Source organism: Pseudomonas sp. SWRI81 (assembly GCF_014268545.1).
Taxonomy (GTDB): domain Bacteria; phylum Pseudomonadota; class Gammaproteobacteria; order Pseudomonadales; family Pseudomonadaceae; genus Aquipseudomonas; species Aquipseudomonas hamedanensis.
Map to the genome: position 1 here is coordinate 228,771 of NZ_JABWQS010000001.1, position 56,912 is coordinate 285,682.

The window sequence follows — 56,912 nt, forward strand, 5'->3', positions numbered from 1 at the left end:
GCTCCGCTGGTCTACCTGCAAGGCGCAGGCAACATCATCCCGGGTCTGGAAAAAGCCCTCGAAGGCAAAGCTGTCGGTGACGAGGTGAAAGTTGCCGTTGAGCCGGAAGACGCTTACGGCGAATACGCCGCGGAACTGGTCAGCACCCTGAGCCGCAGCATGTTCGAAGGCGTTGACGAGCTGGAAGTCGGCATGCAATTCCACGCGTCGGCGCCCGATGGCCAGATGCAAATCGTGACCATTCGTGACCTGGACGGCGATGATGTCACCGTCGACGGCAACCACCCGCTGGCCGGTCAGCGCCTGAACTTCGACGTAAAAATCGTCGATATTCGTGACGCCAGCCAGGAAGAAATCGCTCATGGTCACGTCCATGGCGAAGGTGGCCATCACCACTGATTTTCTGCGCTAAGCTTCGAGTACTGGAGAGGCGCCCGTGGGCGCCTTTTTAGTCCGCGGCTGTCCTTGGTGGCCCCGCCAAGTGGCTGTTTCGAGTAGAACACGAGAATCCTGGAGTTCGGTATGAGTGCTTTTCACGACCTTAAGCTGACAGCCCTGGATGGTCAGGAGCTACCGCTGTCGCCGTTCAAGGGCCAAGTCGTGCTGGTGGTCAACGTCGCCTCCAAATGCGGCTTGACCCCACAGTACGCGGCGCTCGAAAACCTGTATCAGCAGTTCAAAGCCAAGGGCTTCAGTGTGCTGGGCCTGCCGTGCAACCAGTTTGCCGGCCAGGAGCCGGGCACTGAACAGGAAATTCAGGATTTCTGCAGCCTCAACTATGGCGTGACGTTTCCATTGTCGAGCAAGCTTGAAGTCAATGGCCATGAGCGCCACCAGTTGTACCGCCTGCTGGCAGGTGAGGGCGCCGAGTTCCCCGGTGACATCACTTGGAATTTCGAGAAGTTTTTGCTCGGCAAGGATGGTCGGGTACTGGCGCGATTCTCGCCGCGCACGGCGCCGGATGATCCGAGCGTGATTGCCGCGATCGAAAAAGCATTGGCCTGAACCGGAAAATCGCAGCCTTGAGTTGCGATTTTTTTTGCCTGCCTTCTGACCCTTAATCATTTTGATCAATAGTGCTTTCACACTCGCGGGATCGTGCATATTATCGCCGTCATATCGATTCATGCCTGTCGCCAACGTTTCGTGGAGCCTCTCGATGCCCGTTCAAGCCCTGTTCAAACCGTTCCACCTCGGTGCTCTCGAATTGCCGACCCGGGTGGTCATGGCGCCAATGACCCGTTCGTTTTCGCCGGGCGGCGTACCGAATTCCAAAGTCATTGAATACTATCGTCGTCGCGCAGCGGCCGGTGTCGGCCTGATCATTACCGAAGGCACCACGGTCGGCCATATCGCCTCCAACGGCTACCCGAACGTGCCGCAGTTTTTCGGTGAAGCGCCGCTGGCAGGCTGGAAAAAAGTCGTCGACGCGGTCCACGCTGAAGGCGGCAAGATCGTCCCGCAACTGTGGCACGTCGGCAGCGTGCGCCGCCTCGGCACCGAGCCGGACGCCAGCGTTCCGGGCTACGGTCCGTCGGAAAAGCTCAAGGATGGTCAGGTCGTGGTGCACGGCATGAGCAAACAAGACATCCAGGACGTGATTGCCGCGTTTGCCCAAGCTGCCAAAGCTGCGCAAGACATCGGCATGGATGGCGTGGAAATCCATGGCGCCCACGGTTATCTGGTCGACCAGTTCTTTTGGGAAGGCAGCAATCAGCGTACCGATGAGTACGGCGGCAGTCTGGCCAACCGCTCGCGTTTCGCCATCGAATTGATCCAGGCGGTGCGCGCGGCGGTCGGCGAAGGTTTTCCGATCATCTTTCGCTTTTCGCAATGGAAGCAGCAGGATTACACCGCGCGTCTGGTACACACTCCTGAAGCGTTGGGTGAATTCCTCAAGCCGCTGTCTGACGCAGGCGTGGATATTTTCCACTGCTCGACGCGACGTTTCTGGGAGCCGGAGTTCGACGGCTCCGAACTCAATCTGGCGGGCTGGACGCGCAAGCTGACCGGCAAACCGACCATTACGGTCGGCAGCGTTGGCCTGGACGGCGAGTTCCTGCAGTTCATGGTCAACACCGACAAGGTTGCGCAGCCGGCGAGTCTGGAGAATCTGCTGGAACGGCTGAACAAGGAAGAATTCGATCTGGTGGCGGTGGGGCGCGCGCTGCTGGTCGACCCGGACTGGGCGCAGAAAGTTCGCGAAGGGCGTGAGCAGGATATTCTGCCGTTCAGCCGTGAGGCGTTGATGACCCTGGTTTAAGCGGCGCTTTCATTGATGCTATCGCGAGCAGGCTCACTCCTACAATTGGAATGCGTTCCCCTTGTAGGAGTGAGCCTGCTCGCGATAGCGGTCTCCAAGCCAGCCATGACTCAGGGCAATGTCTGCGCATTCGGCACTACCAGCTCCCCCTGACAAGCCCCCCGCAAATACCCTTCAAATTGCTCGATAATTGCCGCCCAGCCCTGCCGGCTGCCATGCTGTCGCGCATTCAGCCGCACACAACGCAACCGCTCATCTTCCTCCAGCAACCACGCCGCCGCCTCGCAAAAAGCCTGCTCATCGCCGGGCATCGCTGATACGCCGTTGTAGCCATGGCGGATATGCTGCGCCGCCGCGGCCTGGTCATAGGCCACCACACCCAACCCCGAGGCCAAGGCTTCCAACACCACGTTGCCAAAGGTTTCCGTCAGGCTCGGAAACACAAACACATCTCCAGAGGCATAGTGCGCCGCCAGGGCTTCGCCACGCTGAGCCCCGCAGAAAATAGCCTCGGGCAGGTCCTTCTCCAACGCTGTGCGCTGTGGACCGTCGCCCACCACAATCAGCTTCAGATTGCGCTGTGGATAAGTCTGGCGGAGTCTTTCGAAACAGCGTTTGAGCAGACCGAGGTTTTTCTCCGGTGCGAGTCGCCCTACGTGAATCACGGCTATATCGCGTTCAGCCAGCCCCCACTGCTGACGAAGTGTATTCAGCCGTTTGCTGGGGTGAAACAACTGGCTGTCCACACCGCGTGATAGCAGGGCGAGTCGCTCAAAATGCCGGCGTTCCAGCTCCAGGCGTTGGCTGACACTTGGCACTAGCGTCAACGCCGAACGATTGTGAAACCAGCGCAGGTAATGCGTGAGCATCCGTGTCAGTAAACCGAGGCCGTATTGGCTGGTGTATTGCTGGAAATTGGTATGAAAACCGCTGACCACCGCAATGCCCAGGCGTCGTGCCGCCCGCAGCGCCGACAACCCCAGCGGGCCCTCGGTGGCGATGTACAGCACATCCGGACGCTGATGCTTCCAACGCCGCAGCAGTTTATGCATCGATGACTGGCCCCATTGCAGGCCGGGATACCCCGGCAATGGCCAGCCGCGACACAGCAACAATTCGTCATCGCTACGTTGCTGATCGCCGGCCTGACGCGGGCGCACCAGGTCAACCTGATGCCCACGCGCGCGCAGTCCATCGCACAAGCGGCCAAGGGTATTGGCCACGCCGTTGATTTCCGGTGGGAAGGTTTCGCTGATCAGGGTGATGTGTAGAGCTGTCGTCATGACCTCAGTGTCGGCTGAGGCCATGTCGACGATGTGACGTTCGGATGATGGATTTGTGACTGGGTCAGTTTTGCGTAACGAGGTTCTCCGCACCGCGCTCACGCACCCAGAACAACGTCGCCCCGGCGACCGCCGCCGGCATCATCAGGATGTTGACCACAGGAATCAGCAACACCAGATACACGCTGCCGCCGAAACTCATGCTCTGCCAGCGCTTTTGCCGCAGCCAGGCGAGCATCTCGTTCCAGCCCAGTTTATGGTTGTCCGCCGGGTAGTCGATGTACTGGATCGCCATCATCCATACGCCGAACAGCAGCCATAGCGGCGCGGCGATGATGTTGACCACGGGAATGAACGAAAGGATGAACAGGCCGATCGCTCGCGGCAGGAAATAGCCGAGCTTGCGCATTTCCCGAGACAGGGTACGCGGGAGCATCGCGATCAGCTCGCCCCAACTGAACGCCGGGAAGTCGTCGGTGCCACGCACCACCACTTCGACTTTTTCCGCAAGGAAGCCATTGAACGGTGCGGCAATGATATTGGCGAGCAAGGTGAAGCTGAAAAACACCATCAGCACCACCAGCACCACGAACAAAGGCCAGAGGATGTAGCTGAGGAAGCTCAGCCATTCAGGCAGCGACGGCATCAGCGTGTCGACCCACAGACTGAACTGATGGCCGGCCAGATAGATCAAACCGACAAACAGCACCAGATTGATCGCCAGCGGCAACAGCACGAACAGGCGCAGGCCTGGGCTGAGAACCAGTTTGAGGCCTTCGCGCAGGTATTGCGGGCCGGAAAGAACGGGGGCGGGCATAGGGTGCTCCGAGCAAGGGAAAACGCGCCGACCTTACCGGCTTTGCAGCGGTGGTGAAAGCGCGGCAGTGTGATCGACATTCACTGTAACAAAGACGCCGCTCTTGTCGGGCGGTCGGCATAGAGACTACCTATGAGCTGGATTGTTAAACCGTATTTCCTTAATCTTGCCCCCCTCGATACGCTGCACCCAACTTTTTACAGGACTGTCGAGTTCAAGCCTTCCCCAAGGTCATCCACGGTCCTTTTTTATTCCCGCCGGCAGTCCGGCGATCCGTGCCCGTTTTTCGGCCCGGTCAACAGGAGCAGGTCATGTCTGAAGTCCGTCATTCGCGAGTGATTATTCTCGGTTCCGGCCCTGCCGGTTACAGCGCTGCGGTCTACGCGGCCCGTGCCAACCTCAAGCCATTGCTGATCACCGGCATGCAGGCCGGCGGTCAACTGACCACCACGACCGAAGTCGATAACTGGCCGGGCGACGTGCACGGTCTGACCGGTCCGGTGCTGATGGAGCGGATGCGCGAGCACGCCGAGCGTTTCGAAACCGAGATCGTTTTCGATCACATCAACGCTGTGGATTTCGCTGCCAAGCCGTACACCCTGACCGGTGACAGCGCCGTCTACACCTGCGACGCGCTGATCATCGCTACCGGTGCCAGCGCCCGTTACCTGGGCCTGCCTTCGGAAGAAGCGTTCATGGGCAAGGGCGTGTCGGCCTGCGCGACCTGCGACGGTTTCTTCTACCGCAACAAGCCGGTAGCGGTGGTGGGCGGCGGCAACACCGCGGTTGAGGAAGCACTGTATCTGGCCAACATCGCCAGCACCGTAACGCTGGTTCACCGTCGCGAAACCTTCCGTGCCGAGAAGATCCTCATCGACAAGCTCAACGCCCGTGTGGCCGAAGGCAAGATCATCCTCAAGTTGAACGCCAACCTGGACGAAGTCCTCGGCGACAACATGGGCGTGACCGGTGCGCGTCTGCGCAACAACGATGGCAGCTTCGACGAAATCAAGGTCGACGGTGTGTTTATCGCCATCGGTCACACCCCGAACACCTCGCTGTTCGAGGGCCAGTTGACGCTCAAAGACGGTTATCTGGTGGTGCAGGGCGGCCGTGAAGGCAACGCCACTGCCACCAGTGTCGAAGGTGTCTTCGCGGCCGGTGACGTGGCTGACCACGTTTACCGTCAGGCCATCACCTCGGCGGGCGCCGGCTGCATGGCGGCACTCGATACCGAGCGTTACCTGGACGGTTTGCAGAACGCTACGTTCTAAATCGCAGGCACAAAAAAACCGGCCAGAGAATGGCCGGTTTTTTTGTGACCGTTATCCGGGCCTCCACAACTCAAAATATGGGAGCGAGCTTGCTCGCGAAAGCGGTATTTCTGTCGACATTAATGTTGAATATCAGACCGCATTCGCGAGCAAGCTCGCTCCCACAGGGGGATTGTGGTTGGCTCTGGGGTTAGCGGCGGGTCAGCGGCTGGCCTTCAAGTTTCACACCGGCCAGGCCGTGTTTGATCAGCGCGCGAATATTGCCGTGATCATTGCCCTCAGGCGTTGCGACGACCGAACGGTAGTGCTCGCCGAATGCCAGCAGCGCTTCTTCATCGCTCAAGCCTTCCAGCAGCGCCAGGCCGAGCGTCTTGCATGAGCCTTCGTTCTGCCCGGCGGCATTTTCCACGCCACCGTTGTTGAAGGCCTGCGGCTGATAGTCGTAACCGGCGGCGATGAACGCGAGGGTGTCGGCAAAGGCGTGTTCACCGCTCTTCAGGCTGGCCCGCAGGGTGTTCAGATCAGTCATGGGTTTTTCCCTTGGCGAACGCCGCTTGTTGTTCGGCGCTGGCTTCTTGCTGATATTGCGCTTTCCACTCGGCGTATGGCATGCCGTAAACCACTTCGCGGGCGTCATCAAGGCTGACCTCGATCTGACGCTCATCGGCTTCGGCCTTGTACCACTTGGACAGGCAGTTGCGGCAGAAGCCGGCGAGGTTCATCAGGTCGATGTTCTGCACATCCTTGCGGCTGTCAAGGTGGGCGACCAGCCGGCGGAAGGCGGCGGCTTCGAGTTCGAGGCGTTGTTGATCAGTCATGGGAGTCTCTGCGAGACAGCTTTGAGCGGCAAGCTTCAAGCTGCAGGATTGGATCGGGGTAGGCCGTTAGCTTACCGCTTGAAGCTTGAAGCTTGAAGCCTAGCGGCTCGCCGCGAGCGTTATCGAGACCGACTCGGCGAAACGCAGCGCGTGCGGTTTGTCGACTTCGACTTCGGCGTACAGCACCGAGTCGTTGGTCATCACCAGATCGAGCAGTTCCTGGGTCAGACGCTCGAGCAGCGCGAAGCGGTTGCCCTCGACATGGGCGATGATCGCCTTGGTGATGGTGCGGTAATTCAGCGCGTGGTCGATGTCGTTGTCACGCACCGCTTCCTGCGCGGCATACAGAATGGTCAGGTTGATCAGCACATCCTGCTTGTTGAGGATCTCGTCCTCGTTGATCCCGATAAAGGTGCGCAAGCGCAAATCCTTGACCCGGATGCGTGCCATTCCTGGTTGAAGTTGTGGCATTTACTTGCTCCGTCCAATCAATTGCAGAAACTCCTGGCGGGTGGTGCTCGAGTCGCGGAAGGCGCCGAGCATGACCGAGGTGTTCATGGTCGAATTCTGTTTTTCGACACCGCGCATCATCATGCACATGTGTCTGGCTTCAATGACCACCGCGACGCCGGCGGCATCGGTGACCTGCTGCACCGCATCGGCTATTTGCCGGGTGAGGTTTTCCTGAATCTGCAGGCGCCGGGCGAACATGTCTACCAGTCGGGCGATCTTCGATAATCCCAGCACCTTGCCTGTCGGAATATAAGCCACATGGGCCTTGCCGATGAAGGGCAGCAGGTGATGTTCGCACAATGAGTACAACTCGATGTCGGCGACGATGATCATTTCATCACTGTCAGAAGCAAACAGCGCACCATTGACGATGGTTTCGACGCTCTGTTCGTAACCGTGACACAGGTACTGCATGGCCCTGGCCGCGCGCGCCGGTGTATCGAGCAGCCCTTCTCGGTCGGGATCTTCACCGAGGCCGATCAAAATGTCGCGGTAATGTTCGGGCAGGGAGCGGTTCATGGACAGCCTCACAGCAGGACGTTATTTGACGTGCCGCCCGCCGTTGACGGTCAGGGTCGTGCCGGTGATGTAGGGATTATCGAGCAGATAACGCAAGCTCTGATAGATCACTTCGCTGCCGGGTTCGATCCCCAGCGCCGATTTGGCCAGGGCCTTGGCGCGGTACGCCGCATCATCGTCGGCATTGAACAATAGCAGGGCCGGGGAGATCCCGTTGACCTTGATCGCCGGCGCATAGCGGGCGGCAAAAGACAGCGTCAGGCTGTCCAGCCCGGCTTTGCTGGCGCAGTAGCCGATGTGTTTGCTGCTGCCTTTGCGCGTGACGTCATCACTGATATGGACGATATCGGCGGGCGCCGAGCGCCGTAGCATGTCGGCGCAGTGCAGGTTGATCAAATATGGCGCGAGCATGTGCACATTGAACAGCCGAGCAAAGGCCTGGGCCTCGCTGCCCGGGGTTTCGGCCAGCCATTCCGAGGCGTTGTGCACGATGGCGCGCAGGCTGTCGGTGTGCGATTGCAGTTCGGTGATAAAGGCGAGGATACCGGCTTCACTGGAGAAGTCTGCGAACAGGCCGATGGCGCCCAGGTCGCGCAGCGTTTGCACGCCGGGGCGTTCCGTGCGGTAGGTGAAAATCACGCGGCGGCCGTCTTCGAGCAAGCGCTGGGCACAATGCAACCCGACACGCTGGCCGGCACCGGTGATGAGGATCGGGGCTACGCAATCAGGCATGAACAGCTCGCATCGCAGGGGGAGCAAAAACTATAACAGCGGCGTGAGCGGTATACCTATTGCTGGTGATACCACCTGCCTGTGGAGCGAGCCTGCTCGCGAAAGCGCTGCATCAGTCGATATCCATGTTGGACGACGGTCAGCATTCGCGAGCAGGCTCGCTCCCACCAAGGATCAGCGATTTTGCGTAGACGGTGTCACCGGCAACGGCCGTGTCGGGGGGCTGTTCAACCAGTTCGCCAGCAAGCGCGTCGACAGCGGAATAAAGAGGTAAACCATCAGCGGTGTCAGGCATGCTGTACTGATCAGCACACGGGGCAGCAAGCTCAGTTCGGCGAGTAATGGCCCGAGGATAAAATTGAACAACAGCGACACCGGAAAAAAGGCCAGCCAGATCGCCACGGCCTGTTTCCAGCGCGGTGGCCGCTGGCCTGCGGCACCGAACCAGCCTTCGATACCGCTGACGCGGTGTTCCTGCGGATGGGCGAACAGATCGCTGCCACGGCTCAACCAGGCGGTGCGCGATGCCGAATGTTCCCAGGCATGCAGCGTCTGTTCGTCGACAAAGCGAAAAATAATCTGGAATTCGTTATCGCCCGGTGGTGGCGCAAGTACGCCGGAGCCCAGGTAACCGGGAAAGTCAGTGGCCAGTTGTTCACCTTCGCGCAGCCAGGCGATCAGATCCTGATAGCGGCCATTGGCGACGCGACGGGCTACCATTAGTGTGACGGGGGCAGTAGACATTGTGTATCTCCATGTTTCGGTGCTCCGCTCCGGATAGGAGTTTCGCCTGACGCAGGGCCGGGGTAGAGGCCTGCGCTTTTCGAAAGCAAGGATTATTCCTGTTTTTGCCGATTAAACCAGCGGCTTTCGTCGCATTTAAGCACTTGAATGTCGATAGGACATGGAGGGTAGAATGGGATCCAATCGAGCCGACATGGAAGTTGAGTGCCCTATGCCTGTCATCACGGACGCAAGCCCTGCTTTGCAGGTGTCTGCTGCGGTCGAACGCGCAGATCTGTTCCCCATCCGTGAGGTCGCGCGGCTGACCGGCGTCAACCCGGTAACCTTGCGCGCTTGGGAGCGGCGCTATGGATTGATCCAGCCGACGCGCACCGAAAGTGGTCATCGGCTGTATTCGATGGCCGATATCGAGCGTGTTCGCAGCATCGTCGACTGGATCGATCGCGGTGTTGCCGTGAGCAAAGTCGGCAAGATTCTGGCCCGGACCGAGCCGCTTAAAGTGCTGGCGCACCTCATCTCCGACGACCTGGTACAGGCCGATTATCGGCAATGGCAGGAGCAGATCCAGCAGGCGGTCAGCGCATTCGACGACCAGCAGCTGGATCGGGTCTACGGGCAGATCTTCTCTTCCTACGCACTGTCGGTGGTGTTTCAGGAGATTCTGATGCCTTTGTGGCGGCAATTGCTGCAACGTCAGGATGCGTTCGGACAAACCAGTGAGTGGCTGTTCTTCGATGGCTTCTTGCGGGTGCGGGTGCTGCAACGGATTGTCATGCTGCGCGGCTCTCAGCCACGGCGGATCATCGTCAGCGCGCTGGCCGGGCAATGTCGTGAACTGGAGTTGCTGGTGGCCGCGCTGTTTCTCAGCGGCAACGATTGCGGCGTACGCCTGCTGCCCACCGGCCAGCCGTTCGATGAGCTGACGCTGGTCTGCGAAAAGGTCCGTCCTGAAGCACTGGTCGTGTTTTCAAACCACGCGCCCGGCACCGAATTGCCGCGGCGCCTGAAACGGCTGTCGCTGAGCCTCGATTGTCAGTTGATGCTGGCGGGCGACGCGTCGGATCTGGCGCAGGAGAGCCTGGCCGGATCCTCTATTGCGTGCCTGGGGAACGAAGGGACGACCATGCGGCAGCGCATGCTGCAGTTTCTGGCCGGGACGCTGGATACCTGACGCTCAGGCGTGCAGGGCCGGATGCGTCAGGCGATGTTGTTGCAGGATGTACTGGCGCAGGCGCTCGGTTTCGTCGGTGTCGGTCTGGCTCAATTCGTAGGCGTAGAAACCGTTTTCGGTTTCCCGTTCGAAATTGCCGCGCAATGAAATCCGCTCGTAACCCGAAGGACTGAACCACAGCGCAAAATGCTTGGGTGGTTTGGTCTTGTTGCGCACTTCCAGCAGCACGCCTTTGTGCGAAACCTCGTAGACCCACAACGTGCCGGGTTGCCCCTTGACGTTCTCCAGGGCGACCGGCTCTTCGAGCACCAGCCGCCAAGGCCGCACCATCGGACCATCTTCGTAAATACTCGGCACGCCGAGGCGCAGGTGCAATGCGTGGAATTCGTCTTCGACCAGATGCAAGGGGAAGGTCATCTGCTGGTTTTCGAAGCTGGCCTGGATAGTCACCTGCTCGTGAGCAGCCAGACGCGTGAGCAGGTCGCGGATCTGCGAACCGCCGTTAACCAGCAGACTCGACGTTGCATCCCGCACATTCAGTTGCGGGTTGTGCTGCATGGTCTGGATGAAGTCCAGCTCATCCTGGGTCAGGAGGGCGTCGCGTTGCATGGCGTGCTCGAAAGGTGTAGTTACAAAGTCATTGGTGATTGTAGTTAATGACCGTTAGTTCGCGGTTTTGTTTGCGCCGTTCGTCGCTTTGACCGCTGCCAGTTCGGCTTCCAGAGCTGCGACCTGGGCTTCGAGCTGAGCCACTCGTTGCTGAGCCTTGACCTGAACCGTTACATCCTTTTGCACCCCGACAAAATAAGTCTGCCCGTCGTCAGCGTTTTTTACCGTCGAAAGCGACAGCTCGTTCCAGAACGGCGTGCCATCCTTACGGTAGTTACGCAGGATTTCCCGACATGCGCCTCCCTCGCGCAAGGTGTCGCGGATCAAGCTCAGATTGTCCTGGTCACGGTCTCCAGCCTGTAGAAACCGGCAGTCCTGATAAAGGATCTCTTCGCTGGTGTAGCCGGTCAGACGCTCGAACGCCGGATTGACGTAAATCAGAATGTTGTCCTGTTCGCCTTCCTTTTCCGCCACCACGATCCCGTCGTTCGATGCGTTTATTACCATTTGCAGCAAGTTGGCATTAATCATCCGTGAAGCCCTTTGCGAGTTATTGTCGGCTGCATTCTAGAAGAACCTTCGGTGCTGTCTACTGGCTATCGTCGCTTGTTGAGATTCGATCGCAGCGCAGCGCGTCGGACTGTTACTATCGGCGCTCTTTTTTTCAGTTTCAGGATCAGATTGATGAAAGTCGCCATCCTCTCCGGTTCGGTCTACGGCACCGCCGAAGAAGTCGCTCGCCACGCCCAGAACCTGCTGAAAGCCGCTGGCTTTGAAACCTTCTACAAGTCGCGCGCCACGCTGGCCGATATTGACGCGTTCGGCCCTGAAGCTTTCCTCGCCGTGACCTCGACCACAGGCATGGGCGAACTGCCAGACAACCTGCAACCCTTGTATTCGGCTATCCGCGATCAATTGCCCGCTGCGTGGCGCGGCTTGCCGGGGGCGGTGATTGCCCTCGGTGATGCCAGTTATGGCGACACCTTCTGTGGCGGTGGCGAGCAGATACGTGAACTGTTCGCTGAACTGGGGGTGCGCGAAGTGCAGGAAATGTTGCGCATCGACGCCAGTGAAAGTGTTACCCCGGAAACCGATGCCGAGCCTTGGCTGGCAATACTGATCGAAACGTTCAAGGGCTGATCGCGGTATTTACCAGGCGTCAAAAGCGCCTGCTCACTCGGTTTCTGCAGATTCGCTGGCGTCGATGCTTTGACAGGACGCCAGCGGTTTGCACCGCTGACTCGTTCAGTCATCAAGCTGGCTGCGAATGCAACTACGCGATGGCCTGCGTCTGACTAGACTGCTGACACCAGCAGAACAAGAAGAACGCAGAGGTGCATACAGTGAGCGTAGCCCCCGTCCCGTCGTCCCTTGATGTCAAAGACCAGGTCAGTGCTGCTGAGTGGCAGACCCGTGTTGATCTCGCCGCCTGTTATCGGCTGGTCGCCCTGCATGGCTGGGACGACCTGATCTTCACGCACATATCCGCCAAGGTGCCGGGCACCGAAGATTTCCTGATCAATCCGTTCGGTCTGATGTTCCATGAGATCACCGCCTCAAGCCTGGTGAAAGTCGACCAGGCCGGCAATAAACTCATGGCCAGCCCCTACGAAATCAACCCCGCCGGCTACACCATCCACAGTGCGGTACATGAGGTTCGGCACGACGTCGTCTGTGTCTTGCATACCCATACCGCGTCCGGTGTCGCGGTGTCGGCGCAACAGCAGGGCGTATTGCCGATCAGCCAGCAATCATTGTTCGTGCTGTCGAGCCTGGCCTACCACGCCTACGAAGGAGTGGCGCTGAACCATGAAGAGAAGGCGCGGCTGCAAGCTGATCTTGGCGATAACAATTTTCTGATGCTGCACAACCACGGTCTGCTGACCTGTGGTGGCACCATCGCCGACACTTTCCTGATGATGTTCACCTTTCAGCGCGCCTGCGACATCCAGGTCATGGCGCAGTCAGGCGGTGCGCAGCTGATCGCCATCGAACCGCAGATTCTTGCGGGCGCCAAGGCGATGATTGCCGGCGTGACCAAAAGCGCTCAAGGCATGGGCGGCGCGCTGGCCTGGCCGGCGCTGCTGCGCAAACTGGATAAACAAGACCCCGGATATAAACTCTGATGCCTCTTGCCGAGATTCCTCTGTGTGTCTGGCGTAAACGCAGCCGGACGTTTGTCTTTCAGGGCCAGACGATCCGTTACTGGGTGGCCGGGCAGGGCGAGCCGCTGCTGCTGATCCATGGCTTTCCCACTGCCAGTTGGGATTGGCATTACCTGTGGCAACCGCTGGCCCAGCGCTATCGGGTGATCGCCTGCGACATGCTCGGTTTCGGTGATTCGGCCAAACCGCTCAATCACCGCTACAGCCTGCTGGAACAGGCCGATCTGCAGCAGGCATTACTCAGCCATTTGCAGGTCGAGCAACCGGTGCATGTCCTTGCCCATGACTACGGTGACAGCGTCGCGCAGGAACTGCTCGCGCGGCACTACGAGGCGCGAATCGTCGTCGCCAGTTGCGTGTTTCTCAACGGCGGTCTGTTTCCGGAAACCCATCGCCCATTGTTGATGCAAAAACTGCTGCTAAGCCCGCTGGGCTGGCTACTGGGCCGCGCGTTCAGTCGCGAGGCCCTGGTCAAAGGTTTTCAGCGAATATTCGGCCCGCAGACCCAGCCGAGCGAAAGCGAACTGGACGATTTCTGGAGTCTGGTCGACAGCAACCGCGGGCAACGCATCATGCACAAACTGATTACCTACATCCCCGAACGCCGGGTGCAGCGCGAGCGCTGGGTGGCCGCCATGCAGCGCGGGGATGTTCCCCTGCGCGTGATCGATGGTGCGGTCGACCCGATCTCCGGCGTGCACATGGTGGAGCGTTATCGCGAGCTGATCCCTGACGCGGACACGGTAGTGTTACCGGGCATTGGCCACTATCCGCAGATCGAAGCGCCGGTGCAGGTACTCGAGCACTATCTGGCGTTTCGCACCCATCTTGTATTGCCACCGCGCAAAGTCGCCTGTTCGTGATGACGCCGGGAGGACTTTCCTCCCAGCCCTCGGACCCTGGATCATCCCCCTGCCTTATCGCGCACCATTCAGCCTCAGTCGTATTCGTTGTGACCCACAGCGCGGTGCCTGACACTCGGGATCATTATCCCTTGGCCAGCTGGAGTTGCCGCGATGAACGAGCCTGTGCGTTTCGAAGATAAAGTCGTGATTGTCACCGGAGCCGGTGGCGGACTCGGACGTGCTCACGCGTTGTTGTTCGCAAAACAGGGCGCCCGGGTGCTGGTCAATGACCTCGGTGGCTCGACTCAGGGCGAAGGCGCCAACGCGTCTGCTGCCGACCGCGTTGTCGCAGAAATTCGCGCCGCGGGAGGCACTGCCGAAGCCAACCACGACTCGGTCACCGACGGCGACAAACTGGTGCAGAACGCTCTCGATGCGTTCGGCCGCGTCGACGTGGTGGTCAACAACGCCGGGATCCTGCGCGACAAATCGTTTCACAAGATGGAGGACACGGATTGGGATCTGGTCTATCGCGTGCACGTCGAAGGTGCCTACAAAGTCACCCGTGCTGCCTGGCCGCATTTGCGCGAGCAAAACTACGGTCGGGTGATTTTCACTGCATCAACTTCGGGCATCTACGGCAACTTCGGTCAGTCCAACTACGGCATGGCGAAGCTCGGGCTGTACGGTTTGACGCGCACATTGGCAATTGAAGGTCGCAAGAACAACATCCTCGTCAACGCCATTGCCCCAACGGGCGGCACGCGCATGACCGAAGGCCTGATCCCGCCGCAAGTGTTCGAGCAACTGAAGCCGGAGCTGGTCAGTCCACTAGTAGTTTACCTGGCGAGTGAGCAATGTCAGGAGACGTCCGGGTTGTTCGAAGTCGGCGGGGGGTGGATGGGCAAAGTGCGCTGGGAGCGCAGCCTCGGCGCCGGGTTTGACCCGCGCGAGGGGTTTTCACCGGAAGATGTGGCAGCGCACTGGCAGCAGATTTGTGACTTCGAAGGGGCGGCGCATCCGCAGGACAATATCGAGGCGTTGAAGGAAATGATGGCGAATTTGCAGAAGTATTCGCTCTAGGTACTTAAACCACCCGACTAATGGAAAGTGATAGTCGGGTGGATTTTTCTGTTTTAGTCGTAGCGTTTATCCGTCATGAACGCCGGCGGTGTCCAATTAGGACCTTTGATGGTTTTCCCGTTTTCATCGTAGGACAAGACGCCTTTTCTGAACAACGATTGGTATGTGTCTATAAATACACGATGGGTAATAGTGTCATGGCAATATTGTGCATACATTTGATCGATGCGCATGGTGTGAAAACACAGTGCAAAGAGTGAAATGACGTCCGCAATCGGTTCGTTCTTTACGATTTGCTCGATCCGGTTCATTGGTTTGTTTCTCTAAGCAGATGTTGATATCTTCGGTCCTGTTGGCTCCTGCCCGAGCCGCGTCCGACATCGCAACACAACTTCATCGCTGCCCGACCGGGGTGGAGGCCACCAAGCTTGGACGTGGTGGCCGATATCGCTGTCTAGGAGTACGTTTTGTCAGTCATGAATTTTGGTGCTCGCCAGTTAGGTCCTTTGACGGCAATCGGCCCGTTGCCATTAGCTAACACGCCTTGTTCGAAAAGACGCGCATAGGTTTTTAGCAGCTCACCGCTCGCAATAACTTCGTATCTATAACGCCCAAACATTCTGTCCAAAGACGGGATGGCGGAGCCGAGTGCGAACACGGTCAGTACATCTTCGACAGATTCATTTTTTACTATTTTTTCGATGATGCTCATTACTGACCTCCTTTCAATAGACTTATGTAAAACAGCTCATCTTGCTTGTTTGCAGCGACAATTGCTTCTTTAGTGTAGAGCAACGATTCATCGTCCCTAAGCTTGAAGTCTTCTAGTGTCGCTGTATGCGCGTTGTTCCAAAGTGGCGACTCTTTGTCGGGTTTAAAACTGTCAACGAGTCCCATTTCGCGAAACCTTTCGAACTCGCGAATCTCATGAGTGTAATAGCGTAAATCCGTATCGGTGAGTTCCCGGTCTCCGCTCAAAATTCTTTCCAGACGTTGAATCATGATTTCGTTGGCATCTGATTGGTCAAGCCTGGCGATATGTAATTTCACAGCGTCGATGCCGGATCGAGTGATCGTCGCCGTACGCCAATCCAAATCAAGGATCGGCCCTCCAACTTGCTCGGGATTGAAGCCGCGACCGCTGTATTTGCCTTTAACCGTTGCCCCTTCATAAGGGTCGCTGAACACCACATATAACGGCGCAATCCCCGAGTCATCGGGAAACACGATGATGAATCTTTCCCAGCCTTCAACCAGAATCGGATTCAGATCCAGCCGACCTTCAAGTGGAACAATCGGAGCACCGGAATAGGCAGGAGAGTCGGTGTCGACCATGGGTGACTGGGTCGAGCTGTCCCCCGGTGAGGTGGCCGGTGTCCAGGTCAGGAAGTCCGTCGGCGAATGCGGCAGCGCGAGTTCATATACGTCGTTGAGCAAGTCGTAAGCCGCGTTCAGAACCAGCACACTTGAGCGAATATGAAAATTGTCGCTCGAGGCCACGAACACTTCCGCGCCAGTACCGCTTGGCCTTACGCCCAGGCCCACGGCCATCTCCAGTGCGCCTTGGCGATCGGCTATTTCGCGCAGTGTTTGCGCAGACTCCGATGACAGTTCGGAAAATGGCACGCTCACGGCAAACCGCTCGCCGTTGCCCAGGCGTGATGGCATCAGCACCGCCGCGAAGCCAATCAGCACCGGACTGCCGAACAGTGCGGCTCCCGTCGCGGTGACAGTCATTAACGCCGTGCGCATTGCGGTGAGAATGGCGGAGGACGTTGCCGGACTGAGGCGAATGGCAGTTGAGGCGAAGGAGACCGCCGGAGCGGTGGAAGCCATTGGTCCTGACGCCGGGTACACCTGTTGCATTTCGGCGGGATGAAGGCTTTGCTGTTGAGTCGCGTCGATGCGCTGTTCCATTTCAGCCTGAAGACGACTCTGTTCTGCGGCTGCAGCCTGGGCCTCGGCTTCTGCCTGCGCTGCTTTCAAGGCAGCTGTTCGTACTTTTTCCTGAGCTTCAGCTTCGGCATTGATTCGTGCCGTTTCGGCAGCAGAACGCGCCTGCTCGGCAGCCAGGCGCCGTTGCTCCGCCAGTGCAGCCAGCCGTACCTGCTCACGTGCACGGATTTCTGTCTGTTCCTGCTCAAGGCGTGCAGCTTCGACGAGGTCTCTCTGGCGTTTCTGTTCAGCGGCTATGCGCGCTTGCTCGGCTGCCACGCGCTGTTGCTCCGCGAGTGCAGCCAGCCGAGCCTGCTCCCGCGCGCGGATTTCTGCTTGTTCCCGCTGACGACGTGCAGCTTCGGCGATGTCTCTCTGGCGTTGCTGCTCGGCGGCGATTCGCGCTTGCTCGGCAGCCTGGCGCGCGGCTTCTGCCGCAGCGGCCTGGGCATGGTCGTTGGCCTGCACGGCAGCCAGCCAGTTGTGCACGTTGACTTGCTGCTCGTGCAAAAGCGCCAGTTGCCGGGTCAGCAGTTTTGCTTGCAGGGCTGCGCGGTAGGATTGTTTCCACAGGGTCATGCCCGGCCCGTCGGGTCTTAGGGTTTTATCAACAACCAGTGCGCGGGAAAGGAATTGATCGGCGCTTTTATTGGTAGGGTCGCTTCCATAAAAACTGTGGGACAGGTGGGTCTGATGTTGCAGTTCCGCGCTTTTACGCTGGATAAGTTTGTTGCGCACGCCAAGCTCACGGATTATCGCGGCCGCCGGTGGCAGCGGATGAGTCGACTCTTCCTGGCGTGTTGCGGCTAATTGCGCTTCAAGGGTCTGGGGGATCTGGGCAGTACTGGTCTGGAATTCTCTTTCCAGAATACCGATGTGACTTTGCAGGATCGGTTGATAACGCGCGGAGTTGCGAGTCGTACTAAAAGTGCCGTTGTAACGATGGCTGCCTATTGAAGGCCTTGCGGGAATAATGTGGTCCGGTGCGATAGCTGTCGTGTGAACAGGTTCAGTTAATTCCCATGGCGGAGGCTTTTGCATATTCATATCCTTTTGAATGTGCGTGACAGGTGCGCAGAACGCGATGATCCATTGCTGGTTTATAAGCGCCATCAGCGGATAGTTGATGCGTTTCAAGTTACAACAGATCCGCAGGTAACGAATCCGAGAAAGTTGTCAGTAAGAGGGAGTTGGTTTGAAGGTGCTTTCGCTGTTTTTTAACAGCGAGCTAATTGTTCTTCGGCAAGAAGAGAAATATCTGATAGTGGTCTCGGAAACGTTGTAGGACCAGAGTTTCGATATTTTCAACAGGCATAAAAAAGGCCGCTGCAAACGCAGCGGCCAAAGTAAGACGTTGGATCAAGGAGCTACAAATCAACGTCAGTGAACAGCGGGCGACGAACCGAGCGTTCGATTCATCTGGAATCTGTCGGCGCTGGCGCGAATGACTCGAGCGCCAGCGCTTCGTGCTTTGCGGCTTACCCGTGAAAGCGCGTTCAGAATACGGTCTCAGTCCTGTAGGAAAAATACCGATTCCGGACATGCACTGTTACGGGGCATGCAACAGTCCGCCGGCCCCGGACCGCACCATGGATCTGACTGATGATTGTTCATCCAGCCGATCCATGGACGGCGCAATGGCGCGCCTCGGCAGGGCATTCATCCTTTCGAGCGACAACGCGAATACCTCCTTGGTGCGCTTATCGACCTGACCGCCCGGCAGTAGGGTGGGGCCTTCTGTCACTCACCGGGGAAGACGCATGACAAAAACAACAATGCGCGCCATCTTCACACCGCAGGCGCTGGCAGCCGCGGTGACGCTGGGCTGCTGCTCCCAGGCGCACGCGGTTGCATTCAATATCGGCGAAATCGAGGGGACGTTCGACTCGTCGCTGTCGATCGGGGCCAGTTGGGGCATGCGCGATGCCGACAAGTCGCTGGTCGGCACGGTCAACGGTGGCACCGGGCAATCTTCGACCGGTGATGACGGACGCTTGAACTTCAAGAAGGGCGAAACCTTCTCGAAGATCTTCAAGGGCATTCACGACCTTGAATTGAAATACGGCGATACCGGCGTATTCATACGTGGCAAGTACTGGTACGACTTCGAACTCAAGGACGAAGATCGCGAGTTCAAACAGATCAGCGACAGCGGCCGCAAGGAGGGCGCCAAGTCCTCTGGCGCGCAGATTCTCGATGCCTTCGTTTACCATAACTACACCATCGCCGATTTGCCGGGCACGGTGCGTGCCGGCAAGCAGGTGGTGAGTTGGGGCGAAAGTACCTTCATCGGCAACTCCATCAACAGCATCAACCCGATCGACGTTTCCGCATTCCGTCGCCCGGGTGCCGAGATCAAGGAAGGTCTGATCCCGGTAAACATGCTGTTTGGTTCACAGAGCCTCACCGACAAACTGTCCATCGAAGGCTTCTACCAACTGGAGTGGGACCAGACTGTCCTCGACAACTGCGGCACCTTCTTCGGCGTTGACGTGGCGGCGGACGGTTGCAACAACGGCTATACCGTCGGCAATCCGGCCATTGCCCCGCTGGTGCCGTTGACCACCGCGTTCGGCCAAGGCATTCAGGTCACCCGTGAGGGCGTGGTGATTCCCCGTGGCGGCGATCGTGATGCGCGTGATTCCGGGCAGTGGGGCACGGCGCTGCGCTGGCTTGGCGAAGACACCGAGTACGGTCTCTATTTCATGAATTACCACAGCCGCACACCAAACGTGGGCACCACCACCGCGGGCCTTTCGACCCTGGCGGCGCTGCCGGGCATGGTCGGCATCGCCAACGGCCTGGCGCCGGGCAGCGGCGCCGGTCTGGCGCAGAGCGTGATGCTCGGGCGCGGCAGCTACTACCTCGACTACCCGGAAGACATTCGCCTGTATGGCGCCAGTTTCTCCACCACGCTGCCGACCGGCACCGCGTGGACCGGCGAGATCAGCTACCGCCCCAACGCACCGGTGCAGGTCAACACCAACGACCTGACCCTGGCGCTGCTCAATCCGATTGCCGGCGGCACGGCGTCGCCACTGGCCACCGCGCCAGGTGCTGACAACAAGGGCTATCGCCGCAAAGAAGTGACGCAAGTGCAGAGTACCCTGACGCACTTCTTCGATCAGGTCCTGGGCGCCGAGCGCCTGACCGTGGTCGGCGAAGCGGCGGTGGTGCATGTCGGTGGCCTGGAGTCGCGCAGCAATCTGCGTTACGGCCGCGACTCGGTGTACGGCCAGTACGGGTTCGGCGGCGACACTGACGGTTTCGTGACCTCGACGTCGTGGGGCTACCGCGCCCGCGCCATCCTCGATTACGCCAACGTGATTGGCGGGATCAACCTCAAACCCAACCTGTCCTGGTCGCACGATGTCGCCGGCTATGGCCCCAACGGCCTGTTCAACGAAGGCGCGAAAGCGATCAGCGCCGGGATCGATGCCGACTACCGCAACACCTACACCGCGAGCCTCAGTTACACCGATTTCTTCGGCGGCGATTACAACGTCCTTGAAGACCGTGACTTCGTGGCCCTGAGCTTCGGCGTGAACTTCTGATCTGCCCGAGAAGGATGACTGCAATGCGCAAAATGATTCTGCAATGCGGGGTGTTGGCCCTGAGTCTGCTGGCGGCCAATGTGATGGCGGCAGTGTCGCCGGACGAAGCGAACAAACTCGGCACCAGCCTGACCCCGTTGGGTGCCGAGAAGGCCGGCAACGCTGACGGCTCGATTCCCGCGTGGACCGGCGGTATCCCGAAAAACGCCGGCGCGGTGGACAGCAAAGGCTTTCTCGCCGACCCGTTCGCCAATGAAAAACCACTGTTCACCATCACCGCAGCGAACGTCGATCAGTACAAAAGCAAGCTCTCCGATGGCCAGGTGGCGATGTTCAAGCGCTACCCCGAAACCTACAAGATCCCGGTCTACCCGAGCCACCGTACTGTCGCCGTGCCGCCGGAAATCAATGAATCGGCCAAGCGCAGTGCACTGAATGTGACCACCATCAATGACGGCAACGGCCTGGCCAATTTCACCGGCAACCGCTACTACGCCTTCCCGATTCCGAAGAATGGCGTCGAGGTGCTGTGGAACCACATTACCCGTTATCACGGCGGCAACCTGCGCCGGATCATCACCCAGGTCACGCCACAGACCAACGGCAGCTACACACCGATCCGCTTCGAAGAAGAGATCGCCGTGCCGCAACTGATGAAGGAAATCGACCCGGAAAAAGCCGCCAATGTGCTGACGTTCTTCAAACAGTCGGTGACCGCGCCGGCGCGCCTGGCGGGCAACGTGTTGCTGGTGCACGAAACCCTCGATCAGGTGAAGGAGCCACGGCTGGCCTGGATCTACAACGCCGGCCAGCGCCGGGTACGCCGTGCGCCGCAGGTAGCGTATGACGGGCCGGGTACGGCGGCGGACGGTCTGCGCACGTCGGATAACTTCGACATGTTCTCCGGCGCGCCGGATCGCTATGACTGGAAACTGGTCGGCAAGAAGGAAATGTACATCCCGTACAACAGCTACAAGCTCGACTCGCCGAAGCTCAAGTACGACGACATCGTCAAGGCCGGGCATATTAATCAGGACCTGACCCGCTACGAACTGCACCGCGTCTGGGAAGTGATCGGCACGGTGAAACCGAACGAACGCCATATCTACGCCAAGCGCCACATGTACATTGACGAGGACAGCTGGCAGGTCGCACTTGTCGACCACTACGACGGGCGCGGCCAGCTGTGGCGAGTAGCAGAGGGGCATGCTCAGTTCTATTACGATCACCAGACGCCGGCCTACACCCTTGAAGCGCTCTACGACATCATTGCCGGCCGCTACATTGCCCTGGGCATGAAGAACGAAGAGAAGCACAGCTTCGAATTCGGCTTCGAAGCCAAGGCCGCCGATTACACACCTTCGGCGTTACGCGCCGAGGGCGTGAGGTAACTGCTCTGCGACGAAGCTGTACACAAGGCGACCGCACGGTCGCCTTTTTTATGGCCGTCGATCAGCGCGCTGAATACTCGTCAACAAGAGCCGTGGAGAGGGCTAGGGTGATCGCACAACGATAAGAAGGCTGACGCGATGACCGCCATGACTCCGTGCCTGGATCGCCCCGGATTTCTCCCCAGGCTTGCTTCCCATCATCAGCCGCGCGCGCGTCTGTGCCAGCCATTGCTTGAGTCGCAGGCACGGGTCCGGCTGGTTTGCGCGCCCGCCGGCAGCGGCAAAACCGCGCTACTCACCGAGTGCCTGCTTATGGCCCCGGCAGGCTGCGAGACGATCTGGTTACCGTTGGCCGGCGTGGCGCTCAGCCGTACAGAACTCTGCCAGCGACTGACCCGCGCGCTCGGGCTGAGTGAAGACCTTGGCGAGGCGCAACTATTGGCGACGCTGGCGGCGTGGTCCAGACCCGCCTGGCTGTTTATTGACGACTACAGCCGTCTGCCGAATCCGGCGCTGGATGCTCTGCTTGATCTGCTACTGACGGCCAGCAGCGCGGCGCTGACCTTCTGGATCAGCAGCCGGCGTCGACCACAGTGCAACTGGCCGCGCCTGTTGCTGAATGACGAACTATACGAATGCGAGCGCGCCAGCCTGGCCCTGACACACGATGAAGTTACCTCGGTGTTGCACCACTTGCCGCCAGAGCAGGCTGCCCGCGTCGCGGCCGGTATTCTCCAGAGCACCGGCGGCTGGTGCGCCGGTGCGCGCATGGCGCTGCTGCAAAAGTGCGACTGGGCGCAACACCTTCAGCCCCGGCAGCGTGTCGATACATTGCTCGATTATCTGCAACACGAACTGTTCGCCAGCCTGACGCCGGAGCAAGCCGAAGCATGGCGTGTGCTGGCTCATTTGCCGCGCTTCAACGCGCCACTGTGTGAACATTTGTTTGGCGCCGGAGAGGGCGCGCAGCTGCTGCACGATCTGCAAGTGCTCGGATGTTTTATCGAACCCTGGCACGAGGCGGGTGACTGGCTGCAGGTGTTCCCCCCATTGTCGCGAATCATGCAGGCGTCGCATTGGCCGTGCGCGCGCTCCTGGCATCGGCGAACCTGCCAATGGTTGACCGCGGCGCAGGATTGGCGGGCGGCCTTCGAGCAGGCGTTGCTGGCCGAAGAATACGAAACTGCCGTGAGCGTGTCGCAGCACCTGAGCTGTGAAGACCTGTTTGAAGACCAGACGGTTGTCCTTTTGTTGCGATTACATGAGCACCAGAGCCAGGAGCTGACCCTGATGACCCCGCACTTGATCGGGCTGGTCACTGGCGCCTTGCTCTTTGCCGGTCGTTTCGAACAGGCCACACACTGCATGGCTCACCTTTCACGCTTCATGCCCCAACCTGCGGCGCAGCTGGAACAGCAACTGCTGGCGCGCTGGCAGGCGCAACAAGGGTGGCTTTTGCACTTGCAAGGGCGTATGGCAGCGGCGCGCGCCTGCTTTCAGGAGGCATTGGCCGCGCTGGCGCCCGATGCCTGGCAGGCGCGTGTGTTGTGCCTGTCGGGACTGACTCAGCAAGCATTACTGTGCGGTGAACTTGATCAGGCCCATTCCATCAACCGCGAGGCCTTGTGCCTGGCGCGTGCTCAGGGTTCCTTGCTGTTCGAGGCGGTGCTTGAACTTGACCATGCGCAATGGCTTGAACAGCGCGGAGCCCCTGTGCGGGCTGAAAGTCTGCTCATGGATATCGAGCAGTTACTGCGTCAGCGCAGGGTTGTCCCCACGCCGTTGCTCGGCCGCATTGCTTTACGGCGAGGGCGGCTGGCGCTGTGCATGGGGCGCGAAGAGCGGGCTGCGCAGTTGTTCACCCAAGGCCTTGAAGACTGCTTGCGCAGTGCCGACAAGCGCGTGTTGTATGGTTATCTGGGCCAGGCCCAATTGGCAGGTAATCGCGGCGATTACGCCGGTGCGTTCGAACGTTTGCGTGAGGCCGAGAGGGTCATGCAGCAGCGACAGATTCCCGATACGGTCTATCGCGGCGTCGTGCTGCAAATCAGTAGCCAGTTCTGGTTGCAGCAAGGCCGACCGCAGCTGGCGCATGAGGCGTTGGCACGGCTGCTACGGCATTACCGCGGTCCGTCTGCGCTCCAGGCGCCACCCGCGACGTTCGAGCTGATCACCCGTGTCGAATACCTGTTGGCCTGCGCCAGTGCGCAATTGAATCCAGACGAAAACGCTCTCCCGACTCTGGAACGGTTATTGGAGCAGGCCCAGGCCAAGGGCTTGCTGACCATGGAAACGGAATTACTGCTGGCCGCTGTGCAACTGGCAGAGTTGAACGGCGATAGCGCCTTGGCGCAACAGGCATTGCAGCGGGCTCGAATGCTGGTTGAGCGCTGTCATTTGCATCAAGCCATGCGCGAATGGCAGTTACGCCGAGGCAGTGCTGGCACAGAGTCCGTCACGGCTGTTGCGGCGCCGCAGTCCGAGAGCAGTAAGCTGGCGCCGTGCCTGAGTCGCCGTGAGTGCGAAGTACTGATGTTGATTGCCCAAGGCGCATCGAATCAGCAAGTTGCAGAGCAACTTTTCATTTCCTTACATACAGTCAAGACCCACGCCCGGCGAATCAACGGGAAGTTGGGTGTGGAACGCCGGACCCAGGCGGTGGCGAAAGCAAAAGCCATGGGCATACTGGATTGAGATTGTTTGAAGTTGGTCGTTAGTAGTAATGAAAGGCTGTATGTCTTTTTGTTGTGCATGCTTTGTAAAGTATTTGGGCTTCTTGCTAACTAAAAAAATCATTACCTTGCAACTATCTGCAGTGGCTGCAAACGCAGCTCTGGATAGTAAGGCAGGATATTGCATGAGTAAGGTATTCAAAAGTTTGATGCGTGACACAGTAGGTGATCAAGTCACGTGGACAGAGGAGTGGGAGAAGGCAAGCCGGGCAAAGGCCGAACTTTTTGCAATTATCGACGCGATGCCGAGCGTGCACGATATCTTGCGTAATATGCTTGAAACGGAATTGAAGCGCTTGGGTAAAAGTGTTGATATCGATAAGGTATATATCAATACGGACCCTGCTTTTGCGCCCAGTGATAACCGTCCGTCGGGCTCTCTTTGGCAGGTGACGCTTTATTGCGTGGACAATAATGTTACCCCCGGCTACATCATGGGCGGTGACGGCGTATTTGTGCTGCCGGACACGTTGGACAATCAATTCAAAGTCAGCGGGCTCACTATTTTTGTTGTCGAAGATCTGATCGCGGCAGTGACTGCCGGACTGGAAAAAACGCTGCGAGCCGAGATCGGGAAGTTTTGGGCGGCAGCGGTGAAATCCATACACCCTGAAGCGCTATCGCTGTCCAACAAACAGGCGTTTATTCAGGCGTACGCTTCGGTGACAAGTGCTGAGCTATCGCTATCGGTCATGGCCAACAATTTCGATGCCCACTGGGGCGAGCGGTTCGCTTCTCTGCTCGACGCGGAGACAGGCCGCGGAATGTTTGAAGTCAGCCTGCAACCACGACGGGATTATCTCGATTCGCTCCAGCCCTGTTTCGTTCTCGACAACGCTGAGCGCCCGGATGCAGAGATGAAACTGCTCAATGAGTCGACTTGCTACCTCATGCACACGCCTGAGAACGGCTTTGAGTTTTTTGAGAAAAACACCGACTTGCATCGCCAGCTTCAGGCTCGATTGTCCTTGCAAAGCAACCAGATCAACTACCCAAAAGCCATGCAGAATCCTCATGCCTACTGTGTTGAGGTTCATCTCAAAGGTCAGTTGGAGAGCGTATCGTTACTCTCCAATAGCCGTGATCAACTGGAAACCACGCTGACTTCCGTGCTGCAGGATAATCAAGGCATGCAGGTGCTGCGTTACGGTATCAACACCCGCTTTTATTTGCTGTGGGCGGCATTGAAACGGACGGAGTGGCCGCTTTGGCTGAAGCAAGCGAACGCTGATATACAAGTGCGTTACACCGAACTTGAGGCATCGAAAGATCAATACCTGGTGGATTATCAAAGCGCATCCGAGGCATGCTTTTCGTTTAAAGATTATGTGCTGCGTACGTTTTTGGAGTGGGCCGACAGGGTGCTGGGTGAACAACTGGACCCGCAATCCATCACCGTGCGGAGCTCGTACACTCTGCAGGTCGCAGGCCGCACCATTGACCACGAAGAAACCCGAACGCTGACCGAGTTCATTGTTTTCGGTCTGCATGATAACGGTTATCGCGCCAGTCTCAGCATCACAGGCGTACCCAGCGCAAGCCGGCTGACGCCCGCTGCGCTTGAGCAATGGTTGGTGCAGCGCAATCTGCGTCTGGATTTTGTCAGCGATCTTGCATCGTCTCCTTCTGTTGCATATCAGCAAGCCTATCGTGATTATTTATTCGGTCAGATGCAGTTCGAGTTGTTTGTTGCTCGACACTCAGGTGACCTTACCGACACTGACGCCAGGATTATTGCCCGGGCGATGGCCAGTGATTCGTCGGTTGCCATTCGCGGATTGAAAATCAGGCTACAAGCGCCAGCCTTGAAAGATGTACTTGTTTTCACCGCAGAAGGGTACTCGGGGTGTCTGCTGTTCTTGCGCAGTCCCGAAGGTCCGTTCAAGCTGCACAAGTTCGCCGACGTTTTTGCCATGAACCGCTGGATTGAGGCTGCGTTGTCCGCAAGCCGCGAATACGCAGCATTATTGGTTCACCCGGAGTATTTGCATGACGCAGGCGTCTTGCTCAATGGCACCGGCGCTAAACTGAGCTATCGGTACGAACTGGATACCACACTGGCCAATCTCGACCTCGATGCCAAAACACCATTAGTTGATTATGTAAACGTCGCTTACCGGGCCGAGGTTGCCCAACACAAGGCAATTGCGCCGACAGGTTATCGGGCGCTGGGGTTTCAAGGTCGCATGCGCTATTCCCGGTTGACCACTGAACTCAAGGCTCTTTCAACCGTCGATGCACGAGACAACGGTTTTCCATCGTTCGAGCAGTTCACCCATGATGCAGTGAAAGCTCAGATTGAAGAAATTTTGCGCGCTCGTGGGAGCGACGTTACTGTTGATCCTGATCGGATTATTGTTCAGACCGAAACGTTTCGTAAGAGCGTTACCGATCTCTTGCTTGAAGGAATCGCGTTTGAGGCGGTCGCTCCCGCCTACGAAACCAAATACAGCCCGAAATATTATTTGCTGAGTAACCACCCGGCGGTGGACAAGCTGGATATTCGTGATCTGTCTTCGCTGTCGAAAACCTTTCGACCCGGCGATAGATATACAGCGATGCTGAAAGAAAAGTTCCAGAACAAGGCGCATCCTGACTACGTATTCATACGTGCTGTACATGCTCGGAAAATCCGCTGTGAAATGCACCTGAATGCAGTCGCCGATTTTGTTGGCGGCAAGTTGTCGTCCGAAATTTTTTCTGCTGTTCAACAGGTGATCGATAGCCTGAAAGAAAGCGGCGCTTATCAGCCGATTGCGGACAATGTCTCTGAAGGCGACGTGGGTTTATATAAATTCAACATCGGTTCGCTCGGTTTGACGACGGCTTGGGATCGCACGGTAGGGGGCGTTTATATATTCCGCGTGAAACGGACCTCGGGCTTTATGAACTTGCTCTATACACCCGGCGCGCCAGATCTTGTCAGTTTCCGGCCAATCGCAGAATTCGTTCCCTCGATTCGCTTTCGACTCGGACCATTCAGGGAGTATTACAGCAAGCGAATATTGCTCACCGATCAGAAGGTGATCAACGACTATTTCGACAACCTTGTCGCAACCGTGGACAGCAAACCGCAGATCGGGACGCAGAATCGCGCGAAGCTGCCGGATCTCTACACCTTCCATGATGAGCGGGTGCGGCGGGTATTGAGTGATATCGACGAGCGCACTACCAGTCTGAATGAATTGATTGCCGGTCTTGTCTACGACAATCTATTGAAAGCTGCGAATATCGTCAGTTTGCTGGTGCCTCCGGTGGGAACGGTTGTAGTCGCCGTCCAGATGATGAAAAGCATCTATGACGCCTCGCAGTCGCACAGGCGAGGTGATTATGCCGCTGCACTGGGGCATGTAAAAGAAACCCTGACCGGACTGTTGACGCTGGGCAAGGCAGCGGCGGCGGGTGCGCCCGTCAAAGAAATCACCCATGCACAACGCTCGTTTCTCAGTCTGTTTGAAGACGCGCGCACGGTCGCCGAACTGGTTACCTATTACACTGGCCAGGAAGAACCCAAGGAGATGTTGATCGAGTTCTTCAAGACATTAATGGAGGGCGCCGAGTACGGGCTGAGTAAAACAACGGTGCGTTGATCATTACTGAGCACTTACGCGCTCGTTTACTCATTCGATACGCTGCTGTTCATACCCCATCCGCCAACTCACGGCCCGCGTCGCCGCCAGCAATCGCTGCGCCGCCGGGCCGTTTTCGTCGGCGTGAAACAGCGAGGTCGGGCCGACGATGGTCAGCACGGCGGCGATCTGCCCGATCGCGTTGAACACTGGCGCAGAGAGCGCATCCACACCCGGCATCAACAAACCATGCACATGATGCAGACCGCGTTCGCGAATCTGCTGACACAGCGCTGTATAGGCTTTTTCGTCTTTGAGCGGATGTTGCTCAACGCTGATCTCCTGCTCGCGCAGTTCATCGGTTTCCCGGTGCGGCAGGTAAGCACTGAACACCAGCCCCGTGGAAGAGCTGAGCAACGGCAGCACCGACCCCAACTGCGTCACTACCGTCACTGCGCGCACCGCCGGTTCGATGTGCACAACGGTTGCGCCCTGATTGCCCCACACCGCGAGGAAGCAGGTTTCGTTGAGTTCATCGCGCAGATCGGACAAGGGCAGGGCGGCGACTTTCAACACGTCCATGCTATTGAGTGCGGCCAGACCCACGCGCAGCGCCTCGCGGCCGAGACCGTAGTGGTTGGTGGCGGCGTTTTGCTCGGCAAAACCCGAGGCAATCAACGCCTGCAAATAGCGATGCACCTTGCTCGCCGGCATCTGTACGTGTTCGGCCAGGCGCGACAGCGAAGTGGACGGCGACAACTCGGCCAGGGCCTTGAGGATGTCGGTGCCGACTTCGGCGGAGCGGACTTTCTGTTTGCCGTTGCTGTCGCTGGTTTTTTCCATGGTGCTGGCGGGTTCCGGTTCGAATGGGCGTCTTTATAGCTTGACGCTGGATAGCGAGCAAATTACGTTATGCGTAATCAAATTACGATAATAACAACCCCGGCGTGCCGAAACCTCTGAGCCAGAGCGATGGGCCACTGCCGACTCCCTGTTCAGGAGGCTCCATGAACCTCGATTCAACCGCGCAGGCCCTGGCTTATCAGTCCGGCTTCGGCAACGAATTCAGCACCGAAGCGTTGCCCGGCGCGCTGCCCGTTGGCCAGAACTCCCCGCAAAAAGCTCCTTACGGTCTCTACACCGAACTATTCTCCGGCACTGCATTCACCATGGCCCGCAGCGAAGCGCGGCGCACCTGGATGTACCGGATCCAGCCGTCGGCGAATCACCCGGCATTCGTCAAACTGGAGCGGCAACTGGCGGGAGGGCCGTTGGGTGAAGTGACCCCCAATCGTCTGCGCTGGAATGCGCTGGACATCCCTGCCGCGCCAACCGATTTTGTCGATGGCCTGGTGAGCATGGCCGCTAACGCCAGCGCCGAAAAACCGTCCGGCATCAGCATCTACAGCTATACCGCCAACCGATCGATGGAGCGGGTGTTTTTCAACGCCGACGGTGAAATGCTGTTGGTGCCACAACTGGGTCGTCTGCGCATCGCCACCGAACTGGGTGTGCTGGAGGTGGCGCCGCTGGAAATCGCCGTGCTGCCACGCGGGCTGAAATTTCGTGTCGAATTGCTCGACCCACAAGCGCGCGGCTACCTCGCCGAGAACCACGGTGCGCCGCTGCGTCTGCCGGACCTGGGGCCGATCGGCAGCAACGGACTGGCCAATCCGCGAGATTTTCTGACCCCGGTCGCGGCTTACGAAAACCTGCAACAACCGACCACCCTGGTGCAGAAATTCCTCGGCCAGCTATGGGCCACCGAACTCAATCATTCGCCACTGAACGTGGTCGCCTGGCACGGCAACAACGTACCGTACAAATACGATCTGCGCCGTTTCAACACCATCGGTACGGTCAGTTTCGATCACCCGGACCCGTCGATCTTCACCGTGCTGACGTCGCCGACCAGCGTGCACGGTCTGGCCAATCTCGACTTCGTGATCTTCCCGCCGCGCTGGATGGTCGCCGAAAACACCTTCCGGCCGCCGTGGTTCCACCGCAACCTGATGAACGAATTCATGGGCCTGATTCAGGGCGAATACGACGCCAAGGCCGAAGGTTTCGTGCCCGGTGGCGCCTCGCTGCACAGCTGCATGAGTGCCCATGGCCCGGACGGCGAAACCTGCACCAAAGCAATCAATGCCGAGCTCAAGCCCACGAAGATCGACAACACCATGGCCTTCATGTTCGAGACCAGCCAGGTGCTGCGCCCAAGCCGCTTCGCCCTCGACTGCCCACAACTGCAACCCGATTACGACGCCTGCTGGGCCACGCTGCCCGCCACGTTCGACCCGACCCGGAGATAACCCATGACTCAGCCTTCCATCACCCTCAGTTGGGTCGCTTCGGCCAACGGCCACCGTGACTTCCCGTTGCAGAACCTGCCGCTGGGGGTGTTCAGCATCAACGATTCGGCGCCGCGCGCGGGCGTGGCGATTGGCGAACATATCTTCGATCTGCAAGTAGCGCTCGAGGCCGGTCTGTTCGATGGCGTTGCGCGCAGCGCCGTCGAAGCCATGCGCGGAGGGCAGTTGAACGCGTTCTTCGAACTGGGCCGTGCGGCGCGTGTTGCCCTGCGCTCTCGCCTGCTCGAACTGTTCAGCGAAGGCAGTACCCTGCGTAGCAACATCGAAGCACAAGGCGCGAAACTGCTGCCGCTGGCTGCCGATTGCCAGATGCACCTGCCGGCCCGGATCAGCGATTACACCGACTTCTACGTTGGTATCGAGCACGCGCAGAACGTCGGCAAACTGTTCCGCCCGGACAATCCCCTGCTGCCCAATTACAAGCACGTGCCGATCGGTTATCACGGTCGGGCCTCCACCGTGCGAGCCTCCGGCACCGCGGTGCGTCGACCGAAAGGCCAGACCCTGCCGGCCGGCCAGAACGAGCCGACTTTCGGCCCCTGCGCGCGCCTGGACTACGAGCTGGAGCTGGGCATCTGGATCGGCCCGGGCAACGAGATGGGCGAGCCGATCGCCATCGGCGATGCGGCCGAGCACATTGCCGGTTTCTGCCTGCTCAACGATTGGTCGGCCCGCGACATCCAGGCCTGGGAGTACCAGCCGCTGGGGCCGTTCCTGTCGAAGAGTTTCATCACCAGTGTCTCGCCATGGGTGGTCACGGCCGAAGCGCTGGAGCCATTCCGCACGGCGCAGCCGGCGCGCCCCGAGGGCGATCCGCAGCCGCTGCCCTACCTGTTCGACAAGCGTGATCAGGACGGTGGCGCCTTCGACATCGAACTGGAAGTGCTGCTGCTCACCGAAGCCATGCGCGAGCAAAATCTGCCGGCCCATCGCCTGACCCTCAGCAACACTCGCTACATGTACTGGACTGTCGCGCAAATGGTCGCGCATCACAGCGTCAACGGATGCCAGTTGCAGGCCGGCGACCTGTTTGGCTCGGGGACCTTGTCCGGCCCTGAGAACGGTCAGTTCGGCAGCCTGCTGGAAATCACCGAGGGCGGTAAAAAGCCTATCGAATTGGCCTCCGGCGAGGTGCGCAAATTCCTTGAAGACGGTGACGAAATCATCCTGCGCGCGCGTTGCGCCCGCGACGGTCATGCCTCGATCGGCTTCGGCGAATGCCGTGGCACCGTGATCGCGGCGCGCTGAAGGAGCCGCTCATGGATCTCTATACCTACTACCGCTCGACCTCGTCGTACCGGGTGCGAATCGCGCTGGCGCTCAAGGGCCTTGATTATCAGGCGTTGCCGATCAACCTGATCGCGCCGCCGGGTGGCGAGCATCGGCAAGCGGCGTACCTGGCGATCAATCCACAGGGCCGGGTGCCCGCCTTGCGCAGCGATGACGGCGAATTGCTGATCCAGTCACCGGCGATCATCGAGTACCTGGAGGAGCGTTATCCACAGGTGCCGTTGTTGCCGGACGATCTGGTGGCGCGTGCGCAGGCGCGCGGTGTCGCGGCGGTGATCGGCTGCGACGTGCACCCGCTGCATAACGTCAGCGTGCTCAATCGCCTGCGTCAGTCGGGGCACGACGAAGCGCAGGTGACGGCGTGGATCGACCACTGGATTGCCCAAGGGCTGGCGACGGTGGAGCAATTGATCGGTGACAGCGGTTTCTGTTTCGGCGAATGGCCGTGCGTGGCGGATGTGTACCTGATCCCGCAGTTGTACGCGGCTGAGCGGTTTAATGCCAGCCTCGACCATTATCCGAAAATCCGCCGGGTCGCCGCGCTCGCGGCCGAACACCCAGCGTTCATCAAGGCCCATCCCGCCAACCAGCCTGACACCCCGAGATAACCCTTTAAGAGATAACCCTGTGGGAGCGAGCCTGCTCGCGAAGAACGCTAACGCGGTCTGCCAGTCAGACCGAGGCGTCCGCTTCGCGAGCAGGCTCGCTCCCATGGGCTTGCACAACAGTATTTCAGTGGACGACGGAGTTGGGCGGCAGGTGGCCGAGTCGTTCGGTCAGGCGCAGGCGCTGGATCGGATCGTCACTGAGCAGCAACGCATGCTCCAGGTCGAAGCGTTCGGCATTCGGGCAATCAAGGCGCTGATACAGACTGGCTCGGGCCAGATAGTCGGCGGCAGTGGCGTCGCCCAGTTCGAGTACGCGCTCGGCGTCGATCAGGGCGGCGATGAAATTATCGTGGGTCAGGTGCAACTGGCGCAGGTTGCGCGACAGGCGCTGGAGCATCTGCACTGGTGTCGCGGTCAGCAGGTGCTCGGCTTTTAGTTGCAGGTTCGGCCCGTACTGGCGCTGCAACAGTTCGCGACAGTCATTGGGGTACAGGCGGCGCCCACCGCAGGGATCGAGCAGGTGATCGGCACCGGGTACGCGCAGCAGGAAATGCCCGGGAAAATTGACCCCGACCAGCGGTATTTCCAGGCCGCGGGCCAGCTCCAGCGCAATCAGCGCCAATGCCAACGGCTGGCCACGTTGCGTCTCTAACACGCGATGCACCAGCGCCGCCTGTGGGCGCAGCGGCAGGAAGTCGTCCTGAGCGAATCCCAGATCGACCATGCGGCGTAGCAGCGGTTGCGCCAGTTCGCTGACCGGCAGCATTGGCAACCCGTAACTGATCCGTTGTTGCAGTGCCTTGAACGCTTGCAGCAGTGCTTGCGGTTCCACCGCTTTGTCGTGCTCGGCGGCGATCCACAGCGCGGCTTCCAGCAGCGCCGGCGGCGAACGGTGCAGACACTCGAAAAAACCTTGGCGCGGACTCATCGAAATCTCCCTCGAATGCCTCGTTTTAGCCCCGTCCGTGGCGTTCGTCCAGTCGCCGGCGGCGTGGCATGCCGGATATGCCGCAAAGGCAGTTTGTGCAGGGTCGCTTATTCCGGCGCGCTCCAGCAATTTTCAGGGGCAAGCCTATACTGGCGTTCTACAAGAAGTGATTCGGGAGCCCGATGATGTTCGCTCTCATGCAAAGCACTCGCCTGGAATCGCTGCACCTGAGCGTGGACCCGGTCTCCGGGTTGAAGGCGGTCATTGCCATCCATAACAGCCGTCTCGGGCCAGCCCTGGGCGGATGTCGTTACCTTGCCTATCCCGATGACGAATCAGCCGTCGAGGACGCCATTCGCCTGGCCAAGGGTATGAGCTATAAAGCGGCGCTGGCCGGTCTGGCACAGGGCGGTGGAGTCGCGGTGATTGTGCGCCCGGTCCATGTAGAAAACCGTGGAGCGTTGTTCGAAGCATTCGGCCGCTGCATCGATCAGCTCGATGGCCGTTACATTACCGCCATCGACAGCGGCACCTCGGTGGCCGACATGGATTGCATCGCCCAACAGACGCAACACGTCACCAGCACCACTTCCGCGGGCGACCCTGCGCCCCACGCGGCGATGGGCGTGTTCACCGGCATTCGCGCCACGGCCATGGCGCGGCTGGGCAGCGATAACCTCGAAGGGTTGCGCGTGGCGATTCAGGGCCTGGGTAATGTCGGCTATGCGCTGGCCGAGCAACTGCACGCGGCCGGGGCCGAGCTGCTGGTCAGCGACATCGACCACGGCAAGGTGCAATTGGCGATGGAGCAACTCAACGCCCACCCGATTGCCAATGATGCGCTGCTCAGCACGCCCTGCGACATTCTTGCGCCCTGCGGCCTGGGCGGTGTGCTCAACAGCCACACAGTCGCGCAACTGCGCTGCTCGGCCGTGGCCGGCTCGGCGAACAATCAACTTTCGCATCTTGATGTGGCTGACCAGCTGGAGCGGCGCGGCATTCTCTATGCGCCGGATTACGTGATCAATGCCGGCGGCCTGATCTACGTCTCGCTGAAACATCGCGGTGAAGAATTGCCGACCATTACCGCGCACCTGTCGAAAATCAGTTCGCGATTGACCGAAGTCTTCGCCCACGCGCAAGCAGAAAAGCGTTCGCCGGCGCGGGTGGCAGACGAGTTGGCCGAGAAGGTTTTGTATCGATAAATGTCAGGCATCAAAAAGGCCCTGAGCGTTTCGACTCAGGGCCTGTTCAATTCGGGCTTCGATTACTTCGCTGCCTTCGCCGCTTTGACCGGTTTCACCGGCGCTTCTGCCGCTTCAGCCTCGTCCGCTTTCTCGACCGGTTCAGCCGGCGCGTTGATCAGCTCCGACAGCGCATCGGGCTGGCTCTTGAACGCCCGGGCGAACACATCGCGATTCTTCGCCATGTAGATCCCGGCTTCTTCCACTTGCTGTTCAGTCAGGGACGGAACGGCTTTTTGCAGCACATCGGCCAGATATTCGGCCAGTTCGAGCATTTTGTCATGACGGTCAGCTTCGGCTTTATCCATGAACAAGCGCTCCAGATCTCGGCTGCTGCGGTATACCACTTCGACGGCCATTCACCACCTCACATGCCTTCACGTTAAGTTGTCTTGACGACTACTGTATCCATATACAGCGAAAAGGATAAGCGAATCCCTGCGTCATGGGTAGTGGCTTTTCAATGTAGACCGGATTTTCGGTTTGTCAGGGGGCGTGTCGTTGGCATTCGCGAGCAGGCTCGCTTCCACAGGCGGTGCGACCAAACGCCACGGCGCGGGATCTGCAACGGATCGCCATGATGCATGGCCCTGAATCTGCATGAAAAAAACGCAGAAGGGCCTATGCGCAAAACCGTCACGTCCAACACGCATCATCCGCTCGAATCGGGCTAAGGAACATCATCGTGAGAATCAACTGGGCCGAGAAACTGCGGCAAAACGTGCACCAACTGGCCGAGTCCCTGGGCAACCTGTTCGTCGAGACCTTTCACTATCTGGCGCTGTTCGCCATCGGTGCGGTGACGGCGTGGGCGGCAGTGATGGAGTTTCTCGGGATGCTCGAGGAAGGCCACATCAAGATCGATGACATCCTGTTGCTGTTCATCTATCTGGAATTGGGCGCGATGGTCGGGATTTATTTCAAGACCAACCACATGCCAGTGCGCTTCCTGATCTACGTGGCCATCACCGCGCTGACCCGTCTGCTGATTTCCAATGTCTCGCACCACAACCCGCCGGACATGGGCATCATTTACCTGTGCGGCGGGATTTTGCTGCTGGCCTTCGCCATCCTTGTGGTGCGTTACGCTTCGTCGCAGTTCCCTTCGGTGAAGATCGAAAAACCGCAACGCAAACTCGGCGCCGGTTCCAGCGAACATCCCGAAGTCGAAAAAGGCGAGCTTTAAAGGCCCGCCGCCTGGCCCGACGGGCCTTTGGTTCGAGGCGGTGGCGGGGTGAGCCCGGCGCCGCGAGTCATGGCTTCGAGAATCGTCATGGCGCTGTGGCCCTGCTCGATGGCGATGCCGAACTGGATACTCTGCACCAGCCGTTTCAACCTTTGCGGATCGTTGCGCTGTTCGGCGCTGATCATGCGTTTGGCCACGATTCGGCCGCTGTTGGACAGGGTCAGCATGATGCTGCCGTCCAGACCCTGGATGCTCAGGTTGATTTGATAGTCCGGCGCGAAGGCATCGGTAATGATCTGAAATGGGTTGTCCATGATGCGTCACCGCCTGATTGAACGTGCAGTTGTTGACCGGCCATGATCCGATTTGGTTCGCCAAACCGGATCACCGGCATTCCGTAGCCTGTAGCGTTGCTTCATGTGGGGGGCTGTCGAAGGCTGCGATCTTTTGCGCTTGGCTGTGTTGATTTCGATCAGGTGAATGAAATCAGTGCAGTCTTTCGGCGCTCCGGCAGGGAAGTAGCAAGGGCTGTGCCGAGAAAATTGTCGAACAATGAACACGGGCATGAAAAAGGCGAACCGCCAAGGTTCGCCTTTTTTATCTGGCCTGTTTCAGGGCAGAAATGAGTAGATGATCGCTGACAGTGCAATGAGGCCGATCAGCACCACAAACACGTTGGATACCTGGCCCGAATACTGGCGCAAGGCCGGCACGCGGCGGATGGCGTACATCGGCATCAGGAACAACAGGCAGGCAATCACCGGGCCGCCGAGGGTCTCGATCATCCCCAGAATGCTCGGGTTGAACGTGGCTACGGCCCAGCAACTGAGGATCATGAACAGCGCGGTGGCGCGGTTCAGCCAGCTCGCCGACATCACCCGGCCACGGCTGCGCAGGCTTTTGACGATCAGGCCCTGAAAGCCTTCGCTGGCGCCGATGTAGTGGCCGAGGAAGGATTTGGTGATTGCTACCAGCGCGATCAGCGGTGCGGCATAAGCGATGACCGGTGTCTGGAAGTGGTTGGCCAGGTACGACAGGATCGAAATATTCTGCGCTTTCGCTGCCGCCAGATCCGCCGGTGACAGCGCCAGCACGCAACTGAAGCAAAAGAACATCACCGTGACGACCATCATGCCGTGGGCCATGGCGAGGATGCCGCTGCTTTTGCGTTCGGCCTGCGCGCCATAACGCTGTTTCTGATCGACAGCGAAGGCGGAAATGATCGGCGAATGGTTGAACGAGAACACCATTACCGGGATCGCCAGCCACAGTGTCTTGAGGAACACCGACAGCGGCATGGCCTCCTGAGCGCTGGCGAAGAAGGCGCCGTTCCAGTTCGGGATCAGGCTGAACGCCAGCAGCAGTAAGGCCGCGACAAACGGATACACCAGCACGCTCATGGCTTTGACGATGACACGCTGGCCGCAGCGCACGATAACCATCAGACCGAGGATCAGCGCCAGCGACAAGATTGCCCGTGGCGGCGGGGCGATCTGCAACTGGTGTTCGAGGAAGCTGCTCAGGGTGTTAGTCAGCGCCACGCTGTAGACCAGCAGGATCGGGAAGATCGCAAAGAAATACAGCAGCGTGATCAATTTGCCGGCGCCGATGCCGAAGTGTTCTTCAACCACTTCGGTGATGTCCCCGGAGCGTCCGGACAACACGAACCGCGTCAGGCCCCGGTGCGCGAAGAAGGTCATCGGGAAGGCCAGCACGGCCAACAGCAGTAACGGCCAGAATCCACCGACACCGGCGTTGATCGGCAGGAACAAGGTGCCGGCACCGATGGCGGTGCCGTACAGGCCCAGCATCCAGGTGGTGTCGAATGTGCTCCAGCCCTTGTCGGCCGTTTCTGTCTTTTCTGTGCGCGGTACAGCGGGATTTTCGGCAGCAGGTGTACGTACATCGGTCATCGGTATCGCCTCGTTATTATTCTTGCTCGGGCTCACGTGTTACGGACGGCAGGGGAGGCTCCTCAGCACTCCACCCAGCTCACGGCCAGGCCGCCCCGTGAAGTCTCTTTGTATTTGTCGTGCATGTCGGCGCCGGTGTCGCGCATGGTGCGGATCACCCGGTCGAGGGAAATGAAGTGGTTGCCGTCGCCGCGCAGGGCCATTTGCGTGGCATTGATGGCTTTCACCGCAGCAATGGCATTGCGCTCGATACACGGCACCTGAACAAGACCGCCGACCGGGTCGCAGGTCAGGCCCAGGTTATGTTCCAGGCCGATTTCGGCGGCGTTTTCCAGTTGTTCCGGGGTGGCGCCAAGTACGTCGGCCAAGCCTGCGGCGGCCATGGCACAGGCCGATCCGACCTCACCCTGACAGCCGACTTCGGCGCCGGAGATAGAGGCATTCTTCTTACACAGAATGCCGACGGCGGCCGCGCCGAGAAAGAACGCGACGACGTCATCCTCCGACGCATCCGGATTGAATTTCATGTAGTAATGCAGAACCGCCGGAATGATCCCTGCGGCACCGTTGGTCGGCGCGGTCACCATGCGCCCGCCGGCAGCGTTTTCCTCGTTGACGGCGAGGGCGAACAGGTTGACCCACTCCATCGCCGACAGCGTCGAACTGATGACATTCGGTTTGCCGATTTCCAGCAGGCTTCGGTGCAGTTTCGCCGCACGACGCGGAACATTCAGGCCGCCGGGGAGGATGCCTTCGTGGCGCAGGCCTTGTTCGACGCACTCGCGCATCACTGACCAGATGTGCAAAAGGCCTTGGCGAATCTCGGTATCGCTGCGCCACGCCCGCTCGTTAGCCATCATCAGCTCGGACACGCGCAGATTGTGTTTTTTACACAGCGAGAGCAGTTCGGCGGCGCTGGAAAAGTCGTAAGGCAGCACCACGTCACTGGCCGGCGCGACGCCGGATTCGGCTTCGGCCGCTTCAATGATGAAACCGCCGCCCACCGAGTAGTACGTTTGCTCGAACAGCTTCGCGGTTTCGCCAAAGGCTGTCAGAGACATGGCGTTGGGATGGTAGGGCAGGCTCTCGTCCAGCAGCAGGAGATCGTTTTGCCAGTTGAAGGCAATCGAGCGCTGGCCGGCCAGTCGGAGTTGACCGTCCTCGCGCAGTTGCCGGATGCGCGGATCGATGGTCGACGGATCGATGCTGTCCGGCCATTCGCCCATCAATCCCATGACTGTGGCGCGGTCAGTAGCATGGCCGACGCCGGTAGCCGACAGCGAGCCGTACAGACGGATTTCCACACGCCGTACGTCGTTGAGCAAATGTTGATCAATCAAGGCCTGGGCAAACGTTGCGGCGGCGCGCATCGGGCCGACGGTGTGGGAACTGGACGGACCGATGCCGACTTTGAATAGATCGAAAACGCTGATAGCCATGCTAAACCCTGACAAGCAATGGAAGAGGAATCGCTGCCATTTTTTGTAGGACAAGCGCAATGTCGGCGATACTGCCTGCCTCGGTCCTACGTGACCAACGAAATTTCCTAAGAAAGCCTTTAGCAGGACTAAACAATGAGTCGTCAATTGCACGCGCAGACCTATGTCTGGCTGCAGGTGTTTTCCTGTGCCGCGCGGCACCTGTCGTTCACTCGCTGCGCGCAGGAGTTGCACATCACCCCGGGCGCGGTCAGCCAGCAAATCCGCCAGTTGGAAGAGCGCCTGGGTTTCCGGCTGTTCCATCGACGGGCACGCGGCGTGGAGCTCAGTGCAGAAGGACAGCGGCTGGCGATGACGGTCAACGAGGCTTACGGCAGTATCGATGCCGAACTGCGTCGGCTGGACGCCGGCATGATCAGCGGGATTTTGCGGGTGCGTTCGATTCCGTCGTTTCTCAGCAAATGGTTGACCCCGCGCTTGCCGCGCCTGCAACAGCGCTACCCGGACATCCAGTTGCGCCTCGTGGCGGAGGACAGCAGCGTGCCGTTGCACGAGGGCGATTTCGATCTGGCGATCGACCTGAACGATGGCAGCTATCCGGGATTGCTATCCACAGCCTTGCTTGATGAGCAGATCTTTCCGGTGTGCGCGCCGAGCCTGTTGCGCGGACGACCGCCACTGCACGGGCCGGCGGATCTGGGGCATTTTCCGTTGCTGCACGACATCACCGCCTGGCGCGGCAGTTACGAATATGCGGAATGGGAATTCTATTTGAATGCGATCGGTTTCGAGGGCGCCGACGTCCGGCGTGGTCACACTTTCAACCGCAATCACCTGACCATCGAAGCCGCCATCGCCGGCATGGGCGTGGCGATCGCACGACGTACCTTGCTCAACGATGAACTGGAACGCGGCACGCTGATGGTGCCGTTCGGGCTGTCCGTGCCCAATCACAAACGCTATGTGTTGCTGTATGCGCCGGGGGCGTTGAGCCATCCAGGCGTGCGTGCGGTGCATGACTGGGTGGTAGAAGAGGCGGGCATTTTTCGCAGTTTGCACCCGCTGAATGACGGGCAGTCATGAGCAGATTTTGCCAAGCGGCGAGGCGACCCGACTCCCGACCTTACCAGCGCTTCGCTCGGTTGTCCGGCTTTTTTTGCGAATGAATATTTATCTTTTTTCAGGGGTTGAAATGTTCGCCGCTCGGGCCGATTGTTGTAATCAAGGGGTCACGAAATCCTGTTCCAGGCCCCTTGCGAGCTAGCTGAAATAAGGGATGAACTATGCAAATCCAAGTCAACAGCGATAACCATATTCAAGGCAGTAAGCGACTGGAGGAGTGGGTACGTACAACTATTGAGAGCACGCTCGAACGTTATGAAGAAGACCTGACCCGTGTCGAAGTTCACCTGAGCGACGAGAACGGTGAGAAACCAGGTCCCCATGACTTGCGCTGCCAACTGGAAGCGCGGCCAAAAGGCCACCAACCGATTTCCGTGACCCACAAAGCCGATTCGCTGGAGCTGGCGATCGACGGCGCTGCCGAGAAGCTCGAGCACGCCCTGGAACACCACTTCGGCAAAAAACGAGGCAAACCACGCGCCGCTGTAGTGCCATTCGAGCGCAAAGCGAATGACCGGTTGCTGGAGGAAGAATTTCTCGAAAACGAACAGGCAGCGATCAACAGTTGATGCGCTGATTTCATAAGCCACCCCAATGAGAACGGGCCTGCGATTGCAGGCCCGTTTTTGTTTTTTGCGGCTGGATTTAGAGTCTGGCGTGATAAAGCAGACCCCCACCCCAGCCCTCTCCCAGAGGGAGAGGGGGCCGAACTCGATTGCTTTCAAAACTTGAGTTCGGCTCGATATCTCATGTCGGCGTAACTCGCTAAAACAATGCGGTCAGTCCCCTCTCCCTCCGGGAGAGGGCTAGGGTGAGGGCGCTTTTCGATTCGCTGCAATTCTTATGATCTGTTCCAGCACATCGTCCATTTGCTGCATCACTTCGAGATTGCTGAAACGTACGACTTCAATACCCTTTTGATTCAAATAACCCGTCCGGCGCCGGTCATGGATCACTCCCGGCGATTCATGGTGTTGGCCGCCATCAAGCTCGATCGCCAACTTCAGCTCGGCACAGTAAAAATCGAGCACATAGGGCGGGCAGGGATACTGACGACGAAATTTCAGATTGGCGATTTGCCGGGCGCGAAGCTTTTGCCAGAGCAGGAGTTCGCAGTCAGTTTGTTTGACGCGTAGCTGGCGGGCGAATCGGGTGAGGGTGGGGCGATTTTGCATGCTTCACGGTCCTTGTGAAGTGGTTTGATATTTAACTGTAGCCCAGAACCCTCACCCCAGCCCTCTCCCGGAGGGAGAGGGAGCCGACCACGTTGTCAGCGGGATGTATGTCGACCTGACATACCGCGTCGATCATGGATTCAAAATAGTACTCTCAGATCGACACATCTTTGAAATTCCCCCCAATCAGTCCCCTCTCCCTTTGGGAGAGGGTTAGGCGGGCGGCGTTCCGATGAGGGGCTTTTGACGTTGATTTTTTCGGTCTCAGAACGCCACAGACGTTTGCACATAAACCGTCCGCGGCTCACCCACATACTTGCCCTTGTTGTTGTCATCAAACGAGCGCGTGAAGTACTGCGTATTGAAGATGTTCTTCACCCCCACCGCCACGTTCAGATCCGACAACTGCGGCCCGAAGTCATACCCGGCGCGGCTGCTGAACAGCATGTAACCGGGGATCTTGCCGGTGCTGCCATCAGCACTTTCCCTGGACGTGTTGGCATTGTCGGCAAACTGGTCGCTCTGGAAGCTGCTGTCCAGGTTCAGTTTCCATGGCCCTTCGGTATAACCGACGCCAACCGTGCCTTTGTGTTTAGAGGAAAACGGCACGCGGTTGCCCTTGTTTGGTCCGTCTTCGCGGATGGTTGCGTCGACGTAGGCGTAGCTGGCGTAGACGTCGAAGCCGGCCAGCGCCGGGCTCAAATCATCCAGTGCATAGTTGACACTGGTCTCGATGCCCTGATGCCGGGTCTCGCCACGGGCGATCACCGAGTCGTTGGTCTGGTTGCTTTCGTACTGGTTGTCGAAGTTGATCAGAAACGCGCCGATTTCCGCCCGCAGCGCACCGTTGTCGTAACGCGTGCCGAGTTCCCAGGTGCGGGCTTTTTCCGGTTTCACTTCACCGCTGGTCACGCGGTTGGGCATCTGACTGTACTGCACGCTGCCGAACGAGCCTTCGGTGTTGGCGTACAGGTTCCAGCTGTCAGTCAGGTGATAGAGCACGTTCAGCGCCGGCAACGCGGTGTTGTAGTCGCCCTTGTATTTGACGTTGGTCAGGTTGTTGGTCTGCTGCGATTCGATCATCTCGTAGCGCACGCCCGGAGTGATCGTCCACTTGCCGATGTCGATGCGATCATCGACGAAGAACGCATTGGCTTCGGTGCCGCCACGGGTGTCGCGGTCGTTGCGACTGCTGGTAGTCGGGTATTCGTTGGCGCTGATCGGCGTGCGATAACGCAGCTCGTGGCCGGCCTCGTTGATGTAGCGGTAGCCGACGCCGACTTCATGGCTGCTCGAACCGAGGTCGAAGCCTTGGGCGAAACGGGTTTCCAGACCGCGCACCCAATATTCGCGCGGAGACAGCGAAAGGAATGTGCCCTGATCGAGATAACCGCTGCGCAGCGTCTTGGTGAAGAAGGTGTTGGCGGTGAACTCGCGGCGATCCTCCTGATAACGATAACCGAAGTTGAACATCGTCCGGCGACCCCAAAACTGGTCTTTCGGGCGCGTCGACTGATACGGATCGGCATCGTAGTCGGCAACGTTCAAACCGCCGGGCATGTCGGCCTTGCCTTCGTAATACTGGGCCATGGCGTTGAAGCTGTTGGCCTCGTCGAGCTGGTATTTGCCCTTGAGGATCAGGTCGTCGATCTCGGTATCGCTGTGTTCACGCCAGTCGCCGCCGCGTGTGCCGGAATACAGCAATGCGCCGCCCAGACCATTGGCATTGGTGCCACCGGCCAGCAGGTTGGCGCTGGTCTTGAAACCGTCATGGCTCGACGATGGGCTGGTTTCGGTCTGGAAGCCGCCCTTGACCGTTGGTTCGTCGGGGATCGCCCGGGTTACGAAGTTGACCACGCCGCCGACGTTCTGTGGGCCGTAACGCACCGCACCGCCGCCACGCACCACGTCCACCGCATCCATGTTGCCCATGCTGATCGGTGCAAACGACAACTGCGGCTGACCGTACGGCGCGAACGGCACCGGGATACCGTCCATCAGAACGGTCGAGCGCGCGGCAAGGCGCGGATTCAAACCACGGATGCCGAAGTTCAGCGCCATGTCATGGCTGCCAGTACCGTTGTTCTCGGGTGCGTTAACGCCCGGGATGCGGTTGAGCACGTCGCGGGCCTGCGTCGCGCCCTGGCGCTCGAATTCTTCGCGGCGGATCACATCGCGCGCGCCGGGGTGTTCGAAAACGTTGATCTGCGCCGCATCGCCGAGCCAGTCGCCAACGACTTTCGAGGTGTCCAGCTCCAGCGCCGCATCAGCCACCGGTTGCAGGCTGAACGCATTATTGCCCTCAGCGCGAGCGTGCAGACCCGTGCCTTCGAGCAGGGCATCGAGGCCTTGTTGCGCGGTGTAATTGCCTTCCAGGCCTCGACTCTGCACGCCGCTGGTGACTTGCGAGCCGAAGGAAATCAGCACGCCGGCTTCACGGCCAAACTGGTTGAGCGCGGTTTCCAGCGACGCAGGGGCGATGTGATAGACCTTGGTCTCGGCGGCCAGTGCGGCGGGCAGGGCGGTCAGACTCAGGCTGGCGCCGAGCACGAGATTGCGCAGGCTGCGGGCCAGTGGCGTAAGGCGGGTGGGCTGCATGTCGAATGATCCTGAGAAGGTGGAATCAAGGGGGCTTTCCTTCTCTGTCACGCCAGATCTGAAAAACGGCTCACTGTTTACGAATATTTTTTCAGCGACTGCTGTTGTGGCCAGGGAGCTTGCTCCCGCCGGGTCGCGCAGCGGCCCTTCTTTTCAAAATGGGCCTGCTGCGCAGTCCAGCGGGAGCAAGCTCCCTCGCCACAATAATTTTTGCCTCACGCCCGGGCTTCGACGGTCACCCAATAGCGAGTAAAGCGCTTCACTTTGACCGGAAGACTGATCTGCAACAGCTCAAGAATCCGTTCGCTGTTATCCAGAGGGTACGTCCCGGAAATCAGCAGATCGGCGACTTGGCTATCGCAACTCAACTGGCCGCGACGGTAGCGGCCAAGCTCTTCGAGGAAATCGCCCAAGCGCATGTGCGCGGCGACCAGCATGCCGTCTGTCCAGGCTCCGCTGTTGGCATCCAGCGGTTTAGCCTCACTGACGGAGGTCATGGTGAAATTCAGTTGGCGCGCGACGGGCAACAGCAGGGGGGCGCGTTGACTGCCGGTCAATTCGACTCGCCCTTCGAACAGCGCAACCTGCGTGCGATCGGCAAACTGCCGGACATTGAGGCGCGCCCCTTGGGTTTTCAGCACGCCTTGTGCCGTGCGTATTTCGAAAGGGTTGGCAGCGCTCAGGAGCATTTCGCCCTCCAGCAGCCGAATCGACCGCCGCGCGGCATCGACATCGACCGAGCTGGCGGTATTGAGTTGCAACGAATCGGCGCCACCCAGCGCAATCCTGCGCCGTTGCCCGACCGGCGTACGGTAATCGGCGAGCAGCGACGGCAGCGGCGTGTGCTCGCGCAGGCTCCAGGTCAATGCGGAACCGGCACCGAGGATCAGCAGCAGTTTCAGCGCCTGCCGACGGCTGGTGGACTGTGGCCCGTTCAACGCCGCGTGGGCCAGCGGTGACGACACACCGCGCAAGCGCTGGTTGACCCGTTGCATGTGTTCCCACGCCCGGCGGTGTTCGCTGTGTGCATCCAGCCATTGTTGCCAGGCCTGTTGCTGGCGCGGCGTCAGCGTGCCCTGCTGCATTTCCAGCAGCCAGTGCACCGCCTGTTCGGCGACCTGCGCGGAGAAATCCGGCGCGCGGTTCACAGGGCGAAATAGCAGCGCATGGCTGCTTTGTTCAAATGGCGCTTGACCGTGGCCACCGAGATACCCAGTTCAGCGGCGATCTGTGGATACGTCAGGCCATCGACCTGAGCGAGCAGGAAGGCGCGCTTGACCTGGCGCGGCAACCCATCAAGCAACTGATCCAGTTCGACCAATGTCTGCAGGATGATCGCTTTGTGTTCTTCCGACGGCGCGACCATCTCTGGCAGCTGCGCCAGTGTCTCGAGATAGGCGCGCTCCAGATCCTGACGGCGGTAGTGATTGAACAACACGCGCTTGGCCAGGGTGGTGAGAAAGGCGCGCGGTTCGATGATGACAGGCGGTTCGCGCGCGGTGAGTACCTTGATGAACGTGTCCTGAGCCAGGTCCGCCGCGCTGTCCGGGCAGCCGAGCCGGCGCCGCAGCCAGCCGGTAAGCCAGCTGTGGTGGGCGTGGTAAAGCGATTCGACAGGATGGGCGGACGGCAACGAAATGACTCCGGACGCAATGCTTGCGTAGAGAACGTGCGTTAGAGAACAAGAACGGTTCGCATTGTAGGGGCTGGAGGTCGTCCCCGGCAATCAGATGCTTTTGCGTATGAGAATATTTATCATTAATATTGCTCGCCTGTAGTTCGGCTTGTCGGCCGGGCGTTTTTCGTTTCAGGGCCGAAAGATGAAAGGCAAACTCGCCACGCTTCCCATGTCCTACCGTCTGGCGGTCACCTCGCGGGTGTTGGCGGCGATTTTTGGCGGCTATCTGGTCGCGGCGCTGGCCAGCGTCACCCTGACGCTGTGGCTGCCGTTGAACCGCGCCGAGGCGGTGGTGACTGGCATGACCGTGTCTTTTCTGGTTTATCTGGTCGCGGCGCTCTGGTGTTTTGCCTGCCGCAGCGCCTGGTCAGCGTGGGTCGGCTTGCTGGTGCCGAGCGTGATTCTCGCCACCGTCTCCGGCGTTGTGCGCGGCCTGGGGCTGGCATGAAAGAGGGCTTCCTGCAGGCGATGGCTTGGGCGCAGTGCTGAGATGCTGATTGGTCTGCCGCCGGAATCGCGCGACGACGAGCCGCGTGGCGCCCGTGCGCATTTTCTCCAGGTGTTCCTGTCCCAGCGTGCGCAAATGGAAGCGCTGGTGAACCGGCGTGTCGGCTGCCGAGCGACGGCGGCGGATCTGGTCCAGGATCTGTTTCTGCGTTTCTGGCGCCGGCCACTGGTGCAGGTCGAGGAGCTCAGCACTTATCTGCTGCGCTGCGCTGGCAACATTGCCATCGACCATTTGCGCAGTGAAGGCACGCGGGCCCGCGTCAATGAAGGCTGGCAGCCGGACGAACCCGACAGCCACGGCAGCGAGCCGCAAGCGGCACTGGAGGCGGGCAACGACCTGCGCCATGTCGAAGCTGCACTGCGCGCCTTGCCTGAGCGTACCCGGCAGATTTTCCTGCTCAATCGCATTCACGGTCGCAAGTACGCCGACATCGCCAAAGCCATGGGCCTGTCCCAAAGCGCCGTGGAAAAACATATGATGCGCGCCCTCGAGGCCTGCAAGGCCAGCCTGCGCGAACCCGCGCCACGCCTGCCAGGGAAAGCACCGTGAACCGATCCGATTCCGTCACCCCGACCCCCGCTCAGGAGCAAGCCGCTCTCGCCTGGCTGAGCCTGTTGCATGATCGGCCGAGTGCCGGCGATCAACTGACGTTCAGCCGATGGCTGCGCGCCGATCCGGCCCACGCCGAAGCGTATGCGCAAGCGCAGGTCATCTGGGAATTGAGCGAAAGCTCGGCGCGCTCGCTTGCCGCTGAAGAAGCGGCTGCGCTGCAAGGGTATCTCGACGCAATGGACCGGCCGCGGCGTCCGCAACTCCGGCGTGCAGCGGGGGCACTGGCGATGGCCGCGTGTTTGTTGCTGATGGTCAGCCTTGGCACGGGCTGGCAACCGCAGCGCTGGGTCGATGATCTTGGCGCCGATTACGTCTCGGCGCCTGGCGAAATCCGCACGGTGACGCTGGCCGATCAGTCGCAAGTGATCCTGGATGCCGACAGTGCGATTGCCGTGGATTTCAGTCACGGTCAGCGGCGCGTGCAACTGATCCGGGGGGCCGGTTTCTTCAGCGTCAGCCACACCGGCGATCCGTTTGTGGTCGCGGCGCAGCAGGGCGAGGCGCGGGTGCTCGGCACCCGGTTTGAAGTGCGTTTGCAGCCTCACGGTGCGCAGGTCACGGTAATGTCCGGGCGCGTCGGCGTGTCCGCCAGTCGTGACGGCGAGCAGCAGATTCTCACCGCCGGTCAACAGGTCGCTTACGCTGACGGAACGGCGCAAAAGCTCCATGCGGTGGACAGTGAAGCGCAACTGGCCTGGCGCCAGGGTTGGCTGACGTATTACAAATCGACCTTGGCCGATGTGGTGGAAGATTTGCGTCGCTATTACCCGGGACGGATTGTTGTGCTCAATGACGAGTTGGCGGCGCGCAAGGTCAGCGGCAGTTTTCCGAGCAAGGATCCGCTGGCGGTGCTCAATTCGTTGCAGGGGGTGTTGGGGTTTGAGCAGCATCGGGTGTTGGGGCGTCTGATCATTTTGCAGTGAGGCTGCCGGCCTCTTCGCGAGCAGGCTCGCTCCCACAGGGGGAGCGCAGTTCAAATGTGGGAGCGGGCTTGCTCGCGAAGGGGCCAGAACAAACAACACAACACTCCCGAAAAATAATTTCGAAATCTTGGTGAGGTAACTCCGAGCCCCATCCGTGTAATGACTGAAACTGCGATTCATTCGCATCCGTTGCGGTTCTACACAGGTCGTCAAGCAATGAAGTCCAAGGCAAAATCGGGTTCGGTCAAACAGTGGTTAGGCGTGTCGGCGTTGAGTTTTTCCGCGTTGGCACTGTTGCCGATGCGGGTGGCAATAGCCGCTGAAGCGGTCAGCAATCAGCCGCAACAGCAGTTCACATTCGCCCTGGCCGCCAAGCCGTTGCCACAAGCCTTGAATGACTTCAGCCGCGTCACCGGGCAGAGCGTGGTTTACACCGATGAAGCGCCGTACGGCCTCAATGCTCCGGCGGTCACCGGTCGGATGAGCGCCGAACAGGCACTGCAACGCTTGCTCGGCAACTCCGGCCTGAGCTTCCGTCGTACCGACCCCCATACCTTCGCGCTGGAACCCCAGCCGACCGAAGGCGCGCTGAACCTCGGTGCCACAACGATCACCTCGATGCGTGATGAAGCGATGAGTTATCAGCCGCCGCAGACCAGTTCGGTGATGCGTTCTTCGGCCTCGTTGCAGGAAATTCCGCAGACCGTCAACGTCATCCCGGCGCAGGTCATTCGCGATCAGTCGCCACGCAATCTCGATGACGCGCTGGCCAATGTCAGCGGCATCACCCAAGGCAACACCTTGGGCAGCACGCAGGATTCGGTGATGACCCGCGGTTTCGGCGATAACCGCAACGGCTCGATCATGCGCGACGGCATGCCGCTCGTGCAGGGCCGCGGCATGAACGCCAGTGTGGATCGCGTCGAAGTACTCAAGGGGCCGGCCTCGTTGCTCTACGGGATTCAAGACCCCGGCGGCGTGGTCAACCTGGTCAGCAAAAAGCCCGAACTCACTCAGTACAACGCCCTGACCCTGCGCGGCTCGACTTACGGCGACGGCAAGAATGGCAGCGGCGGCGCGTTCGACAGCACCGGTGCATTGGGCGATTCCGGATTCGCCTATCGCATGGTCCTCGATCATGAAGACGAAGATTACTGGCGCAATTTCGGCACGCACCGCGAGACGCTGATTGCGCCGTCGCTGGCCTGGTACGGCGAGCGCACCAAGCTGTTGTTTGCCTACGAGCACCGCGAATTCCTCACCCCGTTCGACCGTGGCACCTTGATCGATCCGCGTACCAATCATCCACTGGATATCTCCCGCAAGGAGCGTCTCGACGAGCCGTTCAACGACATGGAAGGGCGTTCGGATCTGTACCATTTCGAAGCCGATCATGAGCTAAACGACGACTGGAAAGCTCACTTCGGCTACAGCTGGAACCGCGAAACCTACGACGCCAGCCAGGTCCGCGTGACCGCGATCAATACCAAAAACGGCACGCTGACGCGCAGCATGGACGGTACGCAGAACGCGATCAGCACCGATCGTTTCACCACCGCCAGCCTCGAAGGCAAGGTCAATGTGCTGGGCATGCAGCACGATCTGGTGTTCGGCGTCGATGACGAGTACCGCAAAATCTACCGCGAGGATCTGATCCGGCAGAAAAGCCTGGCCACCTTCAGTTACCTCAATCCGGTCTATGGCCGCGAAGTGATGGGCACGACGGTGAGCGCACCCGACAGTGCGCAGACCGATGAACTGCGCAGCGACTCGGTGTTCCTGCAGGACTCGATTCACCTCAACGAGCAGTGGATTCTGGTCGCTGGCGGACGCTTTCAGGAATACGACCAGTACGCCGGCAAAGGCGTGCCGTTCAAGGCCAACACCGACAGCAACGGCCAGAAATGGGTGCCGCGCGCAGGTCTGGTGTATCGCTACACCGATGCCTTGTCGTTCTACGGCAGCTACACCGAATCGTTCAAACCCAACTCGACCATCGCCCCGCTGAGCGGCAGCAGCACTGTGCTCGACGGCAGCATTGCGCCCGAGGAAGCCAAGTCGTGGGAGCTGGGCGCGCGGCTGGATTTGCCGGGCAGCATCACCGGTAATATCGCGCTGTTCGACATCAAGAAACGCAATGTGCTGGTGGCCAACTCCGAAGGCCCGACGACGATCTACAGCGCGGCGGGCGAAGTGCGTTCACGCGGGCTCGAAGTGGATTTGAGCGGTCAGCTCAGCGAGCACTGGAACCTGATCGGCAGCTACGCCTATACCGATGCTGAAGTGACCGAAGACCCGGAATACAAGGGTAAGCGCCTGCAAAACGTAGCGAAAAATTCCGGCTCGCTGTCGGCGGTGTATGACTTCGGCAGCGTGTTCGGCGGCGATCAATTGCGTGTCGGTGCCGGCGCGCGTTATGTCGGCGAGCGCGCCGGGAACGCGGTGAATGATTTTGACCTGCCGAGCTATACCGTGGCCGATGCGTTTGCGACTTACGACACTAAAGTCGAAGGGCAGAAGGTCAAGTTTCAGTTGAACGTGAAGAACCTGTTTGATCGCACCTATTACACGTCATCGGCGAGCCGCTTCTTTGTGTCGATGGGCGATTCGCGACAGGTTTCCTTGTCGAGCACTCTGGAGTTCTGATCCAGAATCGCATCATTGTTCTTCGTCGGAGCGCCGCCCGGAGTCAGGCTCGCTCCCACAGGAAGCTACATTCCAAGGTGGGAGCGAGCCTGCTCGCGAAGGGGCCAGTACCGAGGACAAGGTGCGAGGCTTTAGCGCAAAAACGCCTGCCGATACTCCCCCGGCGTCCCACCCAGAACCTGGCGAAACCGGTTGGTAAAGTGACTGGCACTGGCAAACCCGCACGCCAGCGCAATCTCGCCCAGCGGCAGCGCCGTCCCGCGCAACAATTCGCGCGCGCGGCTCAGGCGGCGCGCCAGCACATACTGATGCGGCGGCAGCCCGAAGCTCACGCGGAACATCCGCGCAAAGTGGTATTCCGATAGCGCACACAGCCCGGCCAGTTGCCCGAGGCTGATTGCGTCGCTCAACTGGTTGTCGATGAACTCCACCAATTGTCGGCGTTGATGCGGCGCCAATCCGCCCTTCAAACGCAGGCCTTGCCGCACGCCAACCTGGCTGAGCAGGGTGTGGCTGATCAATTCATGGGCGAGGCTGCTGGTCAGCAAACGCTCCGCGGGTTCTTCCCAGTTCAGGTTCAGCAGTTGCCGAAAGCGCTGTGCCTGCTGCGGGTCTTCAAGAAACGTCTGTTCACGCAACTGCATCTCGCGCGGTTCGCGGTCGAGCAAAGTGACGCAGCCCAGGGCGAATTGCTCGGCGCTGAAATACAGGTGCGCCAGACGGATATCGCCATTGATCACCCAGCCCGATTCGTGATCGGCCGGCAAAATGCACAGTTTGTCCGGCCCGCCCTTTCGCCCCGGCTGGCCACGACGGAATGTGCCGGTGCCGCCGGCGATATAGCAGGAGAGGGTGTGATGATTCGGCGCTTCGTATTCGCGGGCGTCGTGGTGATTGGTCCACAAAGCCGCCGCCAAGCCGTCACCGAGCTCGGCGCTGTGCACCAGGCGTGCGTTCGGCGAGCTGTTTAATGCTTGAAAGACTTGCAGGGTATCAATGGCGGCCATGTTCGTTCTCTCCAACGCCTTGCATCCTACTCCGTAGGCACCGCGCTGCCAGCCTGTCGGCAGACAAAAGCGCAAGATTCTGCAAGCGTTCAAGGCGAGTCCGGGCGGACACTCAAGGCCTGTTTAAGGAGCGTCTGTCATGAACCTGTCGTTGTATCTGCTGACCGTGCTGATCTGGGGCACCACCTGGATTGCCTTGAAATGGCAGTTGGGCGTGGTCGAAATTCCAGTATCGATTGTCTACCGTTTCGGTCTTGCTGCGCTGGTGTTGTTTGCGCTGTTGCTGCTCAGTCGGCGCCTGCAACCGATGAATCGACGCGGGCATCTGATCTGTGTGGCACAGGGATTGTGTCTGTTCTGCGTGAATTTCATGTGCTTCCTGACGGCCAGTCAGTGGATTCCCAGTGGGCTGGTGGCGGTGGTGTTTTCGACGGCAACGTTGTGGAACGCGCTGAGTGCGCGAGTGTTCTTCGGCCAGCGCATTGCGCGTAATGTGCTGATGGGCGGCGCGCTGGGGCTGTTCGGGCTGGGGCTGCTGTTCTGGCCGGAACTGGCTGGGCATCAGGCCAGTCCGCAAACCTTGCTCGGCCTCGGTCTGGCGTTGTGCGGCACCCTGTGTTTTTCGGCGGGCAACATGTTGTCGAGTCTGCAGCAGAAGGCCGGCCTGAGGCCGCTGACCACTAACGCCTGGGGCATGGCCTATGGCGCGGCGATGTTGTCGGTCTGGTGTCTGGTCAAAGGCATTCCTTTCGACATGGACTGGTCGTCGCGTTATGTCGGTGCGCTGTTGTATCTGGTGATTCCCGGCTCGGTGATTGGCTTCACCGCGTACTTGACGCTGGTCGGGCGCATGGGGCCGGAGCGTGCCGCTTATTGCACGGTGCTGTTCCCGGTGGTGGCGCTGAACGTATCGGCGTTCGCCGAAGGTTATCAGTGGACCGCACCGGCGCTGGCCGGGCTGGTGTTGGTGATGCTGGGCAACGTGTTGGTGTTTCGTAAACCGAAAAAGCTGTTGTCTGCCCGTCAGGGAAAGTTGGCTTGATAAAACGAGCGCTGTGGTTCAGCGCTCAACTTTCAATGTGATGTAAATCATTACCGGGAAAATGAAATCGACAATATGTCTTGCCCAGTCCTTGGCATTCCATGATTGCGAAGTGTCCATGTCGAACCACTCCACGCCGACAGTTTGCAGGCAAACATAATAAATGAAGAGGGCGACCAATATGCCCATGATCGAAAATTTCTTGGCTTCATGAAATGCCGCAGCCGATGCATCGATGTAGCGATATAACTGGTAAGTACCGATCATGCAGAGCACCGTGTAGGTGACTTCCATGGTAATGATGAACCAGTAGATCCGATGATGGATCATCGGCGAGTCAATCGCCCGATACATGATGTTCTCGCTGGCATTGGTGGTGTCCATGCTCAGGATGTGCGCGACGTATGTGTAGTTGGATTCGTAGTCGGTAAAGTTGTGGATCATCACCAGCAGGCCAAAGAAGCTTATATAAGCCATCAAGATGACTTTGCTGTAACGAATGAGTTTGTCAGTGGTCAGGGTGTTCACGGGATTTTGCTCTCCTTGCAATTAATCAATCAATAAATTGATAAGTGCCGAGAGCTTATATCGCAGTTGCCTGATTTGGCTTTGCTGTTCGGTTGCAAGTTATGTATCGGGAGTAAGTCCAGGGCCAGCGCTTTGTTGCGCTGGCCCGGTTTTTTATCCGCGCCAGACTTGCGGGTTGACCAAATCCTGCGGCCGTTCGCCGAGCAGGGCGCTGCGCAAGTTGGCCAGTGCGCGATTGGCCATGGCTTCGCGGGTCTCGGTGGTGGCTGAACCGATGTGCGGCAGGGTAACGGCGTTTTTCAGCTGGAACAGAGGCGACTCGGCCAGCGGTTCTTTTTCGTAGACGTCCAGCCCGGCGCCACGGATGCGGTTGTTTTGCAGGGCTTCGATCAGCGCCGGTTCGTCGACCACCGGGCCGCGAGAGATATTGACCAGAATTGCGCTCGGTTTCATCAGCGCCAGTTCGCGATGGCTGATCAGGTGGCGGGTCTTTTCGCTGAGTGGCACCACCAGGCAGACGAAATCGGCTTCGGTCAGTAGCTCATCGAGGCTGCGCCATTGGGCGCCGAGTTCTTGTTCCAGTGCAGTCTTGCGGCTGTTGCCGCTGTAGATGATCGGCATGTTGAAGCCAAAGCGGCCACGACGGGCGACCGCGGCGCCGATGTTGCCCATGCCGACGATGCCGAGGGTTTTGCCGTGCACGTCGCTGCCGAACAGTGGGGCGCCGACGCTGGCCTGCCATTGCCCGGCCTTGGTCCAGGCGTCGAGTTCGGCGACGCGGCGGGCACTGCTCATGATCAGCGCGAAGGCCAGATCCGCTGTGCTTTCGGTGAGTACGTCGGGGGTGTTGGTGAGCATGATCCCGCGTTCGTTGAAGTAGTCGAGGTCGTAGTTGTCGTAGCCGACCGAGACGCTGGAGACCACTTGCAGTTTTGTTGCGGTTTCCAGTTGGGCTTTGCCGAGTTTGCGGCCGACGCCGATCAGGCCGTGGGCGTGGGGCAGGGCTTCGTTGAACTGGGCGTTGATGTCACCGTTCTTGGGGTTGGGGACGATGACGTCGAACTCTTCTTGCAGGCGTTCGATCATGGGCGGGGTGATGCGGCTGAAGGCCAGGACTGTTTTTTTCATTGGGTTTGGGCTCGTCGGGCTTGATTGCAAGCACGCTAACATTTTCTCGCTTGGGTTGTCTTGGCGGCCTCTGGGCCGGCCATGCCTTGGGTTTGTCGGGTGTGAATATCCGTTGCTTCGGTAGCGGCTGCTGGCGGTTTCGCCCTTACGGCGAGGCACTTTTTCCAGACGCCGAAAAAGTACCCAAAAAGGCTTGCTCCTGCGTTCGGCCCTCGCAGGCTCGGGTTCCTTCGCTGCGGGATCGATCCGGGCGCAGCGTTTCCGGTTTGCTTCGCTGCACCTCCTTCCGCTGTGTACGACTTCGTCGTACGGTCGCTGCGCTCCCACGCCCGGATCAATCCCTCCACTCAGCCTTCCGACGTCGCCCGTGGATCAAAAGCAAGATCAAAAGCACTCGAGCTAACGCTCATTGTTGAGTGGTGCGGCTTCGCCGCGGGCAGCTGCGCTGCTTTGCCTTTGCTTTTGTAGGAGTGAGCCTGCTCGCGAAAGCGTCTCCACTGCCAACCTATCTCTGCCAGATTCACCCTGCCCCTGTGGGAGCTGGCTTGCCAGCGAAGGCGATCTGACATTCGACCTGTTTATCACTGGTGTATGCATTCCAACTGTAGGAGTGAGCCTGCTCGCGATGGCGTCCTCACTGCCAACCTATCTCTGCCAGATTCCCCCTGTCCCTGTGGGAGCTGGCTTGCCAGCGAAGGCGGCCTGACAGCCGACCTGTTTCTCACTGGTGTATGCATTCCAACTGTAGGAGTGAGCCTGCTCGCGATGACGTCCTCATAGCCAACTCATCTCTGCCAGATTCACCCTGTCCCTGTGGGAGCTGGCTTGCCAGCGAAGGCGATCTGACATTCGACCTGTTTATCACTGGTGTATGCATTCCAACTGTAGGAGTGAGCCTGCTCGCGATGGCGTCCTCACAGCCAACCTATCTCTGCCAGATTCACCCTGTCCCTGTGGGAGCTGGCTTGCCAGCGAAGGCGGCCTCACAGCGACTCATATCTTGCTGATGTACACGATCCAGAATTGTGGGAGCGAGCCTGCTCGCGAAAGCGGTTTATCAGACACCCGAATGTTGAATGTGCAGAAGCCTTGGCGAGCAGGCTCGCTCCCACAGAGACTTAATTGTGTGTCGGCGATTGCTGGATTTCGTAATTATCCAGCACCCGGTTCACTGCCAGTTCCGCCAGCATGATCACCTGTTGGATGGCCAATATCGTGTGCCGCTGCGGGCTGTCGACGTAGGCGGCGATGTCGCTGCTCATGATGCTGGCCGAGGCGAGGGATTCGCAGGCGTGGGCCAGCAGGCTTTCGTTGTCCTGGTCCGGGGCGACCTGGAACATGTTGCTGGGTTTGTGGCTTTGCTGCGCGCTGGCGGGCGGTTTGAGGTAGTGGTCCAGCGCACGCTCGGCGGCGTCGTGGAGCTTTTTTGAATCGGGGGATTGGTAAGGGGAGGTGCTTTCTGATTCGGGTGGATTGGGTGTCGGTTTGAACATGGCAAAGATCCTTTTGGATTAATGGAGCTGCCATTTTTTCGTTTTCCAGGCGAAAGGGGTGGCAGCTGTACGCGGACTGGAAAAACCGGCAAAGGATCAAACCCGGCAGACCCGAAGGTCTCCCACGTACAGCCGCCATAACTTGAATACCGGCGCTGAAAGAGCGCGGCATTATGTCATGCGCTGTGATCCTGCGGGTTTTCCAGACCCGGTCGCTGATTCGTCAGCAACCGCCAAATCCTAGCCAGCGCACTTCCGACGGACAACCTGCAAAACCTGTCGGAAACTTCCGTGAAAACAATGCGATGTAGGAGCTGCCGTAGGCTGCGATCTTTTGATTTTTAAACAGCAAGATCTAAAGATCGCAGCCTCGTTGCACTCGTCAGCTCCTACACGAAACCTGCTGGTGTTTAAAAATCAGGTCGCAACGCGGACGCCGCCCAGACTCCCGCTCAATTCATACGCCGCCAATTCCGCCTGATGCGCCGCCAGAATCTCCGGCAACGATCCTCGCAAATACTCCACCCACGTCTTGATCTTCGCATCCAGATACTGCCGCGACGGGTAGATCGCATACAGATTGAGTTCCTGCGAGCGGTAGTTCGGCATCACCCGCACCAGCGTGCCGTTGCGCAGGCCTTCGATCGCGGCGTAGACCGGCAGCACGCCAATGCCCATGCCGCTGGTGATGGCGGTTTTCATCGCGTCGGCGGAGTTCACCAGGAATGGCGAACTGTTGATGGTGACCATTTCCTGGCCGTCCGGGCCGTCGAAGGCCCACTTTTCCAAGGGGATCACCGGGCTGACCAGGCGCAGGCAGGCGTGGTTGAGCAGGTCGCTGGGTTTTTGCGCGGTGCCGTTGGCTTTCACGTAGGCCGGGGAGGCGCAGACGATGCTGTAGGTGATGCCCAGGCGCTGCGAGACAAAACCTGAGTCCGGCAATTCGCTGGCGAGCACGATCGATACGTCGTAACCCTCGTCGAGCAGGTCCGGCACGCGGTTGGCCAGGGTCAGGTCGAAGGTTACGTCGGGGTGGGTCTTGCGATAGCGCGCGATGGCGTCGATGACGTAGTGCTGACCGATGCCGGTCATGGTGTGCACTTTCAATTGCCCGGCCGGGCGCGCGTGGGCGTCGCTGGCTTCCGCTTCGGCTTCTTCGACGTAGGCGAGGATCTGTTCGCAGCGCAACAGGTAGCGTTTGCCGGCCTCGGTCAGGGCGATGCGCCGCGTGGTGCGATTGAGCAGGCGGGTTTGCAGGTGGGCTTCGAGGTTGGAAACCGCGCGCGAGACGTTGGCGGTGGTGGTGTCGAGTTGCACGGCGGCGGCGGTGAAGCTGCCGGCTTCGGCGACACAACTGAAGGCGCGCATGTTTTGCAAAGTGTCCATGGGGTGCTCTCAAGGGAGATGGCAAATTGTGACACGAAGTTTCAGGGGCTGAGACCCCCGACCAAGGGA

Annotated in this window: 51 protein-coding genes and 1 pseudogene (1 of these 52 only partly in view); 25 read left to right on the top strand and 27 right to left on the bottom strand. The window is 59.3% G+C overall.

The window, feature by feature from the left end; translation table 11 throughout:
• From HU765_RS00990 to HU765_RS01000, 3 genes are all read left to right on the top strand, one after another.
• Positions 1-399, top strand: partial view of a peptidylprolyl isomerase gene (locus HU765_RS00990; protein ID WP_186547241.1) — the 3' portion only. 87 nt of this gene lie to the left of the window's left edge; 399 of the gene's 486 nt are visible here — the last part of the coding sequence; its start codon lies beyond the left edge, outside the window; it ends in the stop codon at positions 397-399.
• Between the two features lie 123 nt (positions 400-522).
• Positions 523-1,005 (top strand): glutathione peroxidase, encoded by a 483-nt coding sequence (locus HU765_RS00995; protein WP_186547240.1) that lies wholly within the window; start codon positions 523-525, stop codon positions 1,003-1,005.
• Positions 1,006-1,159: 154 nt separating this feature from the next.
• Positions 1,160-2,263, top strand: coding sequence for an NADH:flavin oxidoreductase (locus tag HU765_RS01000; RefSeq protein ID WP_186618703.1), 1,104 nt, complete (start codon positions 1,160-1,162; stop codon positions 2,261-2,263).
• 110 nt (positions 2,264-2,373) lie between these two features.
• On the opposite strand, the gene HU765_RS01005 is transcribed toward HU765_RS01000, so the two are convergent.
• A complete protein-coding gene (locus tag HU765_RS01005) occupies positions 2,374-3,570 on the bottom strand; it encodes a glycosyltransferase family 1 protein (protein WP_186618704.1) in 1,197 nt (398 codons plus the stop codon).
• A 40-nt stretch (positions 3,571-3,610) separates the two neighbouring features.
• Entirely contained in the window at positions 3,611-4,363 is a 753-nt protein-coding gene (gene cysZ, locus HU765_RS01010; protein ID WP_186618705.1) for a sulfate transporter CysZ, read from the bottom strand.
• Positions 4,364-4,674: 311 nt separating this feature from the next.
• On the opposite strand from cysZ, the gene trxB reads away from it, so the two are divergent.
• The gene (gene trxB / locus HU765_RS01015) at positions 4,675-5,637 is read left to right on the top strand and encodes a thioredoxin-disulfide reductase (RefSeq protein WP_186547236.1); all 963 of its coding nucleotides are present in this window, start codon (positions 4,675-4,677) and stop codon (positions 5,635-5,637) included.
• A gap of 190 nt (positions 5,638-5,827) precedes the next feature.
• On the opposite strand, the gene HU765_RS01020 is transcribed toward trxB, so the two are convergent.
• The 6 genes from HU765_RS01020 to HU765_RS01045 form a co-directional block, all read right to left on the bottom strand.
• Entirely contained in the window at positions 5,828-6,166 is a 339-nt protein-coding gene (locus HU765_RS01020) for a HopJ type III effector protein (protein WP_186618706.1), read from the bottom strand.
• Complete coding sequence (locus HU765_RS01025) at positions 6,159-6,455, bottom strand: DUF1244 domain-containing protein (protein WP_032857713.1); 297 nt, start codon at positions 6,453-6,455, stop codon at positions 6,159-6,161. Before HU765_RS01025 ends, HU765_RS01020 begins: the two co-directional genes overlap by 8 nt.
• 99 nt (positions 6,456-6,554) lie before the next feature.
• Positions 6,555-6,926: a dihydroneopterin triphosphate 2'-epimerase gene (folX, locus tag HU765_RS01030; RefSeq protein WP_186547233.1), complete on the bottom strand. Its 372-nt coding sequence runs from the start codon at positions 6,924-6,926 to the stop codon at positions 6,555-6,557.
• Positions 6,927-7,487, bottom strand: a complete 561-nt coding sequence (gene folE, locus HU765_RS01035; protein WP_186618707.1) for a GTP cyclohydrolase I FolE — start codon at positions 7,485-7,487, stop codon at positions 6,927-6,929. It lies immediately after the preceding gene.
• A gap of 21 nt (positions 7,488-7,508) precedes the next feature.
• Positions 7,509-8,219, bottom strand: coding sequence for a dihydromonapterin reductase (gene folM, locus HU765_RS01040; protein WP_186618708.1), 711 nt, complete (start codon positions 8,217-8,219; stop codon positions 7,509-7,511).
• A gap of 174 nt (positions 8,220-8,393) precedes the next feature.
• Positions 8,394-8,963, bottom strand: coding sequence for an antibiotic biosynthesis monooxygenase (locus HU765_RS01045; protein WP_186618709.1), 570 nt, complete (start codon positions 8,961-8,963; stop codon positions 8,394-8,396).
• A gap of 211 nt (positions 8,964-9,174) precedes the next feature.
• Between HU765_RS01045 and HU765_RS01050 the strand changes: the two genes are divergently transcribed.
• Positions 9,175-10,134: a MerR family transcriptional regulator gene (locus tag HU765_RS01050; RefSeq protein ID WP_186618710.1), complete on the top strand. Its 960-nt coding sequence runs from the start codon at positions 9,175-9,177 to the stop codon at positions 10,132-10,134.
• 3 nt (positions 10,135-10,137) lie between these two features.
• On the opposite strand, the gene HU765_RS01055 is transcribed toward HU765_RS01050, so the two are convergent.
• On the bottom strand, positions 10,138-10,743 hold the full coding sequence (locus tag HU765_RS01055; RefSeq protein WP_186618711.1) for a hypothetical protein: 606 nt from the start codon (positions 10,741-10,743) through the stop codon (positions 10,138-10,140).
• Between the two features lie 54 nt (positions 10,744-10,797).
• A complete protein-coding gene (locus HU765_RS01060; RefSeq protein ID WP_186618712.1) occupies positions 10,798-11,274 on the bottom strand; it encodes a PAS domain-containing protein in 477 nt (158 codons plus the stop codon).
• Between the two features lie 153 nt (positions 11,275-11,427).
• Between HU765_RS01060 and HU765_RS01065 the strand changes: the two genes are divergently transcribed.
• The 4 genes from HU765_RS01065 (at position 11,428) to HU765_RS01080 (ending at position 14,836) form a co-directional block, all read left to right on the top strand.
• Positions 11,428-11,883: a flavodoxin gene (locus HU765_RS01065; RefSeq protein WP_186618713.1), complete on the top strand. Its 456-nt coding sequence runs from the start codon at positions 11,428-11,430 to the stop codon at positions 11,881-11,883.
• A 203-nt stretch (positions 11,884-12,086) separates the two neighbouring features.
• The gene (locus HU765_RS01070; protein WP_186618714.1) at positions 12,087-12,869 is read left to right on the top strand and encodes a class II aldolase/adducin family protein; all 783 of its coding nucleotides are present in this window, start codon (positions 12,087-12,089) and stop codon (positions 12,867-12,869) included.
• The gene (locus HU765_RS01075) at positions 12,869-13,771 is read left to right on the top strand and encodes an alpha/beta hydrolase (protein WP_186618715.1); all 903 of its coding nucleotides are present in this window, start codon (positions 12,869-12,871) and stop codon (positions 13,769-13,771) included. The genes HU765_RS01070 and HU765_RS01075 overlap by 1 nt, the downstream gene beginning before the upstream one ends.
• A 153-nt stretch (positions 13,772-13,924) precedes the next feature.
• Positions 13,925-14,836 (top strand): SDR family oxidoreductase, encoded by a 912-nt coding sequence (locus HU765_RS01080; protein WP_186618716.1) that lies wholly within the window; start codon positions 13,925-13,927, stop codon positions 14,834-14,836.
• A 454-nt stretch (positions 14,837-15,290) separates the two neighbouring features.
• Here HU765_RS01080 and HU765_RS01085 read toward each other — a convergent pair whose 3' ends face one another.
• Complete coding sequence (locus HU765_RS01085; protein ID WP_186618717.1) at positions 15,291-15,548, bottom strand: immunity protein; 258 nt, start codon at positions 15,546-15,548, stop codon at positions 15,291-15,293.
• Entirely contained in the window at positions 15,548-17,908 is a 2,361-nt protein-coding gene (locus HU765_RS01090) for an S-type pyocin domain-containing protein (protein WP_238344628.1), read from the bottom strand. The genes HU765_RS01085 and HU765_RS01090 overlap by 1 nt, the downstream gene beginning before the upstream one ends.
• A 623-nt stretch (positions 17,909-18,531) precedes the next feature.
• Here HU765_RS01090 and HU765_RS01095 point away from each other — a divergent pair.
• The 4 genes from HU765_RS01095 to HU765_RS01110 all read left to right on the top strand — a co-directional run bounded on the left by HU765_RS01095 (position 18,532) and on the right by HU765_RS01110 (position 28,038).
• A complete protein-coding gene (locus tag HU765_RS01095; RefSeq protein WP_186618718.1) occupies positions 18,532-20,325 on the top strand; it encodes a DUF1302 domain-containing protein in 1,794 nt (597 codons plus the stop codon).
• Positions 20,326-20,348: 23 nt separating this feature from the next.
• A complete protein-coding gene (locus HU765_RS01100; protein WP_186547218.1) occupies positions 20,349-21,716 on the top strand; it encodes a DUF1329 domain-containing protein in 1,368 nt (455 codons plus the stop codon).
• Positions 21,717-21,854: 138 nt separating this feature from the next.
• Positions 21,855-24,410 (top strand): LuxR C-terminal-related transcriptional regulator, encoded by a 2,556-nt coding sequence (locus HU765_RS01105; RefSeq protein ID WP_186618719.1) that lies wholly within the window; start codon positions 21,855-21,857, stop codon positions 24,408-24,410.
• A 163-nt stretch (positions 24,411-24,573) separates the two neighbouring features.
• A complete protein-coding gene (locus HU765_RS01110) occupies positions 24,574-28,038 on the top strand; it encodes a DUF6543 domain-containing protein (protein WP_186618720.1) in 3,465 nt (1,154 codons plus the stop codon).
• 30 nt (positions 28,039-28,068) lie between these two features.
• Here the strand turns inward: HU765_RS01110 and HU765_RS01115 are convergent, their stop codons facing one another.
• Positions 28,069-28,860: an IclR family transcriptional regulator gene (locus tag HU765_RS01115; protein WP_186618721.1), complete on the bottom strand. Its 792-nt coding sequence runs from the start codon at positions 28,858-28,860 to the stop codon at positions 28,069-28,071.
• A 164-nt stretch (positions 28,861-29,024) separates the two neighbouring features.
• On the opposite strand from HU765_RS01115, the gene hmgA reads away from it, so the two are divergent.
• The 3 genes from hmgA to maiA are packed head-to-tail and all read left to right on the top strand — an operon-like array spanning position 29,025 to position 32,287.
• Positions 29,025-30,329 carry a homogentisate 1,2-dioxygenase gene (gene hmgA / locus HU765_RS01120; RefSeq protein WP_186618722.1) on the top strand — a complete coding sequence of 435 codons (1,305 nt, stop codon included), beginning with the start codon at positions 29,025-29,027 and terminating at the stop codon, positions 30,327-30,329.
• A 3-nt stretch (positions 30,330-30,332) separates the two neighbouring features.
• Positions 30,333-31,637: a fumarylacetoacetase gene (fahA, locus tag HU765_RS01125; protein WP_186618723.1), complete on the top strand. Its 1,305-nt coding sequence runs from the start codon at positions 30,333-30,335 to the stop codon at positions 31,635-31,637.
• Positions 31,638-31,648: 11 nt separating this feature from the next.
• Complete coding sequence (gene maiA / locus HU765_RS01130; protein ID WP_186618724.1) at positions 31,649-32,287, top strand: maleylacetoacetate isomerase; 639 nt, start codon at positions 31,649-31,651, stop codon at positions 32,285-32,287.
• 124 nt (positions 32,288-32,411) lie between these two features.
• On the opposite strand, the gene HU765_RS01135 is transcribed toward maiA, so the two are convergent.
• The gene (locus HU765_RS01135) at positions 32,412-33,215 is read right to left on the bottom strand and encodes a transglutaminase family protein (protein ID WP_186547211.1); all 804 of its coding nucleotides are present in this window, start codon (positions 33,213-33,215) and stop codon (positions 32,412-32,414) included.
• Positions 33,216-33,400: 185 nt separating this feature from the next.
• Here HU765_RS01135 and HU765_RS01140 point away from each other — a divergent pair, with 185 nt between their 5' ends.
• Positions 33,401-34,420 carry a Glu/Leu/Phe/Val dehydrogenase gene (locus HU765_RS01140; protein ID WP_186618725.1) on the top strand — a complete coding sequence of 340 codons (1,020 nt, stop codon included), beginning with the start codon at positions 33,401-33,403 and terminating at the stop codon, positions 34,418-34,420.
• Positions 34,421-34,578: 158 nt separating this feature from the next.
• Here HU765_RS01140 and HU765_RS01145 read toward each other — a convergent pair.
• Positions 34,579-34,818, bottom strand: a pseudogene (locus tag HU765_RS01145) (YebG family protein); the annotation flags it as partial.
• A 326-nt stretch (positions 34,819-35,144) separates the two neighbouring features.
• Here HU765_RS01145 and HU765_RS01150 point away from each other — a divergent pair.
• Positions 35,145-35,645 (top strand): phosphate-starvation-inducible PsiE family protein, encoded by a 501-nt coding sequence (locus tag HU765_RS01150; protein ID WP_186547208.1) that lies wholly within the window; start codon positions 35,145-35,147, stop codon positions 35,643-35,645.
• Here HU765_RS01150 and HU765_RS01155 read toward each other — a convergent pair.
• The 3 genes from HU765_RS01155 to HU765_RS01165 all read right to left on the bottom strand — a co-directional run bounded on the left by HU765_RS01155 (position 35,642) and on the right by HU765_RS01165 (position 38,997).
• Entirely contained in the window at positions 35,642-35,959 is a 318-nt protein-coding gene (locus tag HU765_RS01155) for a DUF3509 domain-containing protein (RefSeq protein ID WP_186618726.1), read from the bottom strand. The two genes, HU765_RS01150 and HU765_RS01155, sit on opposite strands and share 4 nt — an antisense overlap.
• A 297-nt stretch (positions 35,960-36,256) precedes the next feature.
• Positions 36,257-37,558, bottom strand: a complete 1,302-nt coding sequence (locus HU765_RS01160; protein ID WP_186618727.1) for a serine/threonine transporter — start codon at positions 37,556-37,558, stop codon at positions 36,257-36,259.
• 62 nt (positions 37,559-37,620) lie between these two features.
• Positions 37,621-38,997 (bottom strand): L-serine ammonia-lyase, encoded by a 1,377-nt coding sequence (locus HU765_RS01165; protein ID WP_186618728.1) that lies wholly within the window; start codon positions 38,995-38,997, stop codon positions 37,621-37,623.
• A gap of 135 nt (positions 38,998-39,132) precedes the next feature.
• Here HU765_RS01165 and HU765_RS01170 point away from each other — a divergent pair, with 135 nt between their 5' ends.
• Positions 39,133-40,080, top strand: coding sequence for a LysR substrate-binding domain-containing protein (locus HU765_RS01170; protein ID WP_186547204.1), 948 nt, complete (start codon positions 39,133-39,135; stop codon positions 40,078-40,080).
• A gap of 200 nt (positions 40,081-40,280) precedes the next feature.
• Entirely contained in the window at positions 40,281-40,688 is a 408-nt protein-coding gene (locus HU765_RS01175; protein ID WP_186618729.1) for an HPF/RaiA family ribosome-associated protein, read from the top strand.
• 237 nt (positions 40,689-40,925) lie between these two features.
• Here the strand turns inward: HU765_RS01175 and HU765_RS01180 are convergent, their stop codons facing one another.
• The 4 genes from HU765_RS01180 to HU765_RS01195 all read right to left on the bottom strand — a co-directional run bounded on the left by HU765_RS01180 (position 40,926) and on the right by HU765_RS01195 (position 45,525).
• On the bottom strand, positions 40,926-41,294 hold the full coding sequence (locus HU765_RS01180) for an endonuclease domain-containing protein (RefSeq protein WP_186618730.1): 369 nt from the start codon (positions 41,292-41,294) through the stop codon (positions 40,926-40,928).
• A 264-nt stretch (positions 41,295-41,558) separates the two neighbouring features.
• Positions 41,559-43,892, bottom strand: a complete 2,334-nt coding sequence (fecA, locus tag HU765_RS01185) for a TonB-dependent Fe(3+) dicitrate receptor FecA (RefSeq protein ID WP_186618731.1) — start codon at positions 43,890-43,892, stop codon at positions 41,559-41,561.
• Positions 43,893-44,107: 215 nt separating this feature from the next.
• Positions 44,108-45,040: a FecR domain-containing protein gene (locus tag HU765_RS01190; protein WP_186618732.1), complete on the bottom strand. Its 933-nt coding sequence runs from the start codon at positions 45,038-45,040 to the stop codon at positions 44,108-44,110.
• On the bottom strand, positions 45,037-45,525 hold the full coding sequence (locus tag HU765_RS01195; protein WP_186618733.1) for a sigma-70 family RNA polymerase sigma factor: 489 nt from the start codon (positions 45,523-45,525) through the stop codon (positions 45,037-45,039). The genes HU765_RS01190 and HU765_RS01195 overlap by 4 nt, the downstream gene beginning before the upstream one ends.
• A gap of 187 nt (positions 45,526-45,712) precedes the next feature.
• On the opposite strand from HU765_RS01195, the gene HU765_RS01200 reads away from it, so the two are divergent.
• The 4 genes from HU765_RS01200 (at position 45,713) to HU765_RS01215 (ending at position 50,259) form a co-directional block, all read left to right on the top strand.
• On the top strand, positions 45,713-46,018 hold the full coding sequence (locus tag HU765_RS01200; RefSeq protein ID WP_186547199.1) for a DUF3649 domain-containing protein: 306 nt from the start codon (positions 45,713-45,715) through the stop codon (positions 46,016-46,018).
• Between the two features lie 42 nt (positions 46,019-46,060).
• Positions 46,061-46,627 (top strand): RNA polymerase sigma factor, encoded by a 567-nt coding sequence (locus HU765_RS01205; protein ID WP_186618734.1) that lies wholly within the window; start codon positions 46,061-46,063, stop codon positions 46,625-46,627.
• Complete coding sequence (locus HU765_RS01210) at positions 46,624-47,613, top strand: FecR domain-containing protein (protein WP_186618735.1); 990 nt, start codon at positions 46,624-46,626, stop codon at positions 47,611-47,613. Before HU765_RS01205 ends, HU765_RS01210 begins: the two co-directional genes overlap by 4 nt.
• Positions 47,614-47,829: 216 nt before the next feature.
• Positions 47,830-50,259: a TonB-dependent receptor gene (locus HU765_RS01215; RefSeq protein ID WP_186618736.1), complete on the top strand. Its 2,430-nt coding sequence runs from the start codon at positions 47,830-47,832 to the stop codon at positions 50,257-50,259.
• Between the two features lie 131 nt (positions 50,260-50,390).
• On the opposite strand, the gene HU765_RS01220 is transcribed toward HU765_RS01215, so the two are convergent.
• Complete coding sequence (locus HU765_RS01220; RefSeq protein WP_186618737.1) at positions 50,391-51,266, bottom strand: AraC family transcriptional regulator; 876 nt, start codon at positions 51,264-51,266, stop codon at positions 50,391-50,393.
• Between the two features lie 139 nt (positions 51,267-51,405).
• Between HU765_RS01220 and HU765_RS01225 the strand changes: the two genes are divergently transcribed.
• On the top strand, positions 51,406-52,308 hold the full coding sequence (locus HU765_RS01225) for a DMT family transporter (RefSeq protein WP_186618738.1): 903 nt from the start codon (positions 51,406-51,408) through the stop codon (positions 52,306-52,308).
• Positions 52,309-52,326: 18 nt separating this feature from the next.
• Here HU765_RS01225 and HU765_RS01230 read toward each other — a convergent pair whose 3' ends face one another.
• The 4 genes from HU765_RS01230 to HU765_RS01245 form a co-directional block, all read right to left on the bottom strand.
• Positions 52,327-52,836, bottom strand: a complete 510-nt coding sequence (locus HU765_RS01230) for a DUF2165 family protein (protein ID WP_186618739.1) — start codon at positions 52,834-52,836, stop codon at positions 52,327-52,329.
• A gap of 153 nt (positions 52,837-52,989) precedes the next feature.
• Entirely contained in the window at positions 52,990-53,964 is a 975-nt protein-coding gene (locus HU765_RS01235) for a D-glycerate dehydrogenase (protein WP_186618740.1), read from the bottom strand.
• 1,118 nt (positions 53,965-55,082) lie between these two features.
• A complete protein-coding gene (locus tag HU765_RS01240) occupies positions 55,083-55,457 on the bottom strand; it encodes a DUF6124 family protein (RefSeq protein WP_186618741.1) in 375 nt (124 codons plus the stop codon).
• 417 nt (positions 55,458-55,874) lie between these two features.
• On the bottom strand, positions 55,875-56,843 hold the full coding sequence (locus HU765_RS01245) for a LysR family transcriptional regulator (protein ID WP_186618742.1): 969 nt from the start codon (positions 56,841-56,843) through the stop codon (positions 55,875-55,877).
• Between the last annotated feature and the right edge of the window lie 69 nt (positions 56,844-56,912).

Bases quoted from the DNA above. Each gene is read 5' to 3' on its own strand.
- folX (WP_186547233.1), bottom strand. From the start codon at position 6,926: ATGCCACAACTTCAACCAGGAATGGCACGCATCCGGGTCAAGGATTTG.
- HU765_RS01000 (WP_186618703.1), top strand. From the start codon at position 1,160: ATGCCCGTTCAAGCCCTGTTCAAACCGTTCCACCTCGGTGCTCTCGAA.
- HU765_RS01235 (WP_186618740.1), bottom strand. From the start codon at position 53,964: ATGAAAAAAACAGTCCTGGCCTTCAGCCGCATCACCCCGCCCATGATC.
- HU765_RS01085 (WP_186618717.1), bottom strand. From the start codon at position 15,548: ATGAGCATCATCGAAAAAATAGTAAAAAATGAATCTGTCGAAGATGTA.
- HU765_RS01225 (WP_186618738.1), top strand. From the start codon at position 51,406: ATGAACCTGTCGTTGTATCTGCTGACCGTGCTGATCTGGGGCACCACC.
- HU765_RS01180 (WP_186618730.1), bottom strand. From the start codon at position 41,294: ATGCAAAATCGCCCCACCCTCACCCGATTCGCCCGCCAGCTACGCGTC.
- HU765_RS01055 (WP_186618711.1), bottom strand. From the start codon at position 10,743: ATGCAACGCGACGCCCTCCTGACCCAGGATGAGCTGGACTTCATCCAG.
- HU765_RS01115 (WP_186618721.1), bottom strand. From the start codon at position 28,860: ATGGAAAAAACCAGCGACAGCAACGGCAAACAGAAAGTCCGCTCCGCC.
- HU765_RS01105 (WP_186618719.1), top strand. From the start codon at position 21,855: ATGACCGCCATGACTCCGTGCCTGGATCGCCCCGGATTTCTCCCCAGG.
- HU765_RS01080 (WP_186618716.1), top strand. From the start codon at position 13,925: ATGAACGAGCCTGTGCGTTTCGAAGATAAAGTCGTGATTGTCACCGGA.
- fecA (WP_186618731.1), bottom strand. From the start codon at position 43,892: ATGCAGCCCACCCGCCTTACGCCACTGGCCCGCAGCCTGCGCAATCTC.
- trxB (WP_186547236.1), top strand. From the start codon at position 4,675: ATGTCTGAAGTCCGTCATTCGCGAGTGATTATTCTCGGTTCCGGCCCT.
- HU765_RS01215 (WP_186618736.1), top strand. From the start codon at position 47,830: ATGAAGTCCAAGGCAAAATCGGGTTCGGTCAAACAGTGGTTAGGCGTG.
- HU765_RS01205 (WP_186618734.1), top strand. From the start codon at position 46,061: ATGCTGATTGGTCTGCCGCCGGAATCGCGCGACGACGAGCCGCGTGGC.
- HU765_RS01165 (WP_186618728.1), bottom strand. From the start codon at position 38,997: ATGGCTATCAGCGTTTTCGATCTATTCAAAGTCGGCATCGGTCCGTCC.
- fahA (WP_186618723.1), top strand. From the start codon at position 30,333: ATGACTCAGCCTTCCATCACCCTCAGTTGGGTCGCTTCGGCCAACGGC.
- HU765_RS01060 (WP_186618712.1), bottom strand. From the start codon at position 11,274: ATGATTAATGCCAACTTGCTGCAAATGGTAATAAACGCATCGAACGAC.
- HU765_RS01050 (WP_186618710.1), top strand. From the start codon at position 9,175: ATGCCTGTCATCACGGACGCAAGCCCTGCTTTGCAGGTGTCTGCTGCG.
- HU765_RS01245 (WP_186618742.1), bottom strand. From the start codon at position 56,843: ATGGACACTTTGCAAAACATGCGCGCCTTCAGTTGTGTCGCCGAAGCC.
- folM (WP_186618708.1), bottom strand. From the start codon at position 8,219: ATGCCTGATTGCGTAGCCCCGATCCTCATCACCGGTGCCGGCCAGCGT.
- HU765_RS01065 (WP_186618713.1), top strand. From the start codon at position 11,428: ATGAAAGTCGCCATCCTCTCCGGTTCGGTCTACGGCACCGCCGAAGAA.
- HU765_RS01175 (WP_186618729.1), top strand. From the start codon at position 40,281: ATGCAAATCCAAGTCAACAGCGATAACCATATTCAAGGCAGTAAGCGA.
- HU765_RS01025 (WP_032857713.1), bottom strand. From the start codon at position 6,455: ATGACTGATCAACAACGCCTCGAACTCGAAGCCGCCGCCTTCCGCCGG.
- HU765_RS01045 (WP_186618709.1), bottom strand. From the start codon at position 8,963: ATGTCTACTGCCCCCGTCACACTAATGGTAGCCCGTCGCGTCGCCAAT.
- HU765_RS01170 (WP_186547204.1), top strand. From the start codon at position 39,133: ATGAGTCGTCAATTGCACGCGCAGACCTATGTCTGGCTGCAGGTGTTT.
- HU765_RS01240 (WP_186618741.1), bottom strand. From the start codon at position 55,457: ATGTTCAAACCGACACCCAATCCACCCGAATCAGAAAGCACCTCCCCT.
- HU765_RS01095 (WP_186618718.1), top strand. From the start codon at position 18,532: ATGACAAAAACAACAATGCGCGCCATCTTCACACCGCAGGCGCTGGCA.
- cysZ (WP_186618705.1), bottom strand. From the start codon at position 4,363: ATGCCCGCCCCCGTTCTTTCCGGCCCGCAATACCTGCGCGAAGGCCTC.
- HU765_RS01160 (WP_186618727.1), bottom strand. From the start codon at position 37,558: ATGACCGATGTACGTACACCTGCTGCCGAAAATCCCGCTGTACCGCGC.
- HU765_RS01135 (WP_186547211.1), bottom strand. From the start codon at position 33,215: ATGAGTCCGCGCCAAGGTTTTTTCGAGTGTCTGCACCGTTCGCCGCCG.
- HU765_RS01075 (WP_186618715.1), top strand. From the start codon at position 12,869: ATGCCTCTTGCCGAGATTCCTCTGTGTGTCTGGCGTAAACGCAGCCGG.
- HU765_RS00995 (WP_186547240.1), top strand. From the start codon at position 523: ATGAGTGCTTTTCACGACCTTAAGCTGACAGCCCTGGATGGTCAGGAG.
- maiA (WP_186618724.1), top strand. From the start codon at position 31,649: ATGGATCTCTATACCTACTACCGCTCGACCTCGTCGTACCGGGTGCGA.
- HU765_RS01155 (WP_186618726.1), bottom strand. From the start codon at position 35,959: ATGGACAACCCATTTCAGATCATTACCGATGCCTTCGCGCCGGACTAT.
- HU765_RS01110 (WP_186618720.1), top strand. From the start codon at position 24,574: ATGAGTAAGGTATTCAAAAGTTTGATGCGTGACACAGTAGGTGATCAA.
- folE (WP_186618707.1), bottom strand. From the start codon at position 7,487: ATGAACCGCTCCCTGCCCGAACATTACCGCGACATTTTGATCGGCCTC.
- HU765_RS01005 (WP_186618704.1), bottom strand. From the start codon at position 3,570: ATGGCCTCAGCCGACACTGAGGTCATGACGACAGCTCTACACATCACC.
- HU765_RS01100 (WP_186547218.1), top strand. From the start codon at position 20,349: ATGCGCAAAATGATTCTGCAATGCGGGGTGTTGGCCCTGAGTCTGCTG.
- HU765_RS01220 (WP_186618737.1), bottom strand. From the start codon at position 51,266: ATGGCCGCCATTGATACCCTGCAAGTCTTTCAAGCATTAAACAGCTCG.
- HU765_RS01200 (WP_186547199.1), top strand. From the start codon at position 45,713: ATGAAAGGCAAACTCGCCACGCTTCCCATGTCCTACCGTCTGGCGGTC.
- HU765_RS01140 (WP_186618725.1), top strand. From the start codon at position 33,401: ATGTTCGCTCTCATGCAAAGCACTCGCCTGGAATCGCTGCACCTGAGC.
- hmgA (WP_186618722.1), top strand. From the start codon at position 29,025: ATGAACCTCGATTCAACCGCGCAGGCCCTGGCTTATCAGTCCGGCTTC.
- HU765_RS01020 (WP_186618706.1), bottom strand. From the start codon at position 6,166: ATGACTGATCTGAACACCCTGCGGGCCAGCCTGAAGAGCGGTGAACAC.